The organism is Brucella grignonensis, from assembly GCF_002252505.1.
Classification (GTDB): Bacteria; Pseudomonadota; Alphaproteobacteria; order Rhizobiales; family Rhizobiaceae; genus Brucella; species Brucella grignonensis.
The window spans coordinates 115,344-171,918 of the sequence record NZ_NNRL01000159.1 but is presented as its reverse complement, the minus strand read 5'-3'; the positions used below and the strand labels follow the sequence as shown (position 1 = coordinate 171,918).

Sequence of the window (56,575 nt, the reverse complement as noted above, 5' to 3'; positions counted from 1 at the left end):
GTCCAGCACGATAACGTCCAGCTGTGGTCCACTGGCAAGCCGCGTCAATGCCGCGTCGAGCGTACCGACGGCTTCGACATCCGGGATACCTACCGGTCCCGTCAGCGTCATCGACAATGCGTCGCAGAACAACGGGTGATCATCAACGATCAGCGCCGATCGCAACACGCGAAGAGGTTTTTCCGGCACTAGAACTGGTATCATGCGAAATTCCCGATAGGGCTGGCGGTAGTTTAGCATCGAATTTGTCCGTCTTCATAGGCCTTTGAGCCTAGGCTAAAGCAATAAAGTCGGGCGTTTCCGCCCGACTTTTCATCTCAGTCCAGCGAGGTCAGTTGTCTTGGCAGGCGGAAGGTCCAAACAGTACCGCCCTGGTTGAGATAGTTAACCTTTTTCGCGACCTCTCCACCCCAGAGCGGAACTGCGCCGCCCCAGCCCGAGATGACCGAGACATATTGCTCGCCGTCCTGTTCCCAGGTCACCGGCTGGCCGACGATGCCCGAGCCTGTCTGGAATTTCCACAATTCCTCGCCCGTCTCGTTGTTGAGAGCAACGAAATCGCCTTCGGGTGTACCAAAAAAGACGAGGCCGCCTGCCGTCGCCATCGCGCCGCCCCAGAGCGGAGCACCATTCTTGTACTCCCACTTGATCTCGCCGGTGTTCGGATCAATTGCCTTGAGGCTACCGATATGATCCTCGAATAGCGGCTTGATGGTGAAGCCTGCACCAAGATAGGCTGCACCCTTCTTGTAGCTGATCGGCTCGTTCCAGATGTCCATGCCCCATTCGTTGGAAGGCACATAGAACAAGCCCGTCTTCGGACTGTAGGCCATCGGCATCCAGTTTTTTCCGCCGAGGAAGGAGGGCACAGCGAAGACCTGTTGGCCCTTGGCGCCATCGGCCGCCGCAGCCGCATCGCCGGGGCGGTTGTCCTCGTTGTAGATCGGTCGACCGGTCTTATCGATGCCCTTGGCCCAGTTGATGTTTTTTACGAAAGGATGGGCTGCGACGAATTTTCCGTCCTCGCGGTTCAACACATAGAAGAAGCCATTGCGGTCGGCAGTGGCGAAGCGCTTGTTGCCGTCCTTGTCGATGAACGGAACGACTTCGTTCACACCGTCAAAATCCCAGCCTTCACGTGGCGTTGTCTGGAAGTGCCATTTGATTTCGCCGTTTTCCGGATTAATACCGAGGCGCGAGGCTGCATAGAGATTGTCGCCCTTGTTGCCGTCCATCGGCTTGCCGGCATTACGCAGGTGGCTGTTCCACGGGGCCGGGTTACCGGCGCCGAAGACGAGCGTCTTGGTGTCCTCGTCGTATGAGCCACCAAGCCAGGTCGCCCCGCCACCCGTTTTCCACATGTCGCCCGGCCAAGTCGCGTTGAGCGTCCCGGTCATCGTGCTTTCCTTACCCTTGAAGGTTCCCATATGACCTTCAATGACGGGGCGGGTCCAGACGAGTTCCCCGGTCTCGGCATTGCGTGCCTGTACCTCGCCGACGACGCCGAACTCGCCGCCGGAATTGCCCGTTACGACGAGACCGTTCACGATCAGCGGGGCAGCAGTATAGCTGTAACCTTCCTTGTAGTCGGCGATCTTCTTGTTCCAGACGACGTCGCCGGTTTTGCGATTTAGCGCGACGATGCGTGCATCGAGCGTACCGAAATAGATGTTGTCGCCGAAGATTGCCGCGCCGCGATTGACCACGTCGCAGCAGGGTAGGATGCCCTCGGGCAGGCGCGCATCGTACTGCCAGACCTCCTTGCCCGTCTTGATATCGATAGCATAGAGGCGGCTGTAGGAGCCGGTGATGTACATCGTGCCGTCATAGATGATCGGCTGGCTTTCCTGGCCACGCTGCTTTTCGCCGCCAAGTGAGAAGGCCCAGGCCGGCACGAGATTCTTGACGTTTTTGGTGTTCAGCGTTTCCATCGGCGAAAAACGTTGCAGGCTGCGGCCCATGCCGTTGGTCAAGACATCGCCGACGGTTTCAGCGTCCTTGGCAAGATCCTCCTCCGTCACGCCGGCATAAGCGGCGCTCGAACAGGCAATCACCGCTATCGCGGCCAGTACGGGTTTCCTCATGGCATCCTCCCACTCCATGCCCGCAGCAGGACGCGGGCTCCATGACGAACATCATCTACGCTGTTCGGGAAGGGTTGAATTGGACCTTGGTCGTAAAAACGCTCGTTCCCGCGGGTTTTGCGCCACTTCGTTCCCCCGTCAATAGGTCGTATATCGAGCCGCGGAGCAAGAGAGTATCATTTCAAAATTAAGGAGAGCGGACCCATGACAATACTGAAATCGCTTGCCGCCCCAGCTGTCTTCATGCTCCTGTCACTCATGCCTGCCCTCGCTGAAACGTCCGTTGTGCGCGCTGCGCTCCAGCTTTCAGGTACTGTAAACTGGGAAGCCGACACGATCCGCCATTATGGCTTCGATAAGGCGAACGGCTTTGCTCTTGAAGTGAGCGACGTTGCCGGCGCGCCGGCCGCACAGATCGCTCTCATCGCTGGTGAGGTGGACATGATCGTTTCCGACTGGCTTTGGGTGGCGCGCGAGCGCGCTGCCGGACGCGATCTCGTTTTTATTCCGTACTCACGCGCTGTTGGCGGACTGATGGTGGCGGCCGACAGCCCGGTTAAAAAACTCATAGATCTTAAGGGTCTGAAGATCGGCGTCGCCGGTAGCCCCATAGACAAGAGCTGGTTGATCTTGCGGGCCTATGCGCAGAAGGTGGAGGGTTTTGATCTCTCCGGCGCAACCGATCAGGTCTTTGGCGCCCCGCCGCTGGTTTACAAGGCAGCGCTCGACGGAGAGGTGCAGGGCGCACTGAATTTCTGGAATTTCGGTGCCCGCATGCAGGCGGCAGGTATGCGCACGCTGATAAGTGTAGACAAGGCAACCAAGGCGCTCGGACTCGACCCGGAAACGCCGCTCCTCGGCTATGTGGTGCGTGGTGAGGTTCTGAAGGCCAACTCTGGTCTTGGTGAAGCGATTGTTGTCGCCTCGCGTGCCGCCAAGGAAAAGCTGGCTTCCGATCCGACTGCCTGGGAGCGTATACGCCCGATGATGAGGGCGGCGAACGATGCTGAATTCAAGGCGCTGAAAGCGGAATTTCTTGCTGGCACGCCGAAGGCGGGTGCAGTCGACGAAAAGGCTGCCGCTCGCATGCTCGCCCTCATGACCGAACTCGGCGGCGGCGAGCTGGTCGGGAACCTGAAAGAGCTGCCCGATGGTGTCTTCCATCATTCCGACAACTGAGCGGGTCTTGCGGCTCAATCTGGAGAAAGGTGGGCCGGGCCGTGTGCTTGGCCCGATGGAACTTTCTCTCGTTGCCGGTGAAACCGTCGCGTTGACCGGTCCCTCCGGTGCAGGCAAAACATCGCTGCTGCGTATCATAGCCGGGCTCGACAAGCGTTTCGACGGGCGGTTGGAAACAGCGGGACGTATAGCCATAGTTTTCCAGGAACCTGTTCTCTTGCCTTGGCGGACGGCACTACAGAACCTCACCATCGTCGCACGCATAAGCGAGACGGAGGCACAGCATTGGCTTGAGAAGGTCGATTTGGGGGGGCTCGGTGCGCGTTTTCCGGGCATGCTTTCGCTCGGCCAGCAGCGACGTTTGGCGTTGGCGCGTGCCTTCGCGTCCAAACCGGATCTCCTGTTGATGGACGAACCGTTCGTCAGCCTCGATCCGGCGCTGGTTGATGAGATGATGGGTCTGTTCGAGCAACTGATCGCCGCACGCCCCTGTGCGACGCTTTTCGTGACTCACGTCAAGGCTGAGGCTGAACGGCTTGCAAGCCGAATTCTGCGCTTGGAATGCCAGCCAGCGTGGCTTGTTGAGGAGGATCAGAACGCTGGGGCATACTTCCGGTTGTCGGCGTCAGGTGTCACGACATCGAGATCATAGCCGGCATCTTTGAGGCGTCTTGCCGTCGAAAGCCCGTTGTCGGCGGCTTCATCGATATAGCGGCGACCGAGCGTCTTGTTTTCCACGACGCCGCGTCCGCGCATCAGGTCGAGTCCATAATTGAACTTGCCAATGGGATCACCGGCTTCGGCGGCGCGGCGGTCCCATTCAGCAGCGGAATCAGGGTTTTCACGAGAGCCGAGGCCGTTGTCGTCGAGTTGTGACATCCATGTCATCGCCCCGGTCCAGCCGGCCTCGGCACAACGCATGAAGAGCTCGCGCGCCATTTCATGTCGGCCCGACTTGGTGATGTAATAACCGGTCGCACAGATCGTCATGCTGGTGCGCCCCTCGATGACGTCCTTCATGACGCGGTTCAGCGTCAGTTCCTCGGGATTGAGCGTGCCGCCAACGTCCGCCTGCGACAGAGCTGCGTTGGCAGAAAGGAGCAACAGGCTTGCGGTAGCTATGGCAAGGCGCATGATAATTCTCCAGTTCAGGCCTTTCGTGCAGTTAGACCGCGAGCGGGGTCGTACCCCCAGATAGCGATCAGGCCGAAGACGATAAAGGCAGCGAGGGTAACGGCGAGTGCCGTAAGATTGCCCTCGACGTAGAGGGCGAAGCGGATCAGTTCGACGGCGTGGGTGAAGGGATTGAGCGCGCACAGGTCACGCAGGCGCGGCGAAGCTTCGGCCATCTTCCAGAGCGGATAGAGTGCCGAGGAGAGGAAGAACATCGGAAAGATCACGAAGTTCATCACGCCTGCGAAATTCTCCAGTTGCCGGATGAACGAAGAGAGCAGGAGGCCAAGCGCACCGAGCATCATTGCAGCAACGGCCATGGCCGGGGCGGCGGCAAGATATCCAAGCCAGGGGAACCGGATGCCGTAAAGCGCGGCGATGGCGAGAAAGACATAAGCCTGCAGTACTGCGATCAGGCTGCCAGCCAGCAGCCGGCAGAACAGCAGCCACCAGCGTGGTAACGGTGCGGTCAGGAGAAGCCGCATGGACCCCATCTCCCGATCATAGACGAGGCTGAGAGACGATTGCATGCCGCTGAACAGCAGGATCATGCCGACCAGTCCCGGCACGATGTAGATTTCGTAGGTGATATAAGTTTGATAGGGCGGCGTGATGGACAGGCCAAGCGCCGCGCGGAAGCCTGTGGCAAAGACGAAGAGCCAGACCAGTGGCCGCACTAGCGCTGCGACGAGCCGTCCGCGCTGGCCCAGAAACCGCAATGCTTCCCGGTGCAGGATCGCCTGAAGCGCGATGAAAGGATGGGAACGCAGCACGCCACCGTTTTCCGCTTCGATCCTGTCCAGCGCTTCCGACGTCATGTCTGATCTCCCGTCAGTGTGAGGAAGCGAGTCATAAGGTCCGCACCGCCGATTTCTCCCGCCTCACCATCGGCAAGCACCTTGCCACGGTGGAGTATGACCAGCTGATCGGTGTCCCGTACTTCGTCCACAAGGTGAGTCGCCCAGAGTACGGTCAGGCCATCTGCTGAAAGATCATGCACATGGGCAGTGATGGCGGCGCGGGTGGCTGCATCGAGACCGACCGTCGGTTCGTCCAGCAACAGTACCTGTGGTCGGTGAAGGAGGGCGCGGGCGATCTCCATCCGCCTGCGGTGGCCACCATTGAGTTTCGCAACCTTCTCTCCAGCGCGTTCGGCCATGCCGAGCCGCTCGAGTGCCGCAATCGTACGCATTTCCGCCTCGCGCCCTGAAAGGCCGTGCAGCGCGGCAAAGTAGAGGAGGTTGCGCTTGACAGTGAGATCAAGATCGAGCGTCGAGGACTGGAAGACAACGCCCATGCGGGCGAGGGCCGCGTGCGGTGAGAGCGTCATGTCGAAACCCGCCATCACGATCTGGCCGGTACGTGGCGTGAAAAGCCGGGCGAGTAGGCCGAACAGTGTCGATTTACCGGCACCGTTCGGTCCAAGTAGAGCACAGAAGCGGCCTGGCTCGACCGAAAAAGACACATTATCGAGCACGCACTTTGTGCGCCAGTCATGGCTAATGCCCTCTACCGTCAAGCCATCCATGGCCGGCTACTCTATGGTGATGGCGACTTGCTGGCTGTCGCCTTTGCTGCCGGGAACCTTCAGGTGGTAGCTGCCCGGCTTGATCGCCACGAAGCTGATTTCCGCTTCGCCCGCCTCGTCGAACTCGATGGAATCGACACCGAGCGGACGGATCTCGATACCCTCGATAACGATCTCGTTGATCCAGACAGCCCGGAAGAATCCAGCCCCTTCCAATGCCAGTTCCTGGCTGCCATCGGCTTTAATCTTCACGATGTAGTATTTCCCAGACTTCAGCTTCAGCTGTGCCTTGGAAACTGGTTGTCCAGCTGAGAGCGTCAGATCCGGCAAGATCTCGCGGTTGGGCTTTGAAAGGAGACCTGCAAGGCCCATGCCGGCCTCAGGCTTGGTATCGCTATCATCATCCGCCTGTGCGGCGAAAGGTATGGCGGTGAGCATGATTGCGGCCAGAATTGCTTTTTTCATCTTACTCTCTTTCAGAACGTCATGGACGGGTCGCAGCGCCCCAGGGGAAACGGCCGACCTTGATGGATTTTACGGGTTCCAGCGTGGCGACATTGATCACCGTAACGTCCCCGGAAACGCCGTTGGTGGTGAAAAGCTGCGTATGGTCGGGCGAGAAGGCGAGATGCCAGACACGTCGGCCGACGAGGATGTATTTCTTCACTTCGAAGGTTTCCGCATCGATCACCGCCACATGGTTGGACGGGCCAAGCGCGACGAAGGCTGTCTTGCCGTCGGGCGTGAACTCGAAGCCGACAGGCTGGATCAGGTCGGCGTTGACGCCCGTGATCTCGAAACGAATCTTCGCCTTTTTCGCCTGAGTGGCGACATCGAAGACAGTAATCGTTCCCCCGATCTCCGAGGAAACCCACAACTCTGTGCCGCCTTTGGCGAATTCGGCATGGCGCGGGCGGGAATCGACCAGTGTGTTGGCGAAAATTGCCTTCTTCTCTGTGTCGATCCAGTGCGCCATGTTCGTCGTTTCCGATGTGGTGATGACGATCTTGCCGTCGGGCGAAACCGCCATGCCTTCGGGCTCGATGCCGACATTGATCTGGCTCACCACCTTGCGAGTCTCGACATCGACAACCGTTGTCACCGCGTCGTCCTCGTTGGCGATCCAGAGGTGCTTGTTGTCGGGAGCGAGCACAAACTGCTCGGGGTCCTCCCCGGACGGCAAGTCATGCAGGATCTCGCCGGTCGCCGGGTCCATAACCTGTACCGTGTCGCTGTCGGAAGCGCAGATATAGACGCGGCTGTGATCGGAATTGAAGGTGATGCCGCGCGGCCGTTCGCCGGTCTTGATAGTACGCACAACCTCCAATGTTGCCGTGTCGATCACCGAGATCGTGTCGTCCTTCTCGTTCGTCACCCAGATTTCACCGGCTAGGGCCGGGAGTGGGGCGGCAGCCAAAAATGGAGCGAACAACAGGGCCGGAAATCTCATCTTATCCTCCAAAGGCAGTACAGGCGCTTTCGGGCCGATCAAGGCCCAGCGTGTCCATTTCGTTCGTCTGGTGCAGGTAGCCGTCGAGTGGTGTCAACTCGACCAGCGCGCGAGCATTGACGACTGCCATGGGCTGGCGGAGCTGCCCGTTCCAGGCGCGGTAGCTGAGACTACGGCCCTTGAAACCATCGAGGGCGAACTTGTCCGAGAGGATGAAATTGCGAAGCACGCCGGGATTCGCCGAATTGGTCCGCGTCACCGCCTCGCCGATTGTGCGTAGTGCTGTCCAGGCCGCATAGTCGCGAGCGCCCATCTCGCGCCCGGTTTTCTTCTCGAACCGGTTCTGCAACTGCACGGCCGCCCATTGCTCAAGCACCGGCGCCCAGCCTTCGCCACGAAGCCCGTCTGAGCCTGCGACGGGGCGGGGAAGCCAGGTATTGTCAGCGACATAGCGGGCGAAATCGTCGGTTTCATCGGCGATCAGCAACACGTCGTGATCTGGAAAATCTTGTGTGAAGAGCGGGATTTCCTGACCAGCGGCACGGCGTAGGTCCGTGTCGAAGGTCCAGTCTTTCGAGGCAAGGATTTCCACGCCGAATTTTCGCGCGGAAGCGTGCAGCGTCTCGGAAAAGGCGCGGTCCTCAGGCTTTGGCCCAACAACCAGTACTGTACGGGTCCAGCGCCGTGCTTTCAGTACCTGCATCAGCGCATCGGTGCGCATGGCATCTTCCGCCATGGTATGCAGCAGGTTGGGGCGGCAATCGGCATCGCGCAAGCGCCGGTCGCCAGTGGAAACGTTGAAGAGGAGTGCGCCCCGGGCTTCCGGCAGGTCGGCGACTGCGAGAATGCCCTCCGGCGTAGCGTCAAGGAACAGGATTTTCGACGCGGCAAGCGCCTTGCGGGCGGCATTGAGCAAATCGCTGCCGGGTTCCACCGAGACGACGGCAAGGCTGTAATCGTGGCCCATGAAACTGCCAGTAGTCTTCGTGTCGATCAATGCGACTTCAGCACCCGCAATGCCCCGATTTTCCGGAATGGGATCTAGATTGGAGAGCACGGGCGGCGCCTCCACCTCCTGCCGCAGATAAGTCATCGGTATGGCAATCGCGGCGGCAGCCGACGAAGCGCCAAAGACACATGCGACCGCAAGGCAGAGCCCCCTGCGACACACCATGAAGCGTAACGGCATGTCTCATCCTCCTAAAGGGTAGCATGGCGACAGAACGCAGGGTCCGAAATACGACCTTGGTACCATGGGGTGGGGCGACCTAAGTCGCATATCGCGGTGACCACGGCTTGCCATAGAAAATGAACAATTAGAAATGCGAGGGAGGACCGCATGTCGACCAATATCATTCGCGGCGGCATCGCCGCTCTCATCCTCGTGGCGACGACGAGTTTCGTGATCGCCCATGGCGATGTGACACCGCAACCGGTCAATACGGATGCACTGCCTGACGTGGGCGAAGAGTGGCAGACCGAAAACCCCTATCGCGAGGCGGCGGTCGGTCGTGGTACTTGGCTGAAGGCTGTGGAGATCGGTGCTTCGGGCTTCAACCAGAACTGCGCGCGCTGCCATGGCTTGGGCGCGGTTTCGGGCGGGCTTGCGCCGGATCTGCGCTTTCTTGAGGCCGAGGAAGTAGGTGACGAATGGTTCATTGAGCGCTTTCGCCACGGTTATACTCAGGACGGCACGACCAAGATGCCAGCTTTCGGCGACATTCTTGGCCAGAAGGCAGCTTGGGCGATCCGCACCTATGTGGAAACCCGCCCGGAAGACGGGGCGCTCGATAGTCACGCCCAGCGCTTGCATGAAATCCGCGACGAACTGGGCAGCGGCAAGGTGACTGATACGACTGCACTCAAGAAGGAGCTAGAGGCAATCGCCTCCGAGGTAAAGACCGCGTCTGGCGCGCCCGTCGCCGACAGCGTGAGCTACGAGGCGGCGCGCATCCTTTCGGAAACGCCGGAAAATTGGAAGAAGGCGGCGGAAGTATTGACCATCGGCCTTTCTGCCACGCAGTGAGGCAACATGCTGCGCTATGCCTTGCTGATCTTTGTCCTTGGCGTCGCCTTTCCGGGCGGCGCTTTTGCGCGTTGCGAGGACTACAAGCCCCAGCCTAAGCCACAAAACACTTTCGCACGGGATGTCGGTCGTGATTTCGACCGGATTCTTGAGGACGGCTGGATCGAATTCGCCGTTTATGCGGATTATGCACCCTGGTCCTATGAAATGAAGGGCAAGCCTGTCGGCGTGGACGTCGAGATAGGGCGGTTAATTGCCAAGGCCCTCGGCGTCGAAGCGAAGTTTCGTCTTGTCGCTGCGGGAGAAAATCTGGAAGCGGACCTCCTGAACTATGTCTGGAAGGGCGCGGCTGTCGGCGGCCGCGTCAGCGACGTGATGTTGCATGTGCCCTATGACAGCGCGCTCGTCTGCCGTATCGAACAGGTTACTTTCACTGGGCAATATGCCACGGAAAGTATCGCGATTGCCTATCGTGTGGCCGACTACGAGGAAAAAGGACCGACACCCCCCTTCTTCCGCTTCGATCCGGTTGCCGTCGAAAACGATTCCATCGTCGATTTCTACCTCACCTCCTTGATCGGTCCCGTCGACAAGATCCACCGCTACCGATCGGTGGCTGCGGCGATGGATGGACTGGCGGAGGGCGACACCAAGGCCGCCATGGGCCCGCGTGCCGAACTGGAAGCAGGGCTGGTACGCCATCCCGAAAGTGGATTGAAGGTGTATTCCCCACCGCTCGTTGGCTTTGCCCGGGGAAGCTGGACGGTCGGCGTTGGCATCAACTTCCAGCACAAGGACCTCGCCTATGCTGTCGACGAAGCCATCGCAACGGCACTTGCGGATGGTGGAATCGCCCGCATCTTTGCAGCCCATAGCCTGACTTTTACTTCGCCCAAACGGTAAAGTTCAGAAGGTTGAGACATCGCCCGCAATATCCACAGCGGTCACCCGCGTCACGGCACGCGTTTGACGCAGCGTAGCTCGAATCCGCTCGGCTGGCATCAGGCAGAAGGCGGTGGAAAGGCCATCCGCCAGCGCAGCGCTTTCCGCTTCCACCGAAATCGTCGACCAGTATGGCATTTCGCCGTATGGGTTCAGGATATGAAAGCCGGCTCCGATCCGCATCGCTGACGGGCTTGAAGTGGCGACAGCGTTGCCGGAAAGGCGGCGAATGGCGATTTCGCCAAGGATGGGGTCCTCAATCGAAACGCGGAACGGTCCGCCGAGTGCCGCGAACTCTCCCATATCGATGAGCGCCTCGTCGTAGCCTGCGTCTCGCAGCAGTTCGCGTACGCGGTCGGCAGCATAACCCTGCGCAATGCCGTTGAAAGTTAGCATCTGTCCTTTGTCGAGCCGGACCGGTCGGCCGGGCTGCACCCGCGCCCACCCGATAGCGGCCCGTGCTTGCACGGGATCGCGCCCCTCCGCAAGAGCACGCCAGAGCGGTTGAACCGTCGGATCGAAAAGTCCGTCCGTCATAGCGTGCATCTCGCCCGCAAGGCGCAGCAGGTCGAGGAGGGCAGGGGGAGGATCGTTGAGCTGGCCTGTAGCATTCAATCGGCTGAGGGCGGAATCGGGTCTGAAAAGGCTTGCTGCGGCCTCCACTTCTGTAATCGCTATGCCGATTTGGCGGGCAACATCTTGCGCAAGATCACGTGGACCTCGCAGATCGACACGTACTGTGCCGCCGAGCATGTCGGCTTGCCAGCGCGTGATCCCAGCACGGGCGGAGCTTGAAAAGGTCGCGGCCGCAGCAGTGATCAGGAGGAAGCGACGCCGGTTCATGTCCGTACCGCCCGTGGGTTTTGTGTGCCCTTGCGGCGGGCCAGTACGAGAGGTACGCATTGCGTCTTGTCATCATGGATCGAGACGCAATCGAGACACTGGAAGCACTGCGAATAAACGACCTCGCCCGTCTTGCGGATGGCGCCATAGGCGCAGCGTACGCGGCAAAGCTGGCAGGGTGAGCCGCATTCCACACGTCGGGGAATCCAACGGCGCAGGCGCAGAAGGCCACCGATGGCCATGAGTGCCCCAAGCGGACAGACATAGCGACAGAAGCCCTTGAACGTGACCATGGCAAGGAGCAACCAGAAACCAGCATAGGCAACATAGTACCACTCACGCTGGAAGAGCGTTGTAACCGCCGTCTTGAAGGGTTCGATCTCGGCGGCAGTCTCCACCTTCTCCGGTGCCAGCACTGCGACCACGACGAGGCCCGCGAGCGTAAGCCACGCGCCGGCCTTCAATCGACTGTCCCAGGCAGAGGAGGGGTTCCATTGCGGCAGCCGCAGCAGTCGTCCGAAATGATGTGCGAATTCTTGCATGGCGCCGAAAGGACAGAGCCAGCCGCAGAAAAGGCCACGTCCCCACAGCACGAAGCCGAGAATGGCGCCCCCCCAGATCAGCAGTGAAAATGGATCGTAGAGCAGCACTGCGAGGTTGCCACCACCAATCGCCGTTCTCAGCACGGCGAGCGGTGTGACGATCGAAAGCTGGCCTTGCCCCCACCAGCCCACGAACGCGACGACAAGTGCCAGGAAGACGAACCGCACGGGACGCAGCACTCTGGGTTGAGAGAGACGATGCATGCCAGGGCCGACTGCGACCAGCAAGCCGGTCAGAAGCATACCGAGCGCGGCGAGGTCCCCCGTCCGATCCACCATTGCAGCCTGCCATGGCGGCAGCGCGGCGGCGGTCACCGGACGGGTGAAGAAGGCGGGGTCAGCTTTGAGGATGAGTGGGAAATGGGCCGAGCCAATCTCCGGCTTCAGCATGCCATGCATGCGCACGGCCTGCGCGAAGAGTGTCCAGTCCCGTGTCGGATCGAAGCCGAGACGGCGGTCGATACGCAGCAGCATCGTCGTGCCCTGCGGTACGTCTGCCCGCGTCTCCACCACAAGATCGGCATCGCGAAGCGCGACAGGCAGGCCGTCCTGTTCTGCCGCCAAGCGGTCCGGGGCCGTATTGCGCACGAAATCCGGGGATACAAGCCCATGACGCCCAGCCTCGATGAGGAGGATTGGCTCGTCATTGGGAGAGACCTGTGCCAGGCGCTGGAGATCGGCGAAGCTTTCGTCACTGAGCACGGCACGCGCGATGGCTGGGGGACCGATATCGATCGCCCAGAGATTAAGGAAAAGTCCATCCGGATCTGCTGTCGCCGCCGGGTCGTCATGCGCCCATATCGTCTTGCTGAAGGCCGCATCGAGTATTGCATTGCTGACTTTGAGATTCAGGGCGAGGCCTCGCTCGACCAGCTTCGACCAATCAAAATCTTCATCGACCAATGGATCGGGGTACACCGGTGGACCACTTGCCACGCCCTGCATTTTCTCGCGCACCACGTCGAGCGTTGCAGCGAGGATCGATTCATGTGCGATGCGCACCGAGGCTGTCGCCTTTGTCACTCCATCGAGATAGACGAGGTCGGAGCCATTGCCAGCCTCGCCATAAGGCGTGCCGACGACCAAAGGCTCGCGGATCGAATGCCCGCGATACTGCTCGAGAAAGGCGCGCAAGGGCGCTTCTCCGAGACCGGAAACAAAGATGGGCTCGTTGTGTGAGATAAGCCTGATATCGAGGAAGCGTCCGTCCAGGTCAATGGTGACGAGCATGTTGATCGGCACGCCCGAAAAGCCGGGCAGCGGTGCCAGCGACTCTGTCTCGAAGACATAACCAGCCTCCGCCCCGCCGGAGTTCAGTAGCGTCCAGACACCCTTGTCGTTTACCGGTTCGCCTAGCGCATAGGGCGGCACGATCATGCCGGCCAACGCCTCGCGGTCGAGGGTGGCGGCCATTACGCTCCGCTCGCACAAGAAAAGGTTGAGGGCGAAAATGCTCAACAGCACGACGCATCGCGCCAAGCTCTTCTCCATCGCCAGATCCTCCCATGCCAAATCTACGCATCTATGGGAGAGCTGCCATACGACCAAGGTCGCGGATCGGCACCATGATACGGCGGCTATAGTTGAAGCAGGAGATTTTCAATGGCGCAAATCCATGCCGAAGACCGTCCGTCGGGCTGTGTCTTCTTTCTATCGCTCGGCCTTTTCGGCCTGCTTTGGGCAGCGCTCGCCTATCTAAAGGCCGACCCGACTGTCTTGCCGGGGCCTGTCGATGTGGCGCGCGTCTTCTGGTCGGAAACCATCGCTGGACGTCTACCGCGCGAGCTTGTGGCAACGCTGCTGCGTGTGGCTGTTTCCTTTACGCTTGCCATGGCGGCAGGCAGCCTGCTTGGTTTTCTTCTTGGCCGCTATCGGATTCTCAACCGCTGGGCCGATCCCTGGGTCACGATCTTCATGAATCTGCCAGCACTCGTGTTGATTGTGCTCTGCTATCTCTGGATAGGACTCAACGAAGTGGCTGCCATTGTGGCGGTGACCCTCAACAAGACAGCCATGGTAATGATCACCGTGCGGCAGGGCGTGCGCGCCTTCGATCCGATGCTGGAGGACCTTGCAGCCGTCGCGCGATTGTCCGGTCGCGAGCGTCTTCGCCACCTCGTGCTGCCACAGCTTGCGCCGTGGCTTGCAGTCGCTGCGCGCAACGGCATCGCTGTGATCTGGAAGATTGTGCTTGTCGTTGAGTTTCTTGGCCGATCGAATGGCATCGGCTTTCGCATTCACCTCTATTTCCAGCAGTTCGAGATCACACATGTATTGGTCTATTCCCTCGCATTCGTCGCCGTTATGCTGATCGTTGAGCAAGGGGTTATCCAGCGTTGGGAAGCGCGTGCGACGCGTTGGAAAAGGCAATAGCGAGCGTGGACGGCCACTCAACAAACAGCAATTCGAAGCCCTCGCAATCGTGACGATGCGCCTTGCCACGGCAGATCGGCAAGTCGCCGCTCAAACTTTTGGCTGTGCAGTGACTTTACAGTCGGATCAACCATTCGACGCTGTTTGCCGACAAGCAGAACCATATGTGGCCTTCTCCTGATTGATCAAGGCGAACCTCATCGACTTGTCTCCTTTGTTAAGAACGCCCTTGCTTTCCTAACAAAGCTCGTTTTCACGACGTAACCGAGCAAGTTCCTTTTGAACATCAGCAGTATGTGGGCTGCAAGCAAATCCTGCTCATCAAATAATCGCCGCCGACGATCCAGTGTGGATTTGCCAATGCCCAAAATCGAGATGAACCGCTGCAAGCCACCGACTGATCGGAGACCCGCATGGCGAGTTGGTCCCCTTCAGGATGCCGGGCCGACATAGAGGTCGGCATAGGTTTGCCTTAGGACATTCTTCTGCACCTTGCCCATCGTGTTGCGCGGCAGGTCGTCGACGAAGAGTACGCGTTTGGGCTGCTTATAGCGGGCTAGCCGGTCGTTGAGAGCGGCGAGAATGGCCTTTTCGTCAATGTTGGCATCCTTCTTTCGCACGACGACGGCGGTCACGCCTTCGCCGAAGTCAGGATGCGGCACGCCGATGATGGCGCTTTCGACGATGCCCGGCATGCCGTCGATCTCGGTTTCGACCTCCTTCGGATAGATGTTGTAGCCGCCAGAAATCACAAGGTCCTTGCCGCGACCGACGATGTGGACATAGCCGCGCTCGTCGATTTTGCCGAGGTCGCCGGTGATGAAGAATCCGTCCGCGCGGAATTCCACTGCGGTCTTTTCAGGCATCCGCCAGTAGCCCTTGAAGACGTTCGGCCCCTTTACTTCGATCATGCCTGTCTCGCCGTCCGCCAGTGGCTGGCCGGTTTCCGGAACGACGACGCGCAGGGAAACGCCGGGTAGGGGGAGGCCCACCGTGCCGGCAATGCGGTCGCCGTCATAGGGGTTGGAGCTGTTCATGTTGGTCTCGGTCATGCCGTAACGTTCCAGAATGGCCTGGCCAGTCATCTCGGAGAAACTGTGGTGGGTTTCCGCCAGAAGCGGTGCGGATCCAGACACGAAGAGCCGCATGCCGGCGGTCGCTTCGCGGGTCAGTCCAGGATGCTGCACCAGCCGGACATAGAAGGTCGGCACGCCCATCATTACAGTGGCGGTCGCCATCAACCGCAACGTCTCGTCCGCATCGAATTTAGGCAGCATGTACATCGACGCGCCTGCAAGCAACGTCACGTTCGAGGCGACGAAAAGCCCGTGCGTGTGGAAGATCGGCAGGGCGTGGATCAAGCGGTCCGCACTGGTAAAGCGCCAATGGTCGCGCAGGGTCAGGGCGTTGGAGAGCAGGTTGTCATGGGTCAGCATTGCGCCTTTGGAGCGCCCTGTCGTGCCGGATGTGTAGAGGATCGCGGCAAGGTCGTCCGCCCCGCGTTCGGCATTGAGAAAATCAGCCTTCTCGTTGGCTGCAAGTTTCGTCAGCGAGCCGCCGCCTGCCTCGTCGAGTGTTTCGACGTGGGCGTTGTGCTTGGCCGCGATGGTGCGGACGCCGTTGGCGGCTTTCGGCGTGGAGACGACGAGGCGCGGTTCAGCATCGCCAATGAAGTAGTCGAGTTCGGCCAGCGTATAGGCGGTGTTGAGCGGCAGGTAGACAGCGCCGGCACGCAGGCAAGCGAGATACAGCATCAGTGCTTCCGGGCTTTTTTCCACCTGCACGGCAACCCGGTCGCCCGGCTTGACGCCGAGCGTGTCGAGCGCCCCGGCAAGCCGCCCCGACAGCGACAGCATGTCGGCATAGGTCCATTGCCGGCCGTCGAGGGTTTCGATGAAGACGCTGTCGGCCTGTGCCGCGGACTGGATCGCGTCGAAAAGATGGTTGCTCATGCATTCAACTCCCTGTTTTCCTTGCCTTGCCGATCCTGTTCGCCTGGTGTGCCGCCCGCCAGCCGCACGAGATCGCGTCCGCCGCGGTCCGCAGGAACGAGGCGGCGGATAGCTGCCGTGGTGACAACCTCGTTCCGCCCGGCAAAGGCTTCGTGGTTCGTCTCGATATCATCAAGCTTGTAGAGGTAGTTGACCATCAGCCCATGCGCCTGACGCATGGCGCGCGGGGAGCGGTCGGCGAGGAAGTCGAGGCGTTCCAGCCGTGCGCCGTTGCCGAGATGGAAGCGGGCGACCGGATCGACGATCCGTCCCTTGGCGTCCCGTGCGCGCAGGAAGTACCAGGCGGCCGCGGCGACCATCACCGGCTGCACGGCGGCGGCCTCTTCGTTATCCGCCCAGTCCGCGACGTCGAGTGTGGCGAGCTTTGCTTTCTCGGCCTCGCCGAGCACGTCGGAAGTATCCGCGCGGCGTTCCCGCGAAAGCCAGGCGGCAAAACCCGGCACGGGGGAAAGGGTGACAAAAGTGTCGAGTCGCGGCAGGTCACGGCGCAGGTCCTCGACCACCTGCTTGATCAGGAAGTTGCCGAAGGAAACGCCACGTAGGCCCTCCTGGCAGTTCGAAATGGAGTAGAAAACCGCCGTCGTGGCCTCGTTTGCCGGCACGAGGTGGCGGTCCTCGCGCAGAAGATCGTCGATCCGGGCCGGTATTTCCCGTGTCAGTGCCACTTCAACGAAGATCAGCGGTTCGTCAGGCAGTTGCGGGTGAAAGAAGGAGAAGCAACGCCGGTCCTCCGGTGCGAGCCGACGGCGCAGCTCATCCCATCCGCCGATATGGTGGACTGCCTCGTAGCGGATAATCTTTTCCAGAATATCGGCCGGCGTCGACCAGCTTATCGGCCGTAGCACGAGGAAGCCGCGGTTGAACCAGGAGCCGAAGAGATGGGCGAAATCCGCATCGACGGCTTCAAGGTCGGGATCCTCCGTCTTGAAACGCAGCAGCGCTTCGCGCATCGCTACCAGCGTCGCGATGCCGCTCGGTGCCAGGTTGAGGCGGCGGATAAGTTCCTGCCGGCGCGGTTCGGCGGCGATGTGCAGTTCCAACAGTGCCTTTGGGTTCTGGTCGGCGCGATAGGCATCGATTGCGGCTTCGAGACGTGCCGTCTTCGGGCCGAAGCCCGCGAGTAGCATACGCATGAAGGCCCGCTGGGATTCGCCGTCGAAGGTGCTCCAGCGGTCGAGGATGTCCTTTGCGAGCGCCATGCCGGAGGCTTCGCCTCGGCTCGACAATAGCGTTTCGCATCGCTTCGCGATTGCGCTCAAAGAATCGAGTGCATCTTCGCGTGCGCCGAAGGAGAGGAAGCGTCGCCCCCGCTCGGTGATGGTCTGCAACATTTCGCTGAAGAGAGATGTGGTGCTCATTGAATGACTCCCAGCATGTGGTTCGGCAGCCATGTGGCAATGCCGGGGAAAATGCAGAGAATGACGATGGCAAGGAACATGACCAGCACATAGGGCAGCGAGCCCCAGAGAATGTCCCGCGTCGGCACGCTTGGCGCGATGGCGTTGATGACGAAGAGGTTGAGGCCGATCGGCGGGGTGATCAGGCCGACTTCCATGTTGATCGTCAGAACGATCGCGAACCAATAGGGGTCGAAGCCAGCCTGGGTAATGATGGGGAACAGCATGGGCGCCGTCATGACGATGACGGCGACCGGCGGCAGGAACATGCCGCAGACAAGCAGGAAGACGTTGATGATCGCCATCAGCACCCAACGGTTCACCTCAAGGTCGGCGATGGCTGCCGCTACGGTCTGTGTGATGAAAAGGGAGGACAGGGCGAAGGCGAAGAGTTCGGCCGCTGCCATGATCATCATAATCATCACACTTTCGCGCATGGCCGAGCCGAAGATGCCGGCAATCGGCTTCACCCGGAAGAGCCGGTAGGCTATCACGACGACGACAAGCGTCAGGAAGGCGCCGGCGCCAGCGGCCTCTGAGGGGGTCGCGATACCGCCATATAGCACATAGAGCGTGCCGGCGATGATGGTGAGGAAGGGTAGGATGCGCGGCAGGCCGGCAAGCCGCTCCTTCAGCGTGTAACGCACGGACCGTGCGTCGAATTCATAGCCCTGGCGTTTGCAGTCGATGACGGCCCAGATCATGAACAGGCTGGTCAGCATCAGGCCAGGCAGGACGCCCGCCATGAAGAGTCGGCCGATCGAGGTTTCCGTCGCGATGCCGTAGACGATGAGCGTCACGGAGGGTGGAATAAGAATGCCGAGCGTGCCGCCCGCTGCAATCGAGCCGGTCGCGACCGAATTCGGATAGCCGCGCCGCTGCATTTCCGGAATGCCCATCTTGCCGATGGCAGCGCAAGTTGCTGGCGATGAACCGGTCATGCCGGAAAAGATGGCGCAGGCGCCTATATTCGACAGGACCAGCCCGCCCGGCACGCGGTTCAGCCAGCGGTCGAGGGAGGTATAGAGATCGGAACCCGCTGGCGACGAGGCGACCGCTGCGCCCATCAGCACGAACATCGGAATCGACACATAGGCAAGGTTCGCGATGCCGGAGAACATCGTGTCCCCCAGCACGAAGAAGATCGCCGCGCCGCTTTGCAGCCAGAGCGCCAGGAAGGCGGCAAGGCCGAGCGCGAAGGCGATCGGCATGCCGGTCGCAAGCAGGGCGAAGAGGCAGACGATGATCATCAGGCCAGAAAATGTCGGGCTCATCGCGGGAACTCCTTGGGAAGCGGCAGGTCTTTGCGGCCATCGGTTTCCGCCAGGCCGGGAAGCGGGGCGTGGCTACCGTTCGACGTGACGCCCTCGCAGATCAGGACGAGGATCTGGGCGATGTATTGCAGGCACAGCGCGGCAAAGCCGAGCGGCAGCGCGGAAAGCGGCAGCCAGAGCGGTGGCGCCCAGACGCTCGAATGGCGCCAGCCGCCGATCCAGGCTTCATGAAACTGCATCCATGTGGCGACGAGCATGATGGTGCAGAACGCGAGGCCCAGCAGGCTCGCGACCAGCCGCATGCCAGCGCGGGTGCGTGTGCTCACCATCATTTCCATTACGTCGACCCCGACATGCCCGCCCTTCATCAGCACATAAGGCGCGCCGAGGAACATGGCGGCGGTCGCCGAGAACACCACGAAATCTGTCTGCCAGATCGTCGGAAGGCGAAACACGTAGCGCATGAGGATCATCTGGCACACGACGAGCATGGCCGCGATGAGAAGGAGCGTCGAAAGGACGGCGAGAGCGCGTGAAAAAGCGCCCGCCGCCCGGATATAGGCGTTGACCATCTGAGGCTTCCCTGTTGTCCATGGAGCGGTTGGCAGGGCTGCGGCCCTGCAAACACCTTGTCCTCTTTATTTCACCGCGAGCGCCTTCTCGATCAGCTTATCGCCGTTCGGCACTTTGGCAGAGAAATTCTTGTAGGAGGACTGCTTGGCCACTTCGAGCCAGGCGTCGTAATCCTCCTTGGTCATTTCAACCACTTCGACGCCAGCCTTCTTGTAGGTGTCGATCATGATCTGGTCACCCTTGCGCACTTCCTTGTTGAAGAAGGCTTCGGCTTTTTCGCCGGCGGCAAGAATCGCCTTCTGCTGAGCTTCGGTCAGGCGTTCGAAGACACTTTTGGACATCAGAACCGGCTCGTACATGAACCACAGTGCATTCTCTCCCGGCGCTGTCAGGCATTTCGCCTGTTCGAAGAGCCGATAGGACACGAAGCTTGCCGAAGAAGTGTTGGCCGCGTCAAGCACGCCTGTCTGCATGCCAGTGTAGATTTCCGAGGATGGCATGGAGGAGATTGATGCGCCTGCCGCCACCAGCATCTCCTCAAAGGCGGGGCCAGCCGCGCGGATGACTTGCCCGTTGACCGTATCCGGCTTGGTGATGCAGTGCTTCTTCGACGCAAATGCGCCCGACAGCCATGCATCGGCAATGACGATGGCACCGGCATTCTCGATAATGCCCTTGATGTCCTTCATGAATTCGGAATCGTTGAGCCGCATGGCGCGGTCGAAATTGCCGACGAGGCCCGGCATCAGCGTCGCCGAGAATTCCGGATGACGGCCGGACGCATAGTCGAGTGGGAAAGAAGTCAAGTCAAGCAGACCGCGGGTGACCGCGTTCCACTGGTCGTTCGGCTTGTAGAGCGAAGCGCCGGGGAAAACCTGGATTTCGAGATCGACGTTGGCCGCAGCGACTTCGCGGGCGATGATCTGCACCATCTCGTCGCGGATGTCGCCCTTGCCGCCCGGAAACTGGTGTGATGCCTTCAAGACGGTTTGCGCCGATGCCGTCCCGGCCATGAGTGCCGCTGAGACGCACAGCAGATGTGCAAAATGCTTCATTTTTTCTCCTCCCTTATATTCCGGCCCTCCCGCCAGCTTGATATAGAGTGTGCCTTGGTACTGTGCACAATGTCAATCTTTCTGTATACAAGAAGGCAAGCATTGCATAATTGAGGACGGGCGATGAGCGAGAACACCTATTACAAGTTGCGGGACGAGATCGAGAACGGCATCCTTACGGGCGTTTTCGAACCGGGCGAACGGCTCGATGAAGTCCAGCTCGCCACCCGTTTCGGCGTCTCGCGCACACCGATCCGCGAGGCCCTGATGCAGCTTAGTGCGATCGGTCTCGTCGAAATCCGCCCCCGGCGCGGCGCCGTGGTGGTCGATCCTGCGCCCGAGCGGGTCTTCGAGATGTTCGAAGTCATGGCGGAGATGGAGGGCATGGCTGGCGCGTTGGCGGCCCGGCGCTACAGTGACGCCGACCGGCTTGCGTTCGCTGAAGCTCATGAGCGCTGTGAGGCGGCGGCGAACAGCGAGGACACCGACCGCTATTACTACGCTAATGAGATATTCCACCGGGCGATATATACTGCAAGCCACTCCGGCTTTTTGGAGGAGCAGTGCACGACGTTACACCGGCGGCTCCGGCCTTACCGGCGCCTGCAACTTCGTGTGCGCAACCGCATGAAGGTGTCGCTCAAGGAACATGAGGAGATCGTCGCGGCGATCCTTGCTGGCGATGCCGAGGCCGCTCGGGCGCGCTTGCGCGGCCATATCGCCGTGCAGGGCGACCGCTTCAGCGACCTCGTCGCCTCGCTCGGAAAGCGCGAACGCACGTCCGCGGAATAGGTTCGGTAAGTCGGCGGCGTGGCTGTCGTTGACCATCAGGATCGTCAGTCCGATGGCGAAGCGGTTCTCATAGTGATGACGAGCGGGCGTAGCGTGGCCGCTGGTGTTGTTGATTTGGGCATTGACAAATCCACACTGGATCGTTGGCGGCGGTTATTTGAAGCCGCCATACCGAGCCATGATCTGGCTGCGTTTTCCCTATAATCCTAAATAAGCGCTATACCTGTGTGGTTATTGTTCGGATGAGTACCGACTTACATTTACGGCGCCATCTTCGGCACTCCGCCTGTTAAGCCGTGCAGGCGGAGGCGACAATTCAGCTCTCAGATACGGATGAAGCGGTTCGTGTTCCTCAAATCCTCCCTTCTCGTGCATTTCAGTCATGCGCTTCCCCCTATTCAGGAGCGAGGCGCATTGTAAATCTGATCGAGGTTCTATTTGCGTGTGACCTGACGCTTCTTCCGATTGAAACGTTCAAGCAGTTTGGGACTGAAGAAATCACCCGGCGATGCACTGTTGAGTGATCCAGATCGATGCCGCATTCCGCCATCATTTCCTCCAGATTGCGCAGGCTTAGATTATTGGCCAGGCCCCATCTCATACAGATTAAGATAACTGACTTATCAAATTCTGGGTCCAACTCATCATTGTTCTTCCTTCACTCGTCGATCCGTTCAATCGTGGCCTGCATCGATCCCGGTCGCGTGAATATTTCGCCGCCGGTGTCGATGACGCCGAGGCTGATCAGTCCCGGGGAATATCGGAAAGCCTTGTGGAAGATCGCGAGATTGCCCCAGGGCGCGTAATAGGCAATGTCACCGGCGACCGGATCGATCCCCTCGGGGGCGCTCTCCCGGCTCAGTTTGCGCGGCAGGTCGCTGATCTTCTCCGTCGCGGCATAGTCCGTCAGCGTAAGGGTCAAAGGTAGCAGTGCCGCGAAATCCCGTGCTGTCGGCGTATCGACGAGTGTCCCAGTCAGTGTTCGGTCTTCCAGGACAATCCTGATCTTCATCCCAATGTCCTGATGCCCTGCGTTTTCAGCCTGCTGAGCACCGGATTGTCCGGGCATCAAGGTCAGACCGGCGATCCCACCAATGACACTGCGCCTCGAAATGCCGGACACAGGAACGGTTTGAAAGATGTCCGCTTGGTCTGCCATAGCTTCCTCCATGAGCGCTGAGCGTCTGCTCCTTCGTTTCGTGTACAGAATGAAATATAGCGGGCATCTGCCATGGCGATTAGAGGCAGGGAGTTGCATGGACTTGTGAGTTCTCTTCATTAATGACGATTGTTCTCGATGTTTTGAAGAGTCGCCGTTCGGTCGAAGCGCTATTCGCTGATCCTCGCTTCATCTTCAATATCTGAGAGGCCCTCCGGATTACATTCCCATCGGTCGTAACTCGCGAATGAGATCGATGAGAAGTCGCAGCCCCGTCGGCACCTGACGTCTGCTCGAATAGTAAATATGGAATCCATCGCCCTTGGAGGACCAGTCCGGAAGCACCAGCCGCAACCGGCCGTCTGCGATGTAAGGGGCAACGAGCGGCTCCGGGAAGTACATAAGACCAACGCCGCCGAGGACGGCGATCAATCCTGTTTCCGCCTGGTCGACGGTGATCGACGTCGGGACCGTGACCTGCAGTTCTTCGCCGTTGTGCTCAAGTTCCCATCGATAGACGCGATCATCGCCGAGCCGACTGCTGATGCATCGGTGCTGAAGCAAATCGTTGGGGTGTTCGGGAACGCCGAACCGTTCGAGATATTCGGGCGATGCCGCAATCACCCAACGCATGTCGGCCGACAGCCTCTGGGCGATCATATCCTCCGGAACCGTGCCGCCATATCGAATGCCAGCGTCGAACCCGGCATCCGTCACGTCGACCATGCGATTGCTGGCGACGATATCGAGCTCAACGTCCGGATAGCGTTCGATGAAGGTGGGAAGCACCGGCGCGAGCAGCAGATTGGCCGCTTCGACAGCTGCGTTCAGGCGAATGCGGCCCGTTGGGGCGTCCCGAAAGCGGTTCAGCATCTCCATTGCGGTATCGATGACCTCGAACGGCTCGCTGATCGCCGCAGCGAGAGTTTCGCCGGCGGCAGTGAGCGTGACGCTCTTGGTCGTCCGGTTTAACAACCGCACGCCAAGACGGCTTTCCAGTCCCTTAAGGGCATGGCTCAGAGCGGAAGCGCTTACACCGATTTCGATGGCGGCGCGGCTAAAGCTCCGATGCCTGGCGATAGCCAGAAAATAGGTCAGGTCTGCGATATCGGCGCGATTTGTTTGCATGCTACGCTCTTTCGTCAGTGCTACTCATTTCCGCATCCCCGTTTCGAAGTGCGGCGCTTATGTCATGCAAGCCGGATTGGAAGGTCCGAAGCGAAGGCACCGATCATTTTGCTCATTTCAGCACGAAGCACTGCTGAATTACTCTCACAAGACCATATAGCAAACCCCGGTAACCCAAGCACCGATTCCAGTTTAGGATCAGCTTTCGAGACAACTTTCGGTCGACCAATCGTATCTCGCGCCGGTGCAACGCGCGAAACGTCTCCCCAAGAATGACGAAAGGAAAAATGTTATGCAATATGCTCATCTGGGCCGTTCGGGCCTGAAGGTCAGCCGCCTGTGCCTCGGCACGATGAATTTCGGCGAGATGACTGACGAGCCGACCAGTTTCCGGATTTTGGATGCAGCTGTGGAGGCCGGCATCAACTTCGTCGACACGGCCGATGTTTATGGCGGCCCGCAGTCACCCGACATGGAAAAGGGCTTCGGTCTCTCGGAGGAGATTATTGGGCGATGGATCGCGGAACGTGGTAGCCGCAACGATATTGTGCTGGCGACCAAGGTCTATCAGCCGATGGGCCTTGGTCCCAACGACCGCCGGCTGTCGGCGCTGCATATCCGGCGTGCCTGCGAGGACAGCCTTCGGCGGCTGAAGACCGATCACATTGATCTCTATCAGATGCACCACGTTGACCGCTTCACGCCCTGGGAAGAAATCTGGCAGGCAATGGAGCTATTGGTGCAGCAGGGCAAGGTTATCTATGTCGGCAGCAGTAACTTCGCCGGATGGGATATCGCGACGGCGCAGGGTGCGGCCCGCCCGCGCAATTTCATGGGCCTTGTCGCCGAACAGAGCCTCTACAATCTCTCAGCCCGAACCGTCGAGCTGGAGGTGATCCCGGCCTGCCGCCACTACGGTCTCGGCCTGATCCCCTGGAGCCCGCTCGGCGGGGGCTTATTGGGTGGCGTCCTGAAGAAGGTGGTATCGGGACGCCGGGCGCGTCCGGCGATGAAGGATAAGATTGTGCAGTATCGCCCGCAACTGGAAGCTTATGAGGCGCTTTGCAAAGACCTCGGCGAGCGTCCGGCCGATGTCGCGCTGGCTTGGTTGCTTCACAATCCCGTCGTGACCGCTCCCCTGGTCGGCCCGCGCGCAGTTGAACAGCTCACGGAGGCCTTGCGTGCCATGGAAATCTCGCTGTCCGATGATGTGATGCGCTGCCTCGACGAAATATGGGCCGGTACTGGAGAGGCACCGCAAGCGTACGCCTGGTAGTTGCTAGGGACTGGCAAGCTTCACTGTCCTTGACGGACTGCCGGAAGGCCGCCACCGTTTACTTGTGAGGGTTGCTCAAAGGTCCGTGGAGCATTCCAAGGGTAATCGCATCATCCCGTTTGCGCTAAATTATAAAACAGGCACAAAGGATAAAGATGGTGATCCCATGAACAGACGCGATTTTCTGAAAGCTGAACTGGCTCTGGCCGCTGCAGTTGGCAGTGGTTTGCTGACTGCCAGCACCGCTCAGGCACAGGCGGTCAGCAAGCCGCATAGAACCGATACCAAAACCTTACTGATCGCGTCGCATCCCTATCCGGAACGATCGGTCATGATTAAGGGTTTGCAGCAGGCGGCTGAGAGCGTCGACGGGGTGACCGTGCGCAATCTGGAGACCATCTATGGTTTCGACACACGTGCAATTGATGGTGCGGGTGAACGCGAGATCACGCGGCAGCATGACCGGATCGTGTTCTTATTCCCGACTCATTGGTTCAACATCACGCCGATGATGAAAGCCTATCTAAACGATGTATGGGGCAGCGTCGGTCCCGGCTTGTGGCAGGGCAAGGAAATGCTCGTCGTCACGACCGCAGGCGGTGGTGCCTCAACCTATGGGGCATCAGGCAGAATCGGGATCGATCTCGCAGACGTTTTCTGGCCAATGAAAGCCAGTGCTCTGCATTGCGGCATGACCTATCTGCCGCCGCTGGCGTTTCAGGCGGTCACTGCGTCAGAGCTGTCCCAATATCAGCGGCGATTGATCGAGCGGCTTCAGAGTTGAAGCTGCGACGTGAGCTTGAACATCGAAGATCCGTTCAAGCCTCCGTCATAGAAAGAAGATCCAGAATGCCACATAGCCCCCAAAAGGGCGATCCCTATACCCTTTCACATCGTCACGGGTAGTCGCGCCTTCTTGGCGCGGGCCTTGGCTTTCTACGGAATTCGCTACCTAGTGCAACTGTGCCCGAAGATCGGGCGATTGCGCCAAGCGATGTTGCGGCGCTTTGGATTGTAACGGGTGAAGACGCCCGAAAAGAAATCGAGAAAGAATAATGTCCATGACCCTGCTCCAGCGGTCGGCTTCGCCGACTGATCGCTCCCTTCTGCCCTTGATGGCATCGGTCTTCGCTGTCTTCCTGGTCACGGGCGCCGCGCTCCCGGCCTTGCCGCTGCATATCCATGAGGGGCTCGGTTATGGTCCCTTCATCGTCGGCCTCGCCACCGGTGCGCAGTTCGCGGCGTCACTGCTCTCGCGCCTCTGGTCTGGCTCGGTTTCTGATCGGCATGGACCAAAACGCGCAGTTTCAGCCGGGTTGGTCATGGCGGCGTTTGCTGGCCTGTTCTATCTGCTATCCCTTCTCGCCGTTCACAATCCTGTCGCTTCTGTCGCGATCCTGCTGGTCGGCCGTGCGCTGCTCGGCGGTGCGGAGAGCTTCATCATGACCGGCGCTCAAAGCTGGTGTCTGGCGCTTGCCGGACCGGGCAACGCTGGCAAGATGATCGCCTGGATCGGCACAGCTATGTTCGTCGCTCTGGCGATCGGTTCGCCACTCGGTAGTTTCCTCTATGAGAACTGGGGCTTCGCCTCAATTGGTCTGGCGACATCCACCGGTGCGCTGATTACACTGGCGCTCGTCATGCCCATCCCCGCCATCAAGCCGATTGAACAGGGCGAAAAGGCCATCGCCACGGTCCTAAAAGCTGTATGGCTTCCGGGAACTGCCATGGCTTTCGCTGGTCTCGCCTACGGTGTGATGACTTCTTTCGTTGTGCTTCTGTTTGTGCAACGGGGCTGGCAACCGGCATGGCTACCCTTTACCGCTTTCGCCGTTGCGCTGATGGTGGCGCGCATCTTTTTCGGGGCTGTGCCAGACCGGCTTGGTGGCGCGCGGGCTGCAATGATTTTCGTTGTCATCCAGAGTGCAGGCATCGGCCTGATCTGGATCGCGCCCGTCGCCTGGGTCGGATTCACCGGAGCCGCGATTGCCGGATTCGGTTACGCGCTCGTCTATCCAGGCTTCGGCATGGAGGCGGTCAGCCGCGCGCCGGCGGCTTCGCGCGGACTTGCCATGGGCGTTTACAGCGCCTTTTTCGATCTGTCGTTGGGTGTTTTGTCGCCGATGCTGGGGCTGATCGCAAACGTAGCTGGCATTGGAAGCATCTTCCTGATCACCGCATTGCTGGGCCTCTGCGCCTTTCCGATTGCGGTCCGGCTTCTGCCGTCTCATCATCATCACTTGGAAAGCAAGGGATAGGCGACCTCCCGCCGCGAAATTGGAGTTTTCGAGCGCTGCCTTGTAAGACAATTATGTTTGGAACCATCAATGAAGGAGACGAAATGCCCCATATTGTCGTGAAAATGGTGGCCGGCAGGAGCGAGGAGCAGAAACAGAAGCTGGCTGGTGCTCTCGCCGATACTCTGGCGAGAGTCCTTGGTTGCGGCGATGATGCGGTTTCCGTCAGCGTCGAGGATATTGCGGCAAGCGACTGGTTCACAAAGGTCTACGATCCGGAAATCGCGGGCAGGGCGGATACCCTCTACAAGAAGCCCGGCTATTCGCGGCCATAGGGTCCAAGGGATCGGGTCAGCTCTGCGGCGGCGTGATTGCTGGCGGCTCAGTTGAGAGCGGTGGCACGATGCCGTCGACCGGATGAGGCACATAGGGCGCCTCGAGCGCTGAGATCTCTTCACCCGTGAGCGTGAAGGTCAGTCCCTCGACGGCCGTCGACAGATGCTCGTGCCTGGTTGCGCCGATGATAGGAGCCGTAACCTCTGGCTTCGACAGCAGCCAGGCCAGCGCTACATGCGCACGCGGCACGCCATGCTTCTCCGCAATCCGGGTCACGGCTTCCACGACCTCGCGATCCTGCTCTGCCGCCTTGAGATACATGCTCAAAGCGAAGGCGTCATTCTGGGTGCGTGTGGTGGTTTCGCTCCAGGCGCGGGTCAGCCGGCCGCGCGCCATGGGGCTCCACGGAATGACGCCAACGCCCTGGTCGGCACACAGCGGCAACATCTCGCGCTCCTCTTCGCGATAGAGGAGGTTGTATTGCGGCTGCATGGAGATGAAGCGGGTCCAGCCGTTGCGCTCGGCGACATGCTGCATCTTGGCAAATCGCCATGCATGCATCAACGAGGCACCGATATAGCGGGCCTTGCCCGCCTTTACGATGTCATGCAGCGCTTCCATCGTCTCTTCGACGGGCGTGTCGTGATCGAAGCGGTGAATCTGGTAAAGGTCGACATAGTCCATGCCGAGCCGGGTCAGGCTGTCATCGATCGCCTGAAACAGAGCCTTGCGAGACAGGAAGCCAGTGTTGGGTGCGTTCCGCCACGGAAAGAAAGCTTTCGTCGCCACGACGATTTCATCGCGGCGCGCCATTTCCTTTAGCGCGCGCCCCATGATCTCTTCGGAGCTGCCGCCTGAATAGATGTTGGCGTTGTCGAAGAAGTTGATGCCCGCCTCGAGCGCCTGCCGGAAAAAAGGTCGCGCGGCTTCTTCCGGTAGCGACCACGGCTGCGGTAGCCGTTCGGGCTCGCCGTAGCTCATGCAGCCGAGGCACAGGCGCGACACTTTCAGGCCGCTTTTGCCAAGATTCACATATTGCATCGTTTTCTCCCGTCCGAATTAAAGACCATCGAGGCCGGCACCTTTGACGCTGTTGTCCTTTGAATAATGCCGCCGTCATCTGCCATCTGAAACGACCCCAGCTTGATTTGCGCCGAAGAAGGGACTCTCCGGCGCGATAGCGGTGTCAGTGAGCGGTAAAGCCGCCATCAACTGGCAAGGCGGTGCCGACCACAAAGCTCGCGCCGGGGCTGCACAGCCACAGCACGGCGGCTGCGATCTCGTCTGCGTGCCCGAGGCGGCCGATCGATTGCTCCTTCAGGATTTCCTGCATGACGTCGGCCTGGCCCTTCAACATGTCTTGCACCATGGGTGTGTCGATCGTGCCGGGGCAGATGGCATTGATGCGGATACCACGCGATGCATATTCGACACCGGCGCTCTTCGTCATGCCTATTACTGCATGCTTGGTTCCGTGATAGGCCGCGCGTGCAGGAAGGCCGACGAGGCCGCCGAGCGACGAGTTGTTGACAATCGCGCCGGACCCTTGCTCCCGCATCACGCGCAACTCATGTTTCATGCTGGCCCAAACGCCAAACTGATTGACTGCGACGACACGCTGGAAGTTTTCGGCCGGCTCATCGGCCGCGTCACTTGGTGGAACCTGGATACCGGCATTGTTAAAGGCCATGTCAAGCCGCCCATATTCGGCCACGGTGCGATCAACGGCGGCGGCAACCTGTGCCTCATCGGTAACATCGCAGCCTATACCGATAGCAACGCCGCCTTCGGCGACGATCTTCGCGGCCTCTTGTTCAGCACGAGCTGCGTCCCGGTCAGCCAGGGCGACGGATGCCCCACTTAGAGCAAATGCACGCGCAGCGGCAAGGCCCATGCCCATCGCAGCGCCGGTAACGAAAGCTACCTGTCCCTTGAAGTCATATGTTGGATTCATTTCGCACGTACTCCTGTAAGAAATTGCCGTCAGCGGCTTCGTAACAAGAATAGGCGAGCTTCATGCGGCAAAATAAGACAGCAATCGTTGCATGGTCCTGTGAGCTCAACTCATGAATGAACCCGTTTCGTTGGCAATGTGCGAGAGCTTTCTGTATTCTAAATAGTATTATTGAGTACCTTCAGGTTTGCGCGATATCACTTGAAGCCTGATGAGAAATTTTCTGCAATTGCCTGAACAGCGGCGTGGATAGGGCCCGCAGTCAGGCTTGGCAAAACTGAACCATCGACAACATAAAGATTGTCCAGTCCGCGCAGACGCAGATCAGCATCAACGACAGACATTTCATCTTTACCCATACGGCATGTTCCAGAAGGGTGGTGATGTGTGATCACTGCCTTGGCAATAAAGGTGTCAATGTCTTCGCTTGTTGCAAGCGGCTCTGGCAGTATTTCATGGTCGCGCCATTCAGCCAATTCAGGGCGATGTCCGATTTCACGTGCGGCACCGAGCGCTGCTCGGAAGAGATTTCTATCATTTTGTGTCTGAAGATACCGGGGGTCAATTATAAGTGGGCTGTCCGGCGCATCTCCGGTGATGCGTATTTCGCCTCGACTGGTAGGGTGTGTAACACCAAAAAGGAAAGAGTAAGCGCTTCCTGGAGCAGGTGCAGTAAAGCTCTCGGAAGCGATTGGAGCCACGCCGCAGCCAACGACGATTTCTGGCTGGCCACCGGCTGAGAAATCTCCGGCACGCATATAAGCCATGCTTTCCGAATGTTGCAGACGCGACGGAGGCAAATGCTTCTTAGTGGCATACAGATTGCCCGCACCAAGCAGATGATCCATCAGGTTAAGCCCCAGTTCTGGCGCTTTGACTCGGCAAGTGACACCGGCTTCGCGGAGTACATTTTCGCGCCCTATGCCAGAACGCATTAAAAGTGCGGGGCTTTCCAGTGAGCCTGCGGACAAAATGATTTCGCTTGCCGTGACGGTAGCTAGTCCTTCCGGGCCTGCGAGTTCAATTGCTGAAACGCTTGATTTTTTCAATTTGAGGTGGCGGGTCAACGTGCCTGTCATGATTGTCAGGTTCGGTCGCGCGCAAACTTCGGGCGTGAGCCATGCTTCAGCGACAGTGACGCGGCGTCCGTCACGGATCATCAGTGAATTGGGTGTGACCCCAATCATTTGGCCGGTATTGTGGCCCGGGATACGCGGCAGGCCGAGTGCATTGCCCGCCGCCATGAATGCCTGGGTCAGTGGACTGACTTCGTCGTCTGGTATCCAGACCGGCATCGGACCGCCTTTGCCGTGAATACCATCGGCACCCGACACATGGTCTTCATTTGCCATGAAAGATGGCAACAGACCTTCCCAGCTCCAGCGCTTGTCACCTGTAGCTTCCGCCCATGCAGCGAAATCTGCCGGGTGCCCACGCATATAGCCCATAGCGTGGAGCAGGCTTGATCCGCCAAGGCCTTTACCGCGTGCCCACGCGAAGCTTCTGTCTGCAGCATGTTTCTGAGGTGTCGTCTTGTAATCCCAATCATAGCTGCGATGCTGGATCGCGGGCCACATAGAGGGCTTTAAAATGTCCGGGTCTGATGGTCTCCCACCGGCTTCGATTAGGAGAACACTACGTGCAGGATCTTCGCTTAGACGCGCTGCTATAAGGGCGCCGGCAGAGCCGGCACCAATAATTGCCACATCATATTGTGCCATGGTCTTACTTCTGATCTTTAGGAATAACTGCGCCTTCCAGCGTCATCACTTCACCGTCCAGCGATACGGAGCAATTGCGCAGCGGAATATCCAGATGGCATGGCGTATCGCGATCACCGCCCGCTTCTGTGTTTGGCCCCGATGACCACAGGAAGTTGCCTGCAAATGAGCGGGCATCCATACCGAGCTGGGCTTCGGGGTTATAGAGGCCTAGCACTGTCCAGTTTGCGCGGTTCTCAAGTCCCCAGCCAACATGCGCCATGGCATAGGCACGTGGATCGTTGAAGCTTTCCATGAATTTGCGCATGAATTCAGCATCATAGCCACCCTTAATGTCGACAATGAAGCCTTTTTCAATGGTGACAGTGATTGGAGCGCGAGCATATTTTTTGAATGGCAGCAGAATATCGCCTTCATCGATAACGATTGTTCCTTCGGCGCTGCCTTCATTCGGCCAGCGAGCCGAGAAGCAGCTTGGCCAATGGTCCCAGCGGCCAGGCTCGTCGGCAAGGCCATATTGAGTGAGCACCGGATATTGGCCAAGACGACAACGGAAATCCGTACCTGCCTTTGAGGTGACATGCATTTCTTTGGCGGCAGCAAGAACGCGCAATTTGTCTTCCGGACGCGGGATCTGGCGCATCATGATTGTCGGAGGCTCGACTGCGAGCAACATGCGCGTGCCGGTTTTAAGCACTTGTTCCTGTTCTTTTGAGAACAAGAGCTGCAATGTGTCGATGACGAGATCAGAAGCCTTAAGGCAGGCGAGGGCAGCGACATTGCCATCCAGCGGGGTCTTGCCGATATAACCGGATTTATCAGGGGAGATCGCCTTTTCGCTGTTCACGGGGGCGAGATTAAGTTCGGTGACGACAGCACCCAAATCAGAAGCGGCAAGCTTGGCGATATAGGCAATCTGCTTGTTGCTGTCGTCGCTCGTCAGAATTGTGACTTGCTCACCAGCTTTCAGGTTGCACATTTCGAGCACCTGTCTCCAGCCCTTCAAAAACTGTGCGTCACTGATAGACATGATAGATACCTCCGTTGGGCGTGGCCCGTTTGTTTGGTAACTGCATCCACGAGAGTTGCGGTTGTGGGACAACCGTATTTTTGTTTTTTGTGGTCGCAGCCAGTTCCCTTGGTTGGATGTTTTACAATGCTGTCTGATTGGCCAGCGTGAAGAAGTTGCGATTGTAATGAAGCAGCGGTGATGTCTCCGGGCCAAAGCGAATGGCTTTCACCTGACCTATGAAAATCGAATGGCTTTCGGTTTCTGAGACGGATGCGATTTCACAATCGAGATTGGCCATTGCGTGATCGAGTGCCGGTGCACCGGTTGCAAGACGTGTCCAGCCATAAGGTGCAAACTTGTCTTCGCCCATTTCACCGATCTGTCCGGCAAATCGCATGGCGATCTCCCTTTGGGCATCTGCGAGAATATTGACGTAGAAACTGCCAGCAGATGTGATCGCCTTGTGTGCTTCGCCAAAACGGTTGATGCAGACGAGCATGGAAGGAGGCGTGATGGACATAGAACAGACGGCTGTGGCTGTCAGTCCACGTCGTGTTTCGCCTTCTCCGGCCGTAATGATGTTGACGGTTGCTGCAAGCTGCCGCATCGCCGTGCGAAAATCATCGGTTAGCTGATCAATAGGGGGATGGCTCATAGGATGCCTCCTTTTGCAGCAATTGCGGTTTCCAAAAAAGTGCTGCCGAGGCGAGGCGATAGTCTGTGCCGCGCGCGCCGACCAATTGTACGCCGACTGGCAGGCCTTTCGGCCCTTTGGATACGGGCAGGCAGACGAGAGGCACTTGTAGGACGCTCCAGAGCCGGTTGAAGATCGGATCGGCGGTCGCCATGCCCTCAGGCGCTTCGCCGGGTGCTGCAAGTGTAAGCACGGCATCAAAACGGGATAGAATTGCATCCATCATGTGACGGATTCCCGGAATTTCTGCCATTGCTGCACGATAGCGTGGCTCATCAATGCGGCCCTGATCCTCCAGCATTGCGCGCGTGACAGGCGTCAGATCATTCCAGTTATGGCTGATTTCGGAAGCAAGAGACTGAGTGACTTCCCTGCCCATAACAGCTTCGTGGAGATCAAAAATACTGTCAAACCAGCCTGGTGCCGGAATAATGGTCAGTTCAGCGCCTGCCGTTTCGGCCACGGATGCCAGGCGGTTAACATTGACGGGGCATCCGCTTCTGCGCCAACGCACGGATCGCCCGAATGTCACCACGGGAAGACTTTCGCAGGTGAGCGCACAACATGCCGTGGCGGTCAGTTTGTTGTGGGGCCGGGCCGATCTTGAGGCTTTTTCCGATCAAGCGGTGCAAGATCCGCAACTGAAGGATTTGGCGTCAAAGCTATCTTTCGTAGATGATCTTTCCTTTACATTTGAAGCTGTTGAGGTTTGTCTTTCGCTGAATGACGGGCGCAAGCTTGTACGCAGGATTGATGCTGCCAAAGGCGGGTTGGATCATCCAATGACAGATGCCGATCTTGTCGTAAAATTTCGCGCGCAGATTGGCTGGCGTGGCATTGATCTGGATGCCGATGAGCTGATCACTTTTCTTGAAGCAATTGAAGATGCTGCCGATGGTGCAGCTTTTCTCGCAATGACACGAGACACTACGGACATGAATGGGAGAGCGACATGAGCCATACGAGCCTTGGGAAAATTGCCGATCCGATCTTTACATTGACCACAGGCCCGGTGGATGCCTATCCGGCAGTGCTGCGGGCACTGTCGCGACCTGTTCTGTATGATTACGATCCGGCATTTCTGGCATTCTACGAATCTGTGAATGCAAAGGTGCAGCGAGCTTTTCACACAAAAACGCCGCCAGTAATCCTTCAGGGGGAGCCTGTCTTGGGGCTGGAGGCTGCTGCCGCCTCGTTAATCACCAGAAACGACGTGGTGCTTAATCTTGTTTCAGGTGTTTATGGCAAAGGCTTTGGCTATTGGGCTGCACGTTACGCAAAGGAAGTCGTTGAACTTGCTGTGCCTTATAATGAAGTGCTTTCTGCTGATGCGGTCGCGGACCTTTTGAAGAAACGACCGGACGTTGCCATAGTTTCGATCTGTCATCATGATACGCCGTCCGGCACGGTTAATCCGGTTGCCGAGATCGGCGCAGTTGTAAGAGCCGCAGGCAAACTGTTCATTGTGGATTCCGTTTCGGCCTTTGGTGGAATGGATGTTCTGCCAGAGACATCATTTGCCGATATTTTTGTAACTGGCCCGAATAAATGTCTGGGTTGTCCACCCGGATTGACGCTGTTGCATGTGAGCGAAGCTGCATGGGAAAAAATGGCAGTTAATCCTGATGCACCGCGCGCATCAATCCTGTCCATTGTTGACTGGAGAGATGCGCATAGGGCGGACCGGCCATTTCCGTTCACCCCTTCGGTTTCCGAGATTAATGCACTTGATGCAGCACTTGATATTTATCTTGATGAAGGCGAGGAAAATGTCTGGGCGCGCCATGCACTTACTGCAAAAGCTTGTCGGGCAGGTGTGCAGGCAGCAGGGCTGAAACTCTGGGCTGCGCGGGAGGAGATTGCTTCGGCAACCTGCACGGCGGTTACAATTCCCGAAGGCATAGATGAAGCGAAGCTTCGCGCTTCAATTCGTGATGTCTATGGGGTTGTGTTTTCATCGGGTCGTGGTGAAACACTTGGAAAACTGACCCGGATCGGACACATGGGGCCGACTGCCCGCCCTCCTTATTCGCTTATATCCGTTGCGGCAATTGCCGGTGGCCTCAAGGCTGCAGGTGTAAAGGGTATTGATGTTGGTGCGGGGGTTTCTGCTGCAATGGCGGTCATAGAAGCGGCACAAAATTAAAGTTTTGCACGTTAAACGGGCATGGTCGAAAATCTGATGCTTTCAAAACAAGCAATTAGCGTAAAGTAATACGGTATTACCGGTCCCCATACACCAAAAAGGGGTATAAACTTATAGCTGTATCCATGAACGGGCGAACCCCGCCTATTGATTTTAAAGTGGTAAAAGCTGCGGCTCCCGTGCGGCACAGTGTTACGGAAAGCATCCGCAATTCGATCGCGGTGGGATATTTTACGGCGGGCCAGCGCATCACTGAGCGCGATTTGTGTGAGATGACGGGCGTCAGCCGTACGGCTGTACGCGAAGCACTGCGTCAGCTTGAAAGTGAAGGTCTTGTTGAAGTTGTTCCGCATCGCGGGCCGATTGTGGCACGTCTGAAGCCAGAGCAAGCCGAAGGCATCTATCAGGTTCGTGTAGAACTGGAAGGGCTGGCGTGCGAATTGTTTGCCCGTAATGCAACCGATGAGGACATTGAGGCGCTTAAAGCCGCTTTTGAAGTGCTCAAGCAAGGCGACAAAGTCACCGATCCGCTGGAACGCCTGCAAGCCAAGAATGCTTTTTATGACTGCCTGATTTTCGGCGCACATAATGAAGCGCTGGGCCATACGCTGTCATCGCTGAACGCGCGCGTCATGGTTTTGCGTGCGACATCGCTGAGTGCACCGGGCCGTACGCGTGAAAGTCTTGCGGAACTCGAAGAGGTGGTCGGCCATCTTGCGGCCAGACGAGGCAAGGAAGCCCGCAAAGCTGCGGCCTATCATGTGATGAATGCTGGTAAGGTGGCGATCGCCATTCTACGTGAGCGGATCGCAGAAGAAGGCTGACGCCGAATTGAGAGTGCATCCCGAAACATGTGCTACGGCTTTCGGGGTGCTGCGAGTTCTGCAAAGACTTCTATTCAGCATGTATGACGGGCGCGCCGTACAGTTAGATAAACCGCTGTTTCAGTTAGCTCTGACTCCATGACTAGGCGGAAAGCCATATTCTCAGCATGAACAATGGCTTATTTTCTTTATAATTCTTCATTTCATTTGGTAATTTTTCCAATCCTCATCGGAAATTTCCACAACGTTATTGCTATTTGATATAATGGTGTGCAGCCGACATTTTTCGGGCACATTTGTTGGTGAACAGCCGCGCTCCTTATCGCTACCATCCGGTGAAGCGCATGGGACGCCAACAAACAAAGGCTGGAGGCAACATGGACCAATCAGCAGATGCCGTGCATAAAGCAGCGGTCGGACATTTACCCGCATTTATAACTCCCCCGGGACAAACCGATGTGCTTTTGAACATCGTCATTATTTTCCTTATCTGCGTGGTATTCCTGACGGGTATTCTCTATCTGAGACTTCATGCTCTCCCTGAACATATTGCTCATCAGACGAATAAAATTCAGATTCAACTTGTTGCTGTATTGGGTTTGATAGCGCTCTTCACTCACAATCAGCTCTTCTGGATTGCAGCTCTTTTGCTGGCAATGACGGATCTTCCGGACTTTCTGTCGCCGGTAACCTCCATGGCAAGGTCTTTGCGTACCATTGCGCGGCGAGGGCTTCACCTGACAATTCCGCCCTCTGCACCAACAGCAACTGTTGGTGCCAGCGATAATGTTGCACCACAAGCGGTTTCAGGGGGCTCTCAGAGCGCTGCCACTTCAACAGCCACGCCTGACACGGGACTGTCTCTCGATCAGAACAAAGGGGAGCAGAAATAATGCTCGAATTCCTGCTTTGTTCAATGATCACCATATTTCCTGATTATCTTTTCCGCCGGTTCGGTCAGGGAAAGCGGATCGGACACGAGATCACGATCTATTCCATGTGGTTCGAACTCAGATGGGGGATCACGGCGTGCCTCATCCTTACGGTATCCCTGATCACGATGATTTTCTATTATCATCCGTCCACGTCCAACGTGACAGCTGCGTTTCGAACGGTCACGATCCTTCCGGAAATAGGTGGACGTGTTGATGAAGTGTATGTCTCGCGAAACCAGAAGGTGAAAGCTGGCGAACCGCTCTTCAAACTCGATGACAGCAAACAAAAGGCTGCGCTGGAAACAGCTCGTAAACGCATTGCGGAAATCGACGCCGAAATGGTTGTCGCCAAAACCGATCTTGTGGCTGCCGATGCCCGGATTAAGCAAGGTGAGATTGCGTTCGTTCAGGCACAGAACGATGTAAACACGCAACTTGAGCTGCAGCGCCGCAACTCAAACATTGTCGCCCGTAAGGATATTGAACGTCTCCAATCCATAGCCGATGGCAAAGGTAGCGAATTGGCAGCAGCAACCGCCAGCAAGCAGACGCTCGAAACCAAAATCACCTCATTGCTTCCAGCGCAGAGGGCAAGCATTGAGGCTGCAGCTACGGAGGCGGAAGTTGAACTGAATAAAACGATCGTGAAGGCCGGCGTTTCGGGAACCGTTCAACAATTCACCTTGCGGGCAGGTGAAGTCGTCAATCCGTTGCTCCGCCCGGCCGGCATATTGGTGCCGGAAACAGCAGGTCGAACGGCCCTTATCGCAGGCTTCGGGCAGATCGAAGCGCAAGTCATGAAGCCCGGTATGATTGCCGAAGCAACATGTATCGGTAAGCCATTCACGATTATTCCGATGGTCGTAACTGAAGTGCAGGATGTTATTGCAGGCGGGCAGGTGCGAGCCAGCGATCAACTGGTCGACATCCAGCAATTGGCAAAACCGGGAACAATCACAGTTACCCTGGAGCCTCTCTACGAAGGACAGCTTGCGGGCATTCCCCCCGGCAGTAGTTGTGTGGCCAACGCGTACACAAGCAATCATGAGGAATTGGAATCCGGTAAAGCGGGTACGCTGCGGTCTATATTCTTGCACGCCGTCGATGCAACCGGCCTCGTTCACGCCATGATCCTGCGAATACAAGCCGTGATGATGCCAGTGCAGACACTTGTCCTTTCTGGGCATTAGAGCGTGTTTTGATCTGATTGAATCAGATCTGCGCTCTAACTATTTGTTTGGAGCACATCTTATCCGAAAACCGTTTCACACTTTTCGGGATGCGCTCTAATATTTCCCAATACATCATGGAATAGGGGTCCGATTTAGGACCCCTATTTTTCCTCGGGCGTTAAACGCCACTGTCATATCCCCGGCGTTGCGCCACCGTCGTGGAACAATATGTCGGTTGCTTTTGCACAGGGGGTGAAGGCTGGGAACCCAGCTGTTGAAGTTCGTTATACGGTGATCGGACCGGCAGCTTATGCTGATGCTGCCGGCGGTAAGCGCGTGGCTGAAACCGTTATTGCCTCTGGCGCGGACATTATCTTCGGGCAGGGCAACGGTTCGAGTTTTGGCATGTTGCAGGCCGTTGAAACGACACCGGCCACCGATGGCGGGAAAGCCTATTTCATTGATGTTATCGGCGAAAAGACGTCGATTGATAAAGGCGATCTTCTTTCATCCGTTATCTGGGACCTGACGCCGGTTTACGCCGCTATGATCAAGGATTTGCATGAAGGATGTTGAGATGCAGGCGTCAGTGACAAACGCGGCCTTCCTCCGAATTCCAGTACAAAGCCATTTGTTGGGCTGCGTGGTATTACCAAGCGCTTTCCCGGCGCTATAGCCAATAACAATGTCAGCACAGATATTTGGCCGGGTGAAGTTCATGTTCTGCTTGGCGAAAACGGTGCCGGAAAATCTACATTGGTTGGTATGTTGTCGGGGCTTCAGCAGTCAGATAACGGCTGTATCGAAATTGATGGTTCAGCCGTCAATATAACGTCTCCCCGCCATGCCCTCGCATTAGGAATAGGCACGGTGTTTCAGCATTCGATGCTGGTGCCAAGCCTGACGGTCGTCGATAATTTCACCCTTGGTGGGGTATGGTGGCGTAAGCCGGATCGCAGCGGCATTGCAAAGTGTATCAATGAAACTGCAAGCCGCATCGGTCTGCGCGTTGATCCTTTTGCGCTGGTCTCCAGCCTTTCCCTAGGTGAGCGTCAGCAGGTCGAAATTTTGCGCGCTTTGATGCGTGGCAGCCGCTGTCTCATTCTCGATGAAGCGACCGCTATGCTGCCCCCCAACGAGGCCGTTTCTCTTGGAGAGTTAATGCGCCGACTGGTTGCCGAGGGGCTTGCGGTCATTTTCATCACGCATAAGCTCAACGAAGCACTTGCATATGGTGACAGGATTTCGATGTTACGCCTTGGTAAAAATGCCGGTGCTATCACCCCTGATGAACTCAATGCCAATAGTGATCAGCAGAATACGGCCAATATCATCCGTCTGATGTTTGGCCAGTCCGCAACGGACGATAGCGCCAGCGAGTATCGCGCCACCCGTGAGTTGGGTTCCGTGGTGCTGGAAGTTTCAAAGCTGAATTCAAATGCAGGACGTATTCCAGTTCGTGATGTTTCAATTGCGCTGAGATCGAAAGAAGTGCTCGGCATTGCCGGCATCGACGGCAACGGTCAGAAGGAGCTTGCGGAAGCCTTGGCCGGGCAGATGCCTTCCTCGGGAAGTGTGAAGCTGCATGGTGCCGAAATCGGTTCTCTTACAGTGGGAGAACGTCGCGCAGCGGGGCTGCGTTATGTGACTGACGACCGATTGGGCGAAGGTACTGTTGGCGCATTCGCCGTCGCGACTAATTTTTTGCTCAAGGATATTGGAGCCTCGCCTTTCTGAAAAAAAGGTATTGAAAAACCGCAGTCCATTCGTTTGCAGGCTCAGGAGCATGTGCGGAACTTTGATATTCGCACGCCGGATTTCCAGACACCCGTAGGAACATTGTCTGGGGGAAACATTCAGAAAGTTTTGTTGGCACATGAGCTGACCGGCTCAGCGGAGGCAGTTATTTTTGCAAAGCCAACTTACGGTCCCGATGTAAAAAATATTCGTGCCACCCGCCAGCGTATCAGCGATGCAGCGGACGCGGGCAAAGCAGTTTTGCTGATTTCAACAGACCTTGATGAACTGCTTGAGCTTGCTGATCGGGTTGCCCATCAGTGTTTGGGTCGGGCATGGGCAGCGGATATCGTTTGGCGAGATGGTAGCTTTCGCCTGGCAGAAGGACTGGTTCGTCCCAAAGAGGGGCAGTATGTTTTAGGCAAAGTGTCATACGGACATAATTTTATTGTGCATCTGGCAGGAGATGGATGAATTACGTCATCTGTTATATGCCCAAAGAAAATGTACTTCTTGGAATATTTACTCGGATAAAGGTCAGCCTTGTGGGGTGGTTATGATGCCTGCGAAACTCTGACGACGAATTATGCTCTGGTGCTGGGATTCAACCTCACCCCGGAGCTCACCGAGTGGGACTATGGCGCGGTTTTTCGCGGCATCGCCAAAGAACATTCTATCAGGCACTGTCTTTGAAGAGGACGCTTTGGTCGAAAAGATAGCGATGGGAAAGCGGCAGGCTCGCAGCGCCCATCGCTTTTCCATGAACGCCGACTTTCCCTTCGACAATCTCGGGTGCGGAAAGACCTTGCAGGTCGATGCGCGTAAGCTCGAGCTTCGTCGCTTCAACGATCCTGTGGCGGACATTTTCTGGCAGCCAGCCGTCAATAATTGCCGCTGGAAAATCAATCACGGCTGCGGCTGCAATCGCTGCATGGGCGAGGCCACGCGCGGCCAATGCGATCCATTCATCGAGCAAAATGCCGAAATCTGGCCAGCGTTCAGGCGAAAGCCAAAGGTCATCGGAAGAAATATTGCTCTCCTGCAACATGCGTTCGAGAACAAAGAGCGATGCGGTATCGATTAATTGCATGGTTTCGCGCGCGTCGTCTGTTCCACGCATGCGCATGGGCATCGAACCCAGAGCGCCAGCATTACCGGTTCGTCCGGGGTAGAGCGTGTTGTTCAAAACTACGCCGCCGCCAATGAATGACCCAATTGAGAAATAGACGAAATCGGTAAATTCAGGCCCACGTCCGAATGTCAGTTCCGCACCACAGGCCGCTGTTCCGTCATTCTGTAGGTAAACCGGAAATGGTAAGGCGGAGCCGAAATCGTTGATCAGATCGGCATCAAGCCAGGCATTCATATCGGCCGCAGGTGCACCGACTTCTTCCACCCAGTTCCAGAGCTCAAATGGAAGCGCAATGCCGAGCCCTGCAATACGTTCTCGTTTGTCTGCATCAAGTGCGGCAGTAAACGCTTTGATGCTATCAAAGGAGAACTTGTGGATTTGATCCGGCACAGGCCAGCGATAGGTGATGTGGCGACGTTGACGGATGTTGCCAAGAAAATCCATCAAGATGATCTCGGCGCTGCGGCGGCCGATCTTCAGACCAAACGAAAAGACGCCATCTGCAGCAAGCCGCATGGGCATTGAAGGTTGCCCAACACGCCCGCGTACGCGTTCGCCTTGTGTGATCAGGCCGTCTTTTTCCAGCTCGCGGATGATTACTGAAATGGTTTGTGCAGACAGCCCGGTCTTGCGGGCGATATCGGCACGGGCCATTGAACCATGTCGGCGCACCAGCGCAAGAACGAGGCGCTCGTTGTAAGCGCGCACACCGATCTGGTTAGAGCCACGATTGATGCTTGCTCCGGCTTGGGTGAATTGCGGCATGGCGGAACCTGCCACGGCGGGCCCGCCGTGTTGATCAGAACTACGTTCTGAAGTGTGTCTGGCCATGTCCTCTCCCAAGGTCCCGCATATTCTAGAGTGCGTTTCGATCTGATTGAATCAGATCGGCGCTCTAAGTGTTTGTTTTAAAGCGTATCTTTTCCGAAAGCTGCTTCACACTTTTCGGGACGCGCTCTAAAGAGTGATGTCACGCTTTAGTTTGACGCATGTCTTTCTTCCAAAACCGGCTCCCACCTATGGGATACATGCTCTGATATCGATTGGCCTACTCCATTCGACGAAGCAGAAAAAGCCCTCATTTGTAGAACATGTTAAATAGAAACATCAGCTTAGATGCCAGCGGCACCTGCAAGACAAATTGGCCAATCTCAATCTCTCACCTGAAGAGTGACACAGCAAATTAATAAATCAAGTGGATTTATTAATTGACTCTCTTACGAAGCCGTGTTTTGCTTTCGTTACGCCGGGGGAAGAGGAACCGGTTTCACTCTGGGAGGAAGTTTATGAAGAAGACAGTTCTCTCGGCAGCTGTTGCTGCCTTTACGCTTGGTGTCGCCGCTTCCGCAGTCGGTCCAGCCAATGCTGCTGATGTTGGTGCATGCCTGATCACCAAGACGGATACCAATCCATTTTTTGTTAAGATGAAGGAAGGCGCTATTGCCAAAGCCAAGGAACTTGGCGTCAATCTCAAAACCTATGCGGGCAAGATTGATGGCGATTCCGAAAGTCAGGTTGCTGCGATCGAAACCTGCATTGCAGATGGTGCCAAAGGTATTCTGATCACTGCTTCCGACACGAAGGGTATTGTACCATCGCTGCAAAAAGCGCGCGATGCTGGTGCACTTATCATTGCGCTTGATACACCTCTGGAGCCAGCCGATGCGGCTGATGCGACCTTTGCGACAGACAATTTCCTTGCGGGTGAGCTGGTGGGCAAGTGGGCCGCAGCAACGCTTGGCGATAAAGCCAAGGATGCGCGCGTTGCCTTCCTGAATCTTACCGCGTCTCAGCCGAGCGTGGATGTTCTGCGTGATCAGGGCTTTGATGTTGGCTTCGGCATTGATCCGAAGGACAAGACCAAGCTTGGCGATGAAGACGATCCACGCATCGTCGGCCGCGATCTGACCGATGGTAATGAAGAAGGTGGTCGTCGCGCCATGGAAAACCTTCTCCAGAAAGACCCGACCGTCAATGTCGTCCACACCATCAATGAACCGGCTGCTGCTGGCGCTTATGAAGCATTGAAGGCGGTGGGGCGTGAAAAAGACGTTCTGATCGTGTCGATCGACGGTGGTTGCCCTGGTGTCAAGAATGTTGAAGCCGGTGTGATTGGCGCAACATCGCAGCAATATCCGCTGCAGATGGCTGCTCTTGGCATCGAAGCGATCAAGAAATTCGCTGACACCGGCGAAAAGCCAAAGCCGACCGAAGGCAAGACCTTTGTCGATACGGGTGTGGCGCTGGTCACTGACAAGCCTGTTGCGGGTGTGGAGTCAATCGACACCAAAACTGCTCTTGGCAAATGCTGGGGCTAAAGCACATCCCGAAAGGTGGGAGCCGTCTTTAGGATACAATGTGCTTAAAACCAAAAAGTTAGAGCGTCCTTTGTGCATCCGAAAGGACGCACGGCGCTCTAACACCTGGACTGTTTATTTTACGCATTATCCGACGCAAAATCGCTTCGCATTTTTGCTGGAAATGCTTTCAGGAACCTTCGCATCCGGCATTTTCTGCCGGGTGCTCTTGCACAAGACAGCAGGAGACTGACATGAGCGAGCCAGAGGCGACCTCCGCCCCCGTAAAGCCATCGATGCAGGAGTATGAAAGCGCATTGTCGCGAAGTGCGAGTGATGTTGCATCATTTGATGATGGCGATCACTCGGTGCTCTATCGGCTCCGGCATTTTCTGCACCACAATCCTGCGGCTGTACCACTGATTGTGCTGGTGATTTCACTGTTGGTGTTTGGCATTACGTTGGGTGGGAAATTCTTTTCCGCCTTTGCGTTGACGCTCATTCTCCAGCAGGTTGCGATAACCGGTATTGTGGCGGCGGCACAAACTCTGGTGATCCTGACAGCCGGTATCGATCTTTCAGTTGGTGCCATTATGGTGCTGTCATCAGTCGTGATGGGACAATTTACCTTCCGCTATGGCCTGCCTGCGGAACTCTCAATTTTGTTCGGTTTTGCGACCGGTGCGCTGTGTGGCTTCATCAATGGTTTTTTGATTGCCTATGTTCGACTGCCCCCATTTATTGTCACTTTGGGCATGTGGCAGGTGATCCTCGCTACCAACTTCCTCTATTCGGCGAATGAAACCATTCGGGCGCAGGAAATTACCGCTGAAGCGCCCATCCTGCAGTTCTTTGGTGAAAGCATTCGTTTTGGCGGTGCGGTCTTTACCTATGGTGTTATCGCCATGGTTCTGCTGGTGCTGGTGCTTTGGTTTGTCCTGAACCACACCGCCTGGGGACGTCATGTCTATGCTATTGGTGATGATCCGGAAGCGGCACAGCTTGCGGGCGTGTCGGTCAAGCCGATCCTGATGTCAGTTTATGTTCTGGCCGGGCTTATCTGTGCACTTGCTGGCTGGGCAATGATCGGGCGGCTTGGTTCAGTCTCACCAACTTCGGGTCAGTTTGCCAATATTGAATCCATAACTGCCGTGGTGATTGGCGGAATATCGCTCTTTGGCGGGCGAGGCTCGATCCTTGGTACAATGTTTGGTGCTCTGATCGTGGGCGTTTTCTCGCTCGGATTGCGCCTTTGGGGCACAGATCCACAATGGACCTATCTCCTGATTGGCGTTCTTATTATCGCCGCCGTTGCGATTGACCAATGGATCAGAAAGGCTGCCGCATGAAACCCTCAGTTACGCCTGTTCTTTCCGCACGCGGTCTGGTTAAGCGTTACGGGCGCGTCACAGCCCTCGACCATGCCGATTTTGATCTCTATCCGGGAGAGGTTCTTGCCGTCATTGGCGACAATGGCGCGGGTAAATCTTCGCTCATCAAGGCACTGTCAGGTGCGGTTCGTCCCGACGAAGGCGAAATCAAGCTGGATGGAAAGCCGGTGAGCTTCCATTCGCCGATGGAAGCGCGCAATGCGGGCATTGAGACGGTTTATCAAAACCTTGCTCTTTCCCCGGCACTTTCCATTGCGGACAATCTCTTTCTTGGGCGTGAGATTCGCCGCAAAGGCCCGCTCGGCTCATGGCTGCGAATGCTTGATCGTGGTGCAATGGAAAAGATCGCCCGTGAGAAACTCTCGGAACTGGGGCTGATGACCATTCAGAACATCGGCCAGGCCGTGGAAACATTGTCGGGCGGACAGCGGCAAGGTGTTGCGGTCGCGCGTGCTGCAGCTTTCGGCTCCAAAGTTGTCATTATGGATGAACCGACGGCTGCGCTTGGTGTGAAGGAATCCCGCCGCGTTCTGGAGCTTATTCAGGACGTGAAGGCGCGTGGCATGCCTATAGTGCTGATTTCACATAACATGCCGCATGTGTTTGAAGTGGCCGACCGCATCCATATCCATCGTCTTGGCCGTCGTTTGACGGTGATCGATCCGAAAGAATATTCGATGTCGGATGCTGTGGCCCTGATGACGGGAGCGATGGCACCCCGCGCTGAGGCGGCCTGATCGCCCAGCACCACATCGAGCAATAGCTGTGTCTTCCGACCTAGTTCAAGGACGGAAGACACAATTCGTTTAAAGTCACAAAATATCGGTCGACTTGAACACGGAGTACTTACGGGATGCCCGGAAACTCGTTAGACATGGCGTATATTCTCCGGAGCGATGTTTCGGAGACGTGAAACCGTAACAAGGTTGGCCAATGTTTGAGTTTGATGACCCGCGATTTCGACCTTTATGGACTCGGGTATTGATCTCAGGGAGCTGTTTTGCCTGGACCGCATTCGAGATTTGGATGGGCAGTGTCGGCTGGGCCATGCTTTTTGGCGCACTGGGCCTTTGGTCGGCTTTTCGTTTCTTCGTAACTTTTGATCCCGACAAGAAAAAGCAGAGCTGAATAGCCGCGGGGCCTTTCGCGTGCCTGCGCTCAGTCGCGTTCCAAAACATATAAAACGGTTTGGGGAGTAAAATGTGCTTCAAGCAAATGGCCGGAGCGCTTCCGGCTTTAATGGAATCAGAAAAACGCTGTAAGTGCGCGTTATAGAGGCTTTATAGCACTCCATTTTCCGGAAGAGGGCTTTTGCGAGCATAGACAGTCGGCTCGCGTGGCACTTCGCAATGCCCAACGCATATGGGAGATGACATAGCTTATCTGTAATTAACATCATTTTAAAACATATTATCACATTTAAATCGTTATAATGTTATCCACATCATTGTGATGATATCAGAACGGTGTTACGTCCTCCGTGTCTCGGCCCACTATCGGGCGTGTCTTGAAGACATCTGCATGGAGATTGCCAGTAAATGAATTCCGTTTCCCCCACTTCCAACGTGCTGCAACTGTCTCTTCTTCGGGAGCAGGGCGAATGACGATGGCAGGAAATTTTGCACCGCTGGTTCTGGCTGGCGATAGTGACCGTGTCGATACGCAGGCTGCTGGCGAATATCTCGATACCTGGGCAGGTCAGGATGGCTTGCGTCTTGCAACGAGCAATGTAATCAAAGCCATTCTCGCAGGTTCAGGCCGTCTTGCCGGTCGCATCGCGCGCGGTTCTCTTCCCGGCGATCCGGGCAAACTGGTCGGCGTGAACAGCGATCAGGACCAGCAGAAGAGCATTGATGTTGGTTCGCACAATCTTTTCGTTGAGTTGCTGATTGCGGCTGGTGCCGCATCGGTTCTCTCCGAGGAAGCGGACCTTCCGGTTCCGGGTAAGGCTGATGGTCTGGTTGCCGTGGCAATCGACCCGCTCGATGGTTCCGGCAATGTTGGTCTTGGCGCGCCGCTTGGCACTATCTTTTCAATTTTCCCGGCAGATACGGCAGAGCCTTTCCTTCAGCCCGGCAATCGTCAGCTGGCAGCGGGTTATGTGTCGTTCGGTAATTCTATCGATCTCGCGTTCTCGGTTGGTGAAGGCGTGCTTTTTGCAACACTCGATCCGGTGGACGGTATTTTCCAGATCACCCGCAAGAACGTTATGCTTCCGGAGCGTACATCCGATCTCGCCTATAACGCATCCGTTTATCGTCATCTCTCGGCCGGCATGAAGGCTTATGTTGACGATTGCTACAACGGCAAGGATGGTCCGCGCGGGCGCAATTTCAATATGCGCTGGTTGGGTGCGGCTGTCGGCGACATGCATCGCATCATGCAGCGCGGCGGCATCTTCTTCTACGTGGACGATGCGCGTCCGGGCTATGAGAAAGGCCGTCTACGCCTCGTTTATGAAGCCAATCCGATTGCTTTCCTCAGCCAGCAGGCTGGTGGCAAGGCGACCAATGGTTCCACACCGATCCTCGATATCGTTCCCGAAACCTATCACGAGCGCAGCGCGCTGGTGTTCGGTGTTGCGGAAGAAGTCGACGTTCTTGGTGAGTATTACGCGCGTTCGCGCAACTAATTAGGAGAAACTGAAATGGCGCGTATTACGCTGCGGCAATTGCTCGACCACGCTGCTGAACACAGCTATGGTGTTCCGGCTTTCAACATCAACAACATGGAACAGGCGCTTGCCATTATGGAAGCGGCGGATGCGACCAATGCGCCGGTGATCCTGCAGGCTTCGCGCGGTGCGCGTTCCTATGCGAACGATATCATGCTGCGCCACATGATGGATGCGGTCACGGAAATCTATCCGCATATTCCTGTTTGCGTGCATCTTGATCACGGCAATGAAGCCGCCACTTGCATGACCGCAATTCAGGCAGGCTTTACCTCCGTCATGATGGACGGCTCGCTCAAGGCCGATGGCAAGACCCCGGCTGACTGGGACTACAATGTCTCCGTTACGCGTCAGGTCAGTGAAATGTCCCATCTTGGCGGTATTTCGGTTGAAGGTGAGCTGGGTGTTCTCGGTTCACTCGAAACCGGCATGGGTGAAGCAGAAGACGGTCATGGTGCCGAAGGCCAGCTTTCGCATGACCAGCTTCTGACCGATCCGGATGAAGCTGTGAAATTCGTTCGCGAAACCAAGGTCGATGCACTGGCAATCGCTATGGGCACATCGCATGGCGCTTACAAGTTCAGCCGCAAGCCTGATGGTTCAGTGCTGGCGATGAATGTGATCGAAGAAATCCATCGCAAGCTGCCAAACACGCATCTTGTCATGCATGGTTCGTCGTCTGTGCCGGAAGATTTGCAGGAAATCATCAACAAGTATGGCGGCAAGATGAAGCCAACCTGGGGTGTGCCTGTTGAAGAAATCCAGCGCGGCATCAAGCATGGCGTGCGCAAGATCAACATCGATACGGACAACCGTATGGCGCTGACGGGCCAGATCCGCCGCGTGTTGCAGGAAGATCCAAGCGAGTTTGATCCGCGTAAATATCTCAAGCCAGCAATGGCTGCGATGACCAAGCTCTGCAAGGATCGCTTCGAGCAGTTCGGCACCGCTGGCCATGCTCAGTCCATTCGCCCAATCCCACTGTCAGACATGGCAAAGCGTTATCGCGACGGTACGCTGGACCCGAAGTTTAGCTAAATTCTTTAGCTTAAAAGAAAAAAGCGGCGGGGAAACCCGCCGCTTTCTGTATTTTTGGAGCATCGCCTTGTCCAAAAAGTCTGCCAACTTTTTGGGGCTCTGCTTAGACAATCAGCACTTGTTGTACTTGGCGTCAACTTCGTTGATCGCATCAACATTTCCAGCCGAACGACCGTTTTCGTCAAAGGTCTGTGCAAGGAATGCATCAGCAATGGTCTTTGCAACTTCCGAACCAATAACGCGTGCGCCCATGGTGATGATCTGCGCGTTGTTGGAAAGTGCTGCACGTTCTGCTGAATAGGTGTCGTGCGTCAGTGCTGCGCGGATGCCTGGAACCTTGTTGGCTGCAATGCAAACACCGATACCGGTGCCGCAAACCAGAATTGCGCGGTCATAGGTACCGTCGAGAACGGCGGATGCAACGCGGTCCGAAAGATTGGCGTAGAATGCATCTGCGCCAGCGTCGGTGCGGGAGATTTCGGACACTTCAAAACGATCCTTCAGATAATCTGCAAGAACCTTGGCCAGACCTTCACCGGCGCTGTCGCCTGCTACTGCTACTTTCATGATAATGCTCCTTAATTAGCTTCAATTTTCTTGGCGCATTTGGCCAGAATGTCGAGATAGCCTTCCACGTTCCATGCCGAACGACCGATAAACAGGCCATCGATATGCGGGCAGGCAATGAGTTCTTCGCAATTGCCGGGATTGACCGAGCCGCCATAAAGGCAAGGTACGCGACGGCCAAGGATGCCTTCCGCAACAGCAATGATTTCGGCCTGACGGTCATCGGCATAGTCGGCAGAAGCAGGAATGCCATTTTCGCCAATCGCCCATACTGGCTCATAGGCAAACAGGATTTCGGCTTTCTTCTGTTCGTCTGAAAGCTTGGAAAGTGCGCCTCGCACTTCTTCTGCCAGCACTTCTGCGGCACGTCCGCTTTCGCGGTCTTCCAGCGTTTCACCAATGCAGATAAGCGGGATCAGACCATGGCGAACAGCTGCTTCAACCTTGAGGCCAACGGTTTCGTTGGTTTCACCAAAATGCTCGCGACGCTCGGAATGGCCGAGTTCAACGATATCGAGATTGCAATCTTTGAGCATCAGCGGTGAAATTTCGCCGGTCCATGCACCTTGATCAGCCCAGTGCATGTTCTGCGCGCCGACCTTGACCGATGTGTCCGACAGGATTTCCTTTACTTCACGAACTGAGGTAAACGGCGGAATGACAAAGCGCTGAATGTCTACCGAACGGCTGCTGTCAGCGTCCTTGAGCGCGTTCGCGAAAACACGGGCTTCGGCCAGCGTCTTGTTCATTTTCCAGCTCGTACCTACCCAGAATTTGGACATGCTTGAATGGTCTTTCTTCTCGTGTGAATGCGGTGGCGCAGAACCTATTCTGCGATTGTCAGTTTGATACCTGCTGGCTCGAGTTCGGCTACAAGCGCATCGCCCGGAGATTTATCCGTGATGATGGCATCAAAGTCGCCAAGGTCAGCCATCACATGCAGGGCCGTGCGGCGGAAACGCTGGTGGTTGACCAAAAGGCATGTGCGTGTTGCGGATGCAGTCATGGCTCGCTTGGTGCGAACGACGTTTTCATCCATGTGATAGACGAGACGTCCATTGACTGCAGGCGCGGAAATGAAGGCAATGTCCGCGCTGAGTTTCGAAAGGGCTTCCTCGGTCAGCAGGCCAAAGAAGGCATTGAATTTCGCAGAAAATACACCGCCGAGCGCAATCAGATTGATGCCGCCTTCGCCCTTGAGGTTCTCGATGATGACCGCATTGTTGGTGATCACCGTCAGTGGACGTTTTTCAATCAACATGCTGCCCAGAACCGCAGCAGTGGAGCCGTCATTGATCATCACGGTCATGCCGGGCTCAATCAGCTCAAGAGCTGCGCGGCCCATCTCGATCTTGGCTTCATTGTCTTGTTGCACGCGAAAACGGAAATCGCTTTCAAACTGAGAGCCTGCATCCATGGTTGCGCCGCCGCGTACTTTGCGCAGCACGCCGGATTCTTCAAGCGAATCCAGATCGCGATGGATGGTCATCTTGGAAACTGCAAAACGCTCGGAAAGATCATCGAGATCGACCGCATGATTTTCAATCAACAGATTGATGATCGCCTGTCTTCTTTCGTCGCGTTTCACGGAATTTCCGATCCCAGAGCATATTTATTATTACACAAACTTAAATCACAAAATCACAAAACAATCCATATAAAATGTGATTTTGTGATATTTTGTTGATCGATGCTGTTTTAATGCAGCAACGCCTTTGCGGTGCGCTCATCGGTGATCAGCCCGTAAAGGCGACCGCTTTTGAGGACGGCGCGGATGGCGTCGGCTTTGGAAAGACCGCCAGCCAGCCCGATGATACGGCTCATATCGGCATTTTCCACCGATGCCGCGATGGTGCGGGCCGTCAGTCCAGTTTCAAGACGCGTGCCGTTTATATCGAAGAAGTGTCCAAGCATTTCGCCAATACCGCCGCGCTCTGCGATCTCTTCCATTTCAGACAGATCAATCACGCCGGATGTGACGAGCTGCGCGTGCGCGTCGACTGTGCCGATACCGACGATTTTCAGCTCGGCGCGGCACCCCATTTCAAAGACGCTGGTGACACCCTTTTGCGCCAGCAACACTTCGCGATCTTCAGCCGTGTTGGCGAAGAAGGGTACCGGCATCACGTAAGCGGGCCTGCCGGTCTTCTCAGCAATGCGATGCATCACGTCATGCGGGTTGGCGGCAAAGTCTCGTGTGAGGCCGCCAAGCAGCGATACGAACTGCAAATCCTTGGCAGCCACGCGTGGCATCTGACTGACGGCTGCTGAAAGTGTGCGGCCATGACCAAGGCCAATTACCTCATGATCGCCATGCTCGATTTCGCGACGAAGGAACTCTGCACCAGCATTTCCCAACGAAAGCAAGGGCAGGGCTTCTTCACCGAGATCGGGTGTGACTTCGCAATATTCGAGATTATACTGTTCTGCGAGCTGGTTTTCGAGATTGATGCATTCGGTGATGTCACCGTCGATTGTCACCTTGACCGCGCCGTCTGCAACGGCCTTGGCAATGAGGCGGTGTGCCTTCACGGAAGGTATTCCGAGCCGCTTTGCAACGGTCGACTGAGTCATACCTGCAATGAAATGGAGCCAGGCAGCACGAAGGGCTAAGGAATCGTCTGAATCTGCCATTTTCGCGCTGCCTGCTCCCGATTCTTTATTCTTTTCTTGAGGTTATATTTTCAAGTCGCTTGCACCCGTGTCAATGTGCGGTGCCCAGAAGGCCACACTTTCCGCAATTTGCGGAATGACTTCACGGTCGTTTGGCTCGCGTTCCTTGAACGACAGCTCAAGGCAGATTTCATTGTCCACAGCACCGCCTTCGGCGAACGCCTTGAGTAGCGGCTCGGGCTGAATACGGCCCTTGGCATTGAAGGCTGCCGTGAACGGACGATGGCCACCCTTATCCATAAGGCTCTGCTTAATGTGGATGATCGGCGAGACCCTCGGTACGGCACGCGCCCATGCATATGGGTCGAAATCGTCAGAGTTCGACGAAGTAACATCGCCATGATCAATGTCGGCCATCATCCACATTGGAATTGCCATATTGGCAGCCGTGAGGCGGTCCTGAAGCTTGATGCTTTCAGCGATTGTGTCGCCAAATTCACGGCCAATGCTCATCGGCTCCCAGAAGACATATTCGAGACCGGCACGTTTCGCATGTTCGGCAACTTCCGCCCAGCAGTCGATCGCGATCTCGATCAGCTCTTCTCTGCGTTCAGGATTGTCAAAATCCTTGTAGGTGAAAATCGCAAACTGTGTGCCGACCGATTTGCCGCCGAGATCGCCGATAATATCGGCAAAAGTCTTGAACCAGTCGACATAATAGCGGCGCACATCGCTGTCCGGATGACCGAAATGGTTGAGACGACCATAAGGACCGGTCATGCCGGAGGTCACGCGGACGCCGGTGCGCTGCAAAGCCTTGTCCATGTCGCGCGTCAGGCGACGAATGGTCGAAGCCTGCCAGCTCGGATTGATGAACTCGTGCGTGAGCTGCAAATCACGCAGGCGCAGATCGCGCGCAACGGTTTCGATCAGATCATCCGGCTCCGCAAAGCGGTTTACAAGCGGATTGGTGTTCAGCGAAAGCGTAAGGGCCATGGTGTCCTCGATTGTCGCGCTTTATGCAGCAAGTTTGGCGTTGTCGAACCATGCAATGAATGCGGCCCGTTCGGCTTCGGTCAGGTGCAGATAGTGCTTGGTGCGGCGATAGAGGATATCATTTGCCGTCTTCGCCCATTCTTTCGACACGAGATAGCGGACTTCAGCCTCATAGAGATTGCCGCCGAAATGCTGTCCAAGACCGTTAAGATCAGATGCACCTGCAACTACGTCTTTGGTGCGCGCACCATAGAGACGACCATAATGCAGAGCCAGTTTGCGTGGCATCCATGGGTAGCTGTCACGCAGGCTGTTTGCAAAAGTCTCAAAGTCAGCATTGGCGATTTCGCCGCCCGGCAATGGTGCATCATGCGTCCAGTCGCCGCCCATATTCGGGAAGATGTGCTTGAGACGATGCATACCGCGCTCTGCGAGTTCGCGGAACGTGGTGATCTTGCCGCCAAACACGTTGAGGAGAGGGGCGTCGCTGGTCTCATCAAGATCGAAAACATAGTCGCGGGTGACAGCCGATGGGTTGCCCTTGCCGTCATCGAACAGTGGGCGTACGCCGGAGAAGCTGTGCAGCACGTCTTCGCGCCTAAGCTTTTCCTTGAAATAGCGGTTTACTGCGGTGAGCAGGTAATCGATTTCTTTTTCGTCTGCGCTGACGTCTTCTGCGCGGCCTTCATAAGCGATATCGGTGGTGCCGATGAGCGCCTTGTCGCCTTCATATGGATTGATGAAGATCACGCGCTTGTCGTGGTTCTGGACCAGATAGGCATTTGCACCCGACCAGAATTTAGGCACGATGATGTGGCTGCCCTTGACCAGGCGCACATTGCGCGAAGAGTTCGATCCGGCCACGTTGGTGATAACGTCTGTGACCCATGGGCCTGCGCAGTTGACGATGCAGCGCGCGCGGAAGCTGCGCATTTCGCCAGTATCGCGGTTCTTGGTTTCAACGATCCAGCCGCCTTTTTCGCGACGCGCAGATGTAACTGGCGTGCGGGTCAGAATGGTCGCGCCTTTTTCAGCAGCACCCACGGCATTGAGAACGACGAGGCGGGCGTCATCCACCCAGCAATCGGAATATTCAAAGCCCTTGGTGTATTGGTCGAGGATCGGTGTGCCTTCCGGATCACGCTTCAGATCAAGCGTGCGGGTGCCGGGCAGTTTCTTGCGACCGCCGAGATGATCGTAAAGGAACAGGCCAAGACGCACGAGCCACGCCGGACGATCTTGCGGGCTGTGTGGCAGAACAAAACGCATCGGCCAGATGATATGCGGCGCGGCATTCAACAGAACTTCGCGCTCGATCAAAGCTTCGCGCACAAGGCGAAATTCGTAATATTCGAGATAGCGCAGGCCACCATGCACAAGCTTGCCGGAGCGTGATGAAGTGCCTTCTGCGAGGTCGTCTTTTTCTGCCAGTACAACTTTGAGGCCGCGTCCAGCCGCATCGCGAGCAACGCCCGCGCCATTGATACCGCCGCCAATCACAAACAGATCGCAGGTTTCCGGTTCAGCCATCTCATGCTCCTTCGGATGCCGGTAGCCCGGCAAAATAATATGTCATTTCAGCCGATCGTCGGATTACCGGTCGGCAGCAAGCTTGTCCCAGATCGGGGCCAGAGCCAGTCGGGCGTCCTTATAAGCGCCAAACAGTTCCGCGTAGCGCTGTGCCTCAGTTGCATCAGGTGCTTCACCCGCGCCCAGCAGAGGCGCGACCCATTCGGCGATGCAATCATCCATGTTTGGATAAGCGCCAATTGCGACTGCGGCCATCATTGCAGCACCTGCAGCCCCTGCTTCTTCACGCGAGGAAACACGAACCGGCGCATTGACGGCTGCCGAAAGCGTACTGCGAAGCGCACGTGAACGTGCCGCACCACCTGTAATGCGCAGTTCCGCAGGCATACCGCCCATGGCTGCATAGCAATCACGTGTTGCCATGCCGAGACCTTCCACGACCGAGCGCACCAGTTCGGGGAAACGGTCGCGGCTTGAAAGGCCGATAAAGCCTGCGCGCGCAAAAGCATTGACGAAAGGTCCGCGTTCTCCGGCTTCGGAAATATAAGGATGGTAAAGCAACGCGCCGGGGCGGCTTGCGTTAAACCATTCATCAAGGCGCGGGATCAGATCATTCAAGCTGACTTTTTTGTCTGCAGTCGACATGAGGTCGGCAGCGATCTGCAAAATCCAGTCGATATTGATCGTCGCACCCATATTGGTCTGAACCTGCGTGACGATGCCCGGAATCGGCAGAGCAATAACGTAACCTGTGCCTTCCGCATTCAGATGAATGTCGGAAACTTGCTTCGCGCGCATATGCACGCCGGTCGATCCGATGGTCGAGCAGCCAGCATCTGCGGTGCCGCAATAAACGCCAGCGCCAAGCGCGGTCATCACCATATCGACATAGCCAAGGCTCACCGGTGTACCGGCCAGAAGACCAGTGGCAGCTGCGGCTTCGGGGGATAGCGGATGCTGCGTCAGAGTGCCGTCCACGATTTCGGGCAGCAGACCACGGCGCTTTTTAAGGCCGAGCGCTTCAATAACCACATCGTCATATTGGCGATTGCGGAAATTGCCGAAAGTAAAACTGGCTTCCGAGGGGTCTGTGGCGCGGACGCCGGTGAGGTTGAGATAAAGCCAGTCCTTGCAATGAAGGGCGACTTCGGCATTGTCGAGCAGTTCCGGTACGAAACTGTCCATATGTGCCATCTGTGTGCCTTGCTGGCAGGTATTGAGGCCGGTGCCGGTCGCTTCAAAGCGCGCCCGGTTCATCGGGCCCGCAGCAAGTTTCGTGACGGTATTGGCAGCGCGGGCATCGAGCCAGATCCAGGCATCGCCGACCGGCTTATTATCATGACCGACAAGCCATGTGCCATCACCTTGCCCCGTGACGGAAATAGCGGCAGTACGTTCGCTTAAGCCCGGAACTTTTTCTGACAGGCCGCGCAATGCGCTTACACAGTCTTTCCATGTCTGGGATAAAGACTGTGTCGCGGCGCCGTGTTCTCCGGTTTCATACGTGTTGCGGACAGCCGCCGATTCCAGTTGACGACCGCTCAGATCAAACGCCACTGCCTTGACGACGGATGTGCCCGCGTCGATACCGATGATTATATCGCCCTTACCACCCATGACTGAAATACGCTTTCCCAAAGTGCTTATTCAGGGACATTTGGATTCCTCCCGCGACTAAAATTTGTCGCTCGCGGCTCTTGTTTTAATGAAAAAGAGCTGTTGCGTATGATCGAGATAACATAACGACGGTGACCTGTCTGTAAAATTTTTGCCTGTAAGCATTTTTTTTCAACAAAAGGTTATTGTGGTGGAATTCCTGACCGGCTGCCTCACGCTCCTTTACAGGATTTGGTTGGTACGACGACACTGATCATCGAATAGTTTTAGCCTATATAGTTGTTATTAAATGATAAATATGTGCGCTTCCGGTGCTGGAAAAGTTCGGTTTAGTGAATTTAGCCTTGCCGAATTCATTATTGCCAGTCGGCTTTTGATGATGGATTTTCCGGCTTTGCTGTGAATCTTGGGCCCGCAATTGTGTGAAACGGGGCGAGTTTCAAAAACAGCTGATTGACAGATATTGGTGTTTATAACATGATTATTGAAGTTGATAACATGCCGCTATCATAGCATATGGTCGCGGCGCATCTGTTTCCATGCTGCGCGGAGGGTCGGAGCCAGGGAACTATGTGGAGGATCGTTATGATTAAATTTCTCACTCCCATGGCCGCCTGTGTGAAAATCCGTTTAGCCGTTGCTAGCCGGATGCCTTATCGCGGGTGCGGTCCACTAGCGGTGTAAATTCAGCCGCGTAACCCTTTTTTACTACAACGACAATCCGGCAGAATTTGCTGAAGGCGTTTGATTATGAGTACACAAGCTAATCAAGTTTCACAGAAGCCAGCCAAGCTGAACCGCGCAGTCCTCTGGAGTGTGGTCGCTGCGGTTGTGGTTGTCGGTGCGATTGGATTTGATACGAAAGTCGTGAAGATCGGTTCCGATGCCGATGTGCGCCAGCAGGCATTCTCCCCTGAGGCCTATGGTGCTGCGGAATTTCCGAAGGTCAAGGCAAGCGTAGAAGAACGCGCAGCCGACGCGGTTGAGGTCGGCATCGCACTTGTTGCCGACAAGGATGCAGCCGGTAAGAAATATGGTGTTGGTAGTGTGAACCCGGTTATTCCGATCAAGTTCACCGGCACTGTC

57 protein-coding genes and 1 pseudogene (2 of these 58 only partly in view) are annotated in these 56,575 nt (G+C 56.7%); 26 read left to right on the top strand and 32 right to left on the bottom strand.

What is annotated here, in order from left to right; translation table 11 throughout:
• A protein-coding gene (locus tag CEV33_RS11560) for a response regulator (RefSeq protein WP_235818402.1) crosses the window boundary here: on the bottom strand, positions 1 to 204 show its beginning. 483 nt of this gene lie to the left of the window's left edge; 204 of the gene's 687 nt are visible here — the first part of the coding sequence; its start codon is at positions 202 to 204; its stop codon lies off the left edge, out of view.
• Between the two features lie 113 nt (positions 205 to 317).
• Positions 318 to 2,084 carry a PQQ-dependent methanol/ethanol family dehydrogenase gene (locus tag CEV33_RS11555; protein ID WP_094540648.1) on the bottom strand — a complete coding sequence of 589 codons (1,767 nt, stop codon included), beginning with the start codon at positions 2,082 to 2,084 and terminating at the stop codon, positions 318 to 320.
• A gap of 204 nt (positions 2,085 to 2,288) precedes the next feature.
• Here CEV33_RS11555 and CEV33_RS11550 point away from each other — a divergent pair, with 204 nt between their 5' ends.
• Positions 2,289 to 3,263, top strand: a complete 975-nt coding sequence (locus CEV33_RS11550; RefSeq protein WP_094540647.1) for an ABC transporter substrate-binding protein — start codon at positions 2,289 to 2,291, stop codon at positions 3,261 to 3,263.
• Positions 3,235 to 3,915, top strand: coding sequence for an ABC transporter ATP-binding protein (locus CEV33_RS11545; protein WP_094540646.1), 681 nt, complete (start codon positions 3,235 to 3,237; stop codon positions 3,913 to 3,915). Before CEV33_RS11550 ends, CEV33_RS11545 begins: the two co-directional genes overlap by 29 nt.
• On the opposite strand, the gene CEV33_RS11540 is transcribed toward CEV33_RS11545, so the two are convergent.
• The 6 genes from CEV33_RS11540 to CEV33_RS11515 are packed head-to-tail and all read right to left on the bottom strand — an operon-like array spanning position 3,855 to position 8,471.
• Positions 3,855 to 4,397 (bottom strand): tetratricopeptide repeat protein, encoded by a 543-nt coding sequence (locus tag CEV33_RS11540; RefSeq protein ID WP_094540645.1) that lies wholly within the window; start codon positions 4,395 to 4,397, stop codon positions 3,855 to 3,857. The two genes, CEV33_RS11545 and CEV33_RS11540, sit on opposite strands and share 61 nt — an antisense overlap.
• A 14-nt stretch (positions 4,398 to 4,411) precedes the next feature.
• A complete protein-coding gene (locus CEV33_RS11535; RefSeq protein ID WP_094540644.1) occupies positions 4,412 to 5,254 on the bottom strand; it encodes an ABC transporter permease in 843 nt (280 codons plus the stop codon).
• Positions 5,251 to 5,964, bottom strand: a complete 714-nt coding sequence (locus CEV33_RS11530) for an ABC transporter ATP-binding protein (RefSeq protein WP_094540643.1) — start codon at positions 5,962 to 5,964, stop codon at positions 5,251 to 5,253. The genes CEV33_RS11535 and CEV33_RS11530 overlap by 4 nt, the downstream gene beginning before the upstream one ends.
• 6 nt (positions 5,965 to 5,970) lie before the next feature.
• Positions 5,971 to 6,429 (bottom strand): cupredoxin domain-containing protein, encoded by a 459-nt coding sequence (locus tag CEV33_RS11525; RefSeq protein WP_094540642.1) that lies wholly within the window; start codon positions 6,427 to 6,429, stop codon positions 5,971 to 5,973.
• Between the two features lie 19 nt (positions 6,430 to 6,448).
• Positions 6,449 to 7,414: a YVTN family beta-propeller repeat protein gene (locus CEV33_RS11520; protein WP_094540641.1), complete on the bottom strand. Its 966-nt coding sequence runs from the start codon at positions 7,412 to 7,414 to the stop codon at positions 6,449 to 6,451.
• 1 nt (position 7,415) lies between these two features.
• Positions 7,416 to 8,471 (bottom strand): ABC transporter substrate-binding protein, encoded by a 1,056-nt coding sequence (locus CEV33_RS11515; RefSeq protein ID WP_235818401.1) that lies wholly within the window; start codon positions 8,469 to 8,471, stop codon positions 7,416 to 7,418.
• Between the two features lie 282 nt (positions 8,472 to 8,753).
• On the opposite strand from CEV33_RS11515, the gene pedF reads away from it, so the two are divergent.
• Positions 8,754 to 9,440 carry a cytochrome c-550 PedF gene (gene pedF / locus CEV33_RS11510; protein ID WP_094540639.1) on the top strand — a complete coding sequence of 229 codons (687 nt, stop codon included), beginning with the start codon at positions 8,754 to 8,756 and terminating at the stop codon, positions 9,438 to 9,440.
• Positions 9,441 to 9,446: 6 nt separating this feature from the next.
• On the top strand, positions 9,447 to 10,343 hold the full coding sequence (locus CEV33_RS11505) for a substrate-binding periplasmic protein (RefSeq protein WP_094540638.1): 897 nt from the start codon (positions 9,447 to 9,449) through the stop codon (positions 10,341 to 10,343).
• Positions 10,344 to 10,346: 3 nt separating this feature from the next.
• On the opposite strand, the gene CEV33_RS11500 is transcribed toward CEV33_RS11505, so the two are convergent.
• Together CEV33_RS11500 and CEV33_RS11495 are read right to left on the bottom strand one after the other, a co-directional pair.
• On the bottom strand, positions 10,347 to 11,225 hold the full coding sequence (locus CEV33_RS11500) for an FAD:protein FMN transferase (RefSeq protein WP_167388149.1): 879 nt from the start codon (positions 11,223 to 11,225) through the stop codon (positions 10,347 to 10,349).
• Complete coding sequence (locus CEV33_RS11495) at positions 11,222 to 13,240, bottom strand: 4Fe-4S binding protein (protein WP_094540719.1); 2,019 nt, start codon at positions 13,238 to 13,240, stop codon at positions 11,222 to 11,224. Before CEV33_RS11495 ends, CEV33_RS11500 begins: the two co-directional genes overlap by 4 nt.
• A gap of 189 nt (positions 13,241 to 13,429) precedes the next feature.
• On the opposite strand from CEV33_RS11495, the gene CEV33_RS11490 reads away from it, so the two are divergent.
• Positions 13,430 to 14,200 (top strand): ABC transporter permease, encoded by a 771-nt coding sequence (locus CEV33_RS11490; protein ID WP_094540636.1) that lies wholly within the window; start codon positions 13,430 to 13,432, stop codon positions 14,198 to 14,200.
• Between the two features lie 431 nt (positions 14,201 to 14,631).
• Here the strand turns inward: CEV33_RS11490 and CEV33_RS11485 are convergent, their stop codons facing one another.
• The 5 genes from CEV33_RS11485 to CEV33_RS11465 all read right to left on the bottom strand — a co-directional run bounded on the left by CEV33_RS11485 (position 14,632) and on the right by CEV33_RS11465 (position 20,511).
• Positions 14,632 to 16,152 carry a malonate--CoA ligase gene (locus CEV33_RS11485; protein ID WP_094540635.1) on the bottom strand — a complete coding sequence of 507 codons (1,521 nt, stop codon included), beginning with the start codon at positions 16,150 to 16,152 and terminating at the stop codon, positions 14,632 to 14,634.
• Positions 16,149 to 17,570 (bottom strand): malonyl-CoA decarboxylase, encoded by a 1,422-nt coding sequence (locus CEV33_RS11480; protein ID WP_094540634.1) that lies wholly within the window; start codon positions 17,568 to 17,570, stop codon positions 16,149 to 16,151. Before CEV33_RS11480 ends, CEV33_RS11485 begins: the two co-directional genes overlap by 4 nt.
• Entirely contained in the window at positions 17,567 to 18,883 is a 1,317-nt protein-coding gene (locus CEV33_RS11475) for a TRAP transporter large permease (protein WP_094540633.1), read from the bottom strand. Before CEV33_RS11475 ends, CEV33_RS11480 begins: the two co-directional genes overlap by 4 nt.
• A complete protein-coding gene (locus tag CEV33_RS11470) occupies positions 18,880 to 19,455 on the bottom strand; it encodes a TRAP transporter small permease subunit (RefSeq protein ID WP_094540632.1) in 576 nt (191 codons plus the stop codon). Before CEV33_RS11470 ends, CEV33_RS11475 begins: the two co-directional genes overlap by 4 nt.
• Positions 19,456 to 19,521: 66 nt before the next feature.
• On the bottom strand, positions 19,522 to 20,511 hold the full coding sequence (locus CEV33_RS11465; protein WP_094540631.1) for a TRAP transporter substrate-binding protein: 990 nt from the start codon (positions 20,509 to 20,511) through the stop codon (positions 19,522 to 19,524).
• A 123-nt stretch (positions 20,512 to 20,634) separates the two neighbouring features.
• On the opposite strand from CEV33_RS11465, the gene CEV33_RS11460 reads away from it, so the two are divergent.
• The gene (locus CEV33_RS11460) at positions 20,635 to 21,303 is read left to right on the top strand and encodes a GntR family transcriptional regulator (protein ID WP_094540630.1); all 669 of its coding nucleotides are present in this window, start codon (positions 20,635 to 20,637) and stop codon (positions 21,301 to 21,303) included.
• Between the two features lie 18 nt (positions 21,304 to 21,321).
• Positions 21,322 to 21,507 carry a hypothetical protein gene (locus CEV33_RS11455; protein WP_094540629.1) on the top strand — a complete coding sequence of 62 codons (186 nt, stop codon included), beginning with the start codon at positions 21,322 to 21,324 and terminating at the stop codon, positions 21,505 to 21,507.
• A gap of 233 nt (positions 21,508 to 21,740) precedes the next feature.
• Here CEV33_RS11455 and CEV33_RS11450 read toward each other — a convergent pair.
• From CEV33_RS11450 to CEV33_RS11440, 3 genes and pseudogenes are all read right to left on the bottom strand, one after another.
• A pseudogene (locus CEV33_RS11450) lies at positions 21,741 to 21,904 on the bottom strand (IS6 family transposase); the annotation flags it as partial.
• 57 nt (positions 21,905 to 21,961) lie between these two features.
• Positions 21,962 to 22,462 (bottom strand): cyclophilin-like fold protein, encoded by a 501-nt coding sequence (locus CEV33_RS11445; RefSeq protein WP_235818400.1) that lies wholly within the window; start codon positions 22,460 to 22,462, stop codon positions 21,962 to 21,964.
• Between the two features lie 219 nt (positions 22,463 to 22,681).
• Positions 22,682 to 23,590 carry a LysR family transcriptional regulator gene (locus CEV33_RS11440; RefSeq protein ID WP_094540628.1) on the bottom strand — a complete coding sequence of 303 codons (909 nt, stop codon included), beginning with the start codon at positions 23,588 to 23,590 and terminating at the stop codon, positions 22,682 to 22,684.
• A gap of 292 nt (positions 23,591 to 23,882) precedes the next feature.
• Here CEV33_RS11440 and CEV33_RS11435 point away from each other — a divergent pair, with 292 nt between their 5' ends.
• From CEV33_RS11435 to CEV33_RS11420, 4 genes are all read left to right on the top strand, one after another.
• Positions 23,883 to 24,866, top strand: coding sequence for an aldo/keto reductase (locus CEV33_RS11435; RefSeq protein ID WP_094540626.1), 984 nt, complete (start codon positions 23,883 to 23,885; stop codon positions 24,864 to 24,866).
• Positions 24,867 to 25,032: 166 nt separating this feature from the next.
• Positions 25,033 to 25,650, top strand: coding sequence for an NAD(P)H-dependent oxidoreductase (locus CEV33_RS11430; protein WP_094540717.1), 618 nt, complete (start codon positions 25,033 to 25,035; stop codon positions 25,648 to 25,650).
• A gap of 271 nt (positions 25,651 to 25,921) precedes the next feature.
• Positions 25,922 to 27,124 (top strand): arabinose transporter, encoded by a 1,203-nt coding sequence (locus CEV33_RS11425; protein ID WP_208620189.1) that lies wholly within the window; start codon positions 25,922 to 25,924, stop codon positions 27,122 to 27,124.
• Between the two features lie 83 nt (positions 27,125 to 27,207).
• Positions 27,208 to 27,438, top strand: a complete 231-nt coding sequence (locus CEV33_RS11420) for a tautomerase family protein (RefSeq protein WP_094540715.1) — start codon at positions 27,208 to 27,210, stop codon at positions 27,436 to 27,438.
• Positions 27,439 to 27,454: 16 nt separating this feature from the next.
• On the opposite strand, the gene CEV33_RS11415 is transcribed toward CEV33_RS11420, so the two are convergent.
• The 6 genes from CEV33_RS11415 to CEV33_RS11390 form a co-directional block, all read right to left on the bottom strand.
• Positions 27,455 to 28,480, bottom strand: coding sequence for an aldo/keto reductase (locus CEV33_RS11415; RefSeq protein ID WP_094540623.1), 1,026 nt, complete (start codon positions 28,478 to 28,480; stop codon positions 27,455 to 27,457).
• A 145-nt stretch (positions 28,481 to 28,625) separates the two neighbouring features.
• Entirely contained in the window at positions 28,626 to 29,393 is a 768-nt protein-coding gene (locus CEV33_RS11410) for an SDR family oxidoreductase (protein ID WP_094540621.1), read from the bottom strand.
• 197 nt (positions 29,394 to 29,590) lie between these two features.
• Positions 29,591 to 31,114 (bottom strand): GMC family oxidoreductase, encoded by a 1,524-nt coding sequence (locus CEV33_RS11405; RefSeq protein ID WP_094540618.1) that lies wholly within the window; start codon positions 31,112 to 31,114, stop codon positions 29,591 to 29,593.
• A gap of 4 nt (positions 31,115 to 31,118) precedes the next feature.
• Positions 31,119 to 32,144: a M29 family metallopeptidase gene (locus CEV33_RS11400; RefSeq protein ID WP_094540616.1), complete on the bottom strand. Its 1,026-nt coding sequence runs from the start codon at positions 32,142 to 32,144 to the stop codon at positions 31,119 to 31,121.
• Positions 32,145 to 32,265: 121 nt separating this feature from the next.
• Positions 32,266 to 32,781: a flavin reductase family protein gene (locus CEV33_RS11395; RefSeq protein ID WP_094540614.1), complete on the bottom strand. Its 516-nt coding sequence runs from the start codon at positions 32,779 to 32,781 to the stop codon at positions 32,266 to 32,268.
• Positions 32,762 to 33,283, bottom strand: a complete 522-nt coding sequence (locus CEV33_RS11390) for an amidase family protein (protein ID WP_094540611.1) — start codon at positions 33,281 to 33,283, stop codon at positions 32,762 to 32,764. Before CEV33_RS11390 ends, CEV33_RS11395 begins: the two co-directional genes overlap by 20 nt.
• Positions 33,284 to 33,302: 19 nt before the next feature.
• Here CEV33_RS11390 and CEV33_RS11385 point away from each other — a divergent pair, with 19 nt between their 5' ends.
• From CEV33_RS11385 to CEV33_RS11350, 8 genes are all read left to right on the top strand, one after another.
• Positions 33,303 to 33,776, top strand: a complete 474-nt coding sequence (locus CEV33_RS11385; protein WP_167388148.1) for an MmgE/PrpD family protein — start codon at positions 33,303 to 33,305, stop codon at positions 33,774 to 33,776.
• Positions 33,773 to 34,966, top strand: coding sequence for a pyridoxamine--pyruvate transaminase (gene ppaT / locus CEV33_RS11380; RefSeq protein ID WP_094540605.1), 1,194 nt, complete (start codon positions 33,773 to 33,775; stop codon positions 34,964 to 34,966). The genes CEV33_RS11385 and ppaT overlap by 4 nt, the downstream gene beginning before the upstream one ends.
• 158 nt (positions 34,967 to 35,124) lie before the next feature.
• Positions 35,125 to 35,790, top strand: coding sequence for a GntR family transcriptional regulator (locus CEV33_RS11375; RefSeq protein ID WP_208620188.1), 666 nt, complete (start codon positions 35,125 to 35,127; stop codon positions 35,788 to 35,790).
• A 377-nt stretch (positions 35,791 to 36,167) separates the two neighbouring features.
• On the top strand, positions 36,168 to 36,683 hold the full coding sequence (locus CEV33_RS11370; protein ID WP_235818399.1) for a hypothetical protein: 516 nt from the start codon (positions 36,168 to 36,170) through the stop codon (positions 36,681 to 36,683).
• A complete protein-coding gene (locus CEV33_RS11365) occupies positions 36,683 to 37,915 on the top strand; it encodes an HlyD family secretion protein (protein WP_094540601.1) in 1,233 nt (410 codons plus the stop codon). The genes CEV33_RS11370 and CEV33_RS11365 overlap by 1 nt, the downstream gene beginning before the upstream one ends.
• Before the next feature lie 177 nt (positions 37,916 to 38,092).
• The gene (locus CEV33_RS11360) at positions 38,093 to 38,473 is read left to right on the top strand and encodes a BMP family ABC transporter substrate-binding protein (protein WP_268875810.1); all 381 of its coding nucleotides are present in this window, start codon (positions 38,093 to 38,095) and stop codon (positions 38,471 to 38,473) included.
• A gap of 63 nt (positions 38,474 to 38,536) precedes the next feature.
• Positions 38,537 to 39,634 (top strand): ATP-binding cassette domain-containing protein, encoded by a 1,098-nt coding sequence (locus CEV33_RS11355; RefSeq protein ID WP_094540600.1) that lies wholly within the window; start codon positions 38,537 to 38,539, stop codon positions 39,632 to 39,634.
• A gap of 51 nt (positions 39,635 to 39,685) precedes the next feature.
• A complete protein-coding gene (locus tag CEV33_RS11350; RefSeq protein WP_141211585.1) occupies positions 39,686 to 40,108 on the top strand; it encodes a hypothetical protein in 423 nt (140 codons plus the stop codon).
• 202 nt (positions 40,109 to 40,310) lie between these two features.
• Here the strand turns inward: CEV33_RS11350 and CEV33_RS11345 are convergent, their stop codons facing one another.
• Entirely contained in the window at positions 40,311 to 41,597 is a 1,287-nt protein-coding gene (locus tag CEV33_RS11345) for an ROK family transcriptional regulator (RefSeq protein WP_094540596.1), read from the bottom strand.
• Positions 41,598 to 42,052: 455 nt separating this feature from the next.
• Between CEV33_RS11345 and CEV33_RS11340 the strand changes: the two genes are divergently transcribed.
• The 6 genes from CEV33_RS11340 to fba all read left to right on the top strand — a co-directional run bounded on the left by CEV33_RS11340 (position 42,053) and on the right by fba (position 48,166).
• Positions 42,053 to 43,084, top strand: coding sequence for a substrate-binding domain-containing protein (locus CEV33_RS11340; protein ID WP_094540594.1), 1,032 nt, complete (start codon positions 42,053 to 42,055; stop codon positions 43,082 to 43,084).
• A gap of 233 nt (positions 43,085 to 43,317) precedes the next feature.
• Entirely contained in the window at positions 43,318 to 44,412 is a 1,095-nt protein-coding gene (locus tag CEV33_RS11335) for an ABC transporter permease (protein WP_094540592.1), read from the top strand.
• Positions 44,409 to 45,191, top strand: coding sequence for an ATP-binding cassette domain-containing protein (locus CEV33_RS11330; RefSeq protein ID WP_094540713.1), 783 nt, complete (start codon positions 44,409 to 44,411; stop codon positions 45,189 to 45,191). The genes CEV33_RS11335 and CEV33_RS11330 overlap by 4 nt, the downstream gene beginning before the upstream one ends.
• Before the next feature lie 196 nt (positions 45,192 to 45,387).
• Positions 45,388 to 45,582: a hypothetical protein gene (locus CEV33_RS23730; RefSeq protein ID WP_141211583.1), complete on the top strand. Its 195-nt coding sequence runs from the start codon at positions 45,388 to 45,390 to the stop codon at positions 45,580 to 45,582.
• Between the two features lie 472 nt (positions 45,583 to 46,054).
• Positions 46,055 to 47,086, top strand: coding sequence for a class 1 fructose-bisphosphatase (locus CEV33_RS11325; RefSeq protein WP_094540591.1), 1,032 nt, complete (start codon positions 46,055 to 46,057; stop codon positions 47,084 to 47,086).
• Positions 47,087 to 47,101: 15 nt separating this feature from the next.
• The gene (fba, locus tag CEV33_RS11320) at positions 47,102 to 48,166 is read left to right on the top strand and encodes a class II fructose-bisphosphate aldolase (RefSeq protein WP_094540589.1); all 1,065 of its coding nucleotides are present in this window, start codon (positions 47,102 to 47,104) and stop codon (positions 48,164 to 48,166) included.
• A gap of 111 nt (positions 48,167 to 48,277) precedes the next feature.
• Here the strand turns inward: fba and derI are convergent, their stop codons facing one another.
• The 7 genes from derI to CEV33_RS11285 all read right to left on the bottom strand — a co-directional run bounded on the left by derI (position 48,278) and on the right by CEV33_RS11285 (position 55,489).
• On the bottom strand, positions 48,278 to 48,733 hold the full coding sequence (derI, locus tag CEV33_RS11315; RefSeq protein WP_094540588.1) for a D-erythrulose-4-phosphate isomerase: 456 nt from the start codon (positions 48,731 to 48,733) through the stop codon (positions 48,278 to 48,280).
• A gap of 11 nt (positions 48,734 to 48,744) precedes the next feature.
• Positions 48,745 to 49,515, bottom strand: a complete 771-nt coding sequence (locus CEV33_RS11310; protein ID WP_094540587.1) for a triose-phosphate isomerase — start codon at positions 49,513 to 49,515, stop codon at positions 48,745 to 48,747.
• A 44-nt stretch (positions 49,516 to 49,559) separates the two neighbouring features.
• A complete protein-coding gene (locus CEV33_RS11305) occupies positions 49,560 to 50,321 on the bottom strand; it encodes a DeoR/GlpR family DNA-binding transcription regulator (RefSeq protein WP_094540586.1) in 762 nt (253 codons plus the stop codon).
• Between the two features lie 110 nt (positions 50,322 to 50,431).
• The gene (locus CEV33_RS11300; protein WP_094540585.1) at positions 50,432 to 51,367 is read right to left on the bottom strand and encodes a sugar-binding transcriptional regulator; all 936 of its coding nucleotides are present in this window, start codon (positions 51,365 to 51,367) and stop codon (positions 50,432 to 50,434) included.
• Between the two features lie 42 nt (positions 51,368 to 51,409).
• Complete coding sequence (locus tag CEV33_RS11295; protein WP_094540584.1) at positions 51,410 to 52,342, bottom strand: TIM barrel protein; 933 nt, start codon at positions 52,340 to 52,342, stop codon at positions 51,410 to 51,412.
• Positions 52,343 to 52,363: 21 nt separating this feature from the next.
• Positions 52,364 to 53,872, bottom strand: a complete 1,509-nt coding sequence (locus CEV33_RS11290) for a glycerol-3-phosphate dehydrogenase (RefSeq protein ID WP_094540583.1) — start codon at positions 53,870 to 53,872, stop codon at positions 52,364 to 52,366.
• A 63-nt stretch (positions 53,873 to 53,935) separates the two neighbouring features.
• A complete protein-coding gene (locus CEV33_RS11285) occupies positions 53,936 to 55,489 on the bottom strand; it encodes an FGGY-family carbohydrate kinase (RefSeq protein WP_094540582.1) in 1,554 nt (517 codons plus the stop codon).
• Positions 55,490 to 56,239: 750 nt separating this feature from the next.
• On the opposite strand from CEV33_RS11285, the gene CEV33_RS11280 reads away from it, so the two are divergent.
• Positions 56,240 to 56,575, top strand: partial view of a DUF2291 family protein gene (locus CEV33_RS11280; RefSeq protein WP_094540581.1) — the 5' portion only. It continues 318 nt past the right edge of the window; the window shows 336 of its 654 coding nt (coding positions 1-336); its start codon is at positions 56,240 to 56,242; the stop codon falls past the right edge of the window.

Coding starts and splice junctions, on each gene's coding strand:
- CEV33_RS11555 (WP_094540648.1), bottom strand. CDS start 2,084: ATGAGGAAACCCGTACTGGCCGCGATAGCGGTGATTGCCTGTTCGAGC.
- CEV33_RS11550 (WP_094540647.1), top strand. CDS start 2,289: ATGACAATACTGAAATCGCTTGCCGCCCCAGCTGTCTTCATGCTCCTG.
- CEV33_RS11545 (WP_094540646.1), top strand. CDS start 3,235: ATGGTGTCTTCCATCATTCCGACAACTGAGCGGGTCTTGCGGCTCAAT.
- CEV33_RS11540 (WP_094540645.1), bottom strand. CDS start 4,397: ATGCGCCTTGCCATAGCTACCGCAAGCCTGTTGCTCCTTTCTGCCAAC.
- CEV33_RS11535 (WP_094540644.1), bottom strand. CDS start 5,254: ATGACGTCGGAAGCGCTGGACAGGATCGAAGCGGAAAACGGTGGCGTG.
- CEV33_RS11530 (WP_094540643.1), bottom strand. CDS start 5,964: ATGGATGGCTTGACGGTAGAGGGCATTAGCCATGACTGGCGCACAAAG.
- CEV33_RS11525 (WP_094540642.1), bottom strand. CDS start 6,429: ATGAAAAAAGCAATTCTGGCCGCAATCATGCTCACCGCCATACCTTTC.
- CEV33_RS11520 (WP_094540641.1), bottom strand. CDS start 7,414: ATGAGATTTCCGGCCCTGTTGTTCGCTCCATTTTTGGCTGCCGCCCCA.
- pedF (WP_094540639.1), top strand. CDS start 8,754: ATGTCGACCAATATCATTCGCGGCGGCATCGCCGCTCTCATCCTCGTG.
- CEV33_RS11505 (WP_094540638.1), top strand. CDS start 9,447: ATGCTGCGCTATGCCTTGCTGATCTTTGTCCTTGGCGTCGCCTTTCCG.
- CEV33_RS11500 (WP_167388149.1), bottom strand. CDS start 11,225: ATGAACCGGCGTCGCTTCCTCCTGATCACTGCTGCGGCCGCGACCTTT.
- CEV33_RS11495 (WP_094540719.1), bottom strand. CDS start 13,240: ATGGCCGCCACCCTCGACCGCGAGGCGTTGGCCGGCATGATCGTGCCG.
- CEV33_RS11490 (WP_094540636.1), top strand. CDS start 13,430: ATGGCGCAAATCCATGCCGAAGACCGTCCGTCGGGCTGTGTCTTCTTT.
- CEV33_RS11485 (WP_094540635.1), bottom strand. CDS start 16,152: ATGAGCAACCATCTTTTCGACGCGATCCAGTCCGCGGCACAGGCCGAC.
- CEV33_RS11480 (WP_094540634.1), bottom strand. CDS start 17,570: ATGAGCACCACATCTCTCTTCAGCGAAATGTTGCAGACCATCACCGAG.
- CEV33_RS11475 (WP_094540633.1), bottom strand. CDS start 18,883: ATGAGCCCGACATTTTCTGGCCTGATGATCATCGTCTGCCTCTTCGCC.
- CEV33_RS11470 (WP_094540632.1), bottom strand. CDS start 19,455: ATGGTCAACGCCTATATCCGGGCGGCGGGCGCTTTTTCACGCGCTCTC.
- CEV33_RS11465 (WP_094540631.1), bottom strand. CDS start 20,511: ATGAAGCATTTTGCACATCTGCTGTGCGTCTCAGCGGCACTCATGGCC.
- CEV33_RS11460 (WP_094540630.1), top strand. CDS start 20,635: ATGAGCGAGAACACCTATTACAAGTTGCGGGACGAGATCGAGAACGGC.
- CEV33_RS11445 (WP_235818400.1), bottom strand. CDS start 22,462: ATGGCAGACCAAGCGGACATCTTTCAAACCGTTCCTGTGTCCGGCATT.
- CEV33_RS11440 (WP_094540628.1), bottom strand. CDS start 23,590: ATGCAAACAAATCGCGCCGATATCGCAGACCTGACCTATTTTCTGGCT.
- CEV33_RS11435 (WP_094540626.1), top strand. CDS start 23,883: ATGCAATATGCTCATCTGGGCCGTTCGGGCCTGAAGGTCAGCCGCCTG.
- CEV33_RS11430 (WP_094540717.1), top strand. CDS start 25,033: ATGAACAGACGCGATTTTCTGAAAGCTGAACTGGCTCTGGCCGCTGCA.
- CEV33_RS11425 (WP_208620189.1), top strand. CDS start 25,922: ATGTCCATGACCCTGCTCCAGCGGTCGGCTTCGCCGACTGATCGCTCC.
- CEV33_RS11420 (WP_094540715.1), top strand. CDS start 27,208: ATGCCCCATATTGTCGTGAAAATGGTGGCCGGCAGGAGCGAGGAGCAG.
- CEV33_RS11415 (WP_094540623.1), bottom strand. CDS start 28,480: ATGCAATATGTGAATCTTGGCAAAAGCGGCCTGAAAGTGTCGCGCCTG.
- CEV33_RS11410 (WP_094540621.1), bottom strand. CDS start 29,393: ATGAATCCAACATATGACTTCAAGGGACAGGTAGCTTTCGTTACCGGC.
- CEV33_RS11405 (WP_094540618.1), bottom strand. CDS start 31,114: ATGGCACAATATGATGTGGCAATTATTGGTGCCGGCTCTGCCGGCGCC.
- CEV33_RS11400 (WP_094540616.1), bottom strand. CDS start 32,144: ATGTCTATCAGTGACGCACAGTTTTTGAAGGGCTGGAGACAGGTGCTC.
- CEV33_RS11395 (WP_094540614.1), bottom strand. CDS start 32,781: ATGAGCCATCCCCCTATTGATCAGCTAACCGATGATTTTCGCACGGCG.
- ppaT (WP_094540605.1), top strand. CDS start 33,773: ATGAGCCATACGAGCCTTGGGAAAATTGCCGATCCGATCTTTACATTG.
- CEV33_RS11370 (WP_235818399.1), top strand. CDS start 36,168: ATGGACCAATCAGCAGATGCCGTGCATAAAGCAGCGGTCGGACATTTA.
- CEV33_RS11365 (WP_094540601.1), top strand. CDS start 36,683: ATGCTCGAATTCCTGCTTTGTTCAATGATCACCATATTTCCTGATTAT.
- CEV33_RS11345 (WP_094540596.1), bottom strand. CDS start 41,597: ATGGCCAGACACACTTCAGAACGTAGTTCTGATCAACACGGCGGGCCC.
- CEV33_RS11340 (WP_094540594.1), top strand. CDS start 42,053: ATGAAGAAGACAGTTCTCTCGGCAGCTGTTGCTGCCTTTACGCTTGGT.
- CEV33_RS11335 (WP_094540592.1), top strand. CDS start 43,318: ATGAGCGAGCCAGAGGCGACCTCCGCCCCCGTAAAGCCATCGATGCAG.
- CEV33_RS11330 (WP_094540713.1), top strand. CDS start 44,409: ATGAAACCCTCAGTTACGCCTGTTCTTTCCGCACGCGGTCTGGTTAAG.
- CEV33_RS23730 (WP_141211583.1), top strand. CDS start 45,388: ATGTTTGAGTTTGATGACCCGCGATTTCGACCTTTATGGACTCGGGTA.
- CEV33_RS11325 (WP_094540591.1), top strand. CDS start 46,055: ATGACGATGGCAGGAAATTTTGCACCGCTGGTTCTGGCTGGCGATAGT.
- fba (WP_094540589.1), top strand. CDS start 47,102: ATGGCGCGTATTACGCTGCGGCAATTGCTCGACCACGCTGCTGAACAC.
- derI (WP_094540588.1), bottom strand. CDS start 48,733: ATGAAAGTAGCAGTAGCAGGCGACAGCGCCGGTGAAGGTCTGGCCAAG.
- CEV33_RS11310 (WP_094540587.1), bottom strand. CDS start 49,515: ATGTCCAAATTCTGGGTAGGTACGAGCTGGAAAATGAACAAGACGCTG.
- CEV33_RS11300 (WP_094540585.1), bottom strand. CDS start 51,367: ATGGCAGATTCAGACGATTCCTTAGCCCTTCGTGCTGCCTGGCTCCAT.
- CEV33_RS11295 (WP_094540584.1), bottom strand. CDS start 52,342: ATGGCCCTTACGCTTTCGCTGAACACCAATCCGCTTGTAAACCGCTTT.
- CEV33_RS11290 (WP_094540583.1), bottom strand. CDS start 53,872: ATGGCTGAACCGGAAACCTGCGATCTGTTTGTGATTGGCGGCGGTATC.
- CEV33_RS11285 (WP_094540582.1), bottom strand. CDS start 55,489: ATGGGTGGTAAGGGCGATATAATCATCGGTATCGACGCGGGCACATCC.